This window comes from Calditrichia bacterium (assembly GCA_020634975.1).
GTDB lineage: Bacteria > Calditrichota > Calditrichia > RBG-13-44-9 > J075 > JACKAQ01.
Genome location: JACKAQ010000003.1, coordinates 403,699 through 461,369, shown reverse-complemented (window position 1 = coordinate 461,369; position 57,671 = coordinate 403,699). Strand labels below are relative to the sequence as shown.

Here is a 57,671-nt window from a genome sequence, read left to right as displayed (position 1 = left end):
TCCCGAAATCGCCGCCATCGTCCCATGCCATAAAGGCGATGCCGTTGGTGAGCGCCTGTTCAACGTATGTGTAATAATGCATCATGCGGGAGTTGTAATCGCAATTGCGGACGGCGCCAAATTCGCTGATCATTGCAGGAATATTTCTGGCATTCGACCAGTTTGCCACGCTCGAAAATTGCGCCTTTACGGCTGCGATATCGTCGAATGTTCCCCAAAAGCCGTTGGCTTCACCGGCAAAATTCCAGGGGTCGTAGGAGTGATAATAGCCCATCAGGTAATCGTCATTGGGAACGGCTGCGGTCAACAGTTGAGCGGCGCCCGCCCACTCGTGACCACCGAAAATCACAATCCGCTGCGGGTTTTCCGCACGAATGATTGTGAGAATGTTGCCATTCAGCTCGTTCAGTTGCGCCTGGGTCATGCCGTGCGGTTCGTTGATGATTTCAAATAATAATTTGGGGGATTTATCTTTGAAGCGATCGGCAATCTGCTGCCAGATGCTCTCGAACCGCGCCAGCGTATCGGCGTTGGCGTAATTGTTCACCAGCCACCATTCGTGATGCGCGTTGAGAATAATATACAGGTCGCGCGCCAATCCCCAATCCACCACTTGCTCAATGCGATCAAGCCAATCCGCATCAATCGCATACGGTGCGGTAGTTGCCGCATGTTTTTCCCAGCGAACGGGAACGCGAACACATGTAAATCCGGCGGATTTGTAATCATCAAAATAAACTTCTTCCAACGGGCCGTTATTCCAACCACCTTCTGTTGGCGGTTCCAGCGTGTTGCCAATGTTGATGCCGCGCATCATTTTCCCGATCACAACTTGCGGGGTTTCGAAAACTGCCGGGGGATTATTTTGGGGTTCCGTTGCCGATTTTTCAGAGCAACTAACGATAAGCATTAAACAAAGGAAGAAATTACCGAGTGCGAATTTCACGATGTTTCACCTTTTTTATAAGGTTTCGGGTATAATTTGGATACCTCAATTGATACCGCAGTATTCGTTCAAAAATTATACCAACGGGAAATAGTTGCTAAATGATCTATTCGGGTAGGTTAGCGTTAACGGTTGGTTGTGAAAAAGTTATTAATTTGATAGCGATTATTATTTTAATAACAATTTGATTTGAGCACAAAAAAAACGTCTGCCGTTACTGACAGACGTTGAAAAAAATCAATTCGCTCTGGTAAATAGTCTAATCGTTATCGTTCCCGATGAAGCGATAAATTACCGCACCCAAAACACCGCCGATAATTGGCGCTACCCAAAACAACCACAGTTGGGAAATCGCCCAATCGCCGGCGAACAGGGCAACGCCGGTGCTCCGTGCCGGATTAACCGATGTGTTGGTAACCGGGATGCTGATTAGGTGAATCAGCGTCAGGCAAAGCCCGATGGCAATTGGTGCAAAGCCTTTGGGCGCCCGTTTATCCGTGGCACCGAGGATGACAAAAAGGAACATCATTGTCATCACGATTTCGGTAACCAACGCAGCCAGCATACTATATCCGCCCGGCGAGTGGCTGCCGTAACCGTTAGATGCAAAACCGCCGGAAAGGCTGAAGCCCGTTTGCCCGCTGGCAATCACATATAAAACACCGCCGGCAGCAATTGCACCAGCAACTTGTGCTACGATATACGGCAGCAAATCTTTTGTATCAAAGCGACCGCCAGCCCAAAGCCCGATCGAAACCGCCGGATTCAGGTGACAGCCGGAAATATGCCCGATAGCGAAAGCCATTGTCAGCACGGTTAAGCCAAATGCGAACGAAACACCGAGCAAACCGATCCCAACATTCGGAAACGCCGCAGCCAACACTGCGCTGCCGCAGCCGCCAAGTACCAGCCAGAACGTCCCGATAAACTCTGCACCATACTTTTTCATAAATTTCTCCAATAATGGGTTGATAATGAATAAAGCAAATAGCTGCTTGTTATATGACGTGTAGAATATACCACATTATTGCATAAGTTCAATACCTATCGCTATGGATTTTATTTGATAATAAAAAATAATTGGATTTAGCCGCAGGTGTTGCGATAAAAATATATCGTATTGCCAAACGGATGATTCCCTGACAAAAAAAATCGCCTGCCGTTGCCGACAGACGATTGAAATCCGGAATATCCCTTCCGGTGAACCCATCCGTGTTAAAAAAGTGTTATTCTGGCTGAATCGTCAGTGTTTTCACACCATCCGGTAATTCCTCAATTTCGCTGTTCCGGGCAAAACCGATTGCCCCGGTATGTTCACCGATAAAATTCAGCAGTTCGTCCAGCGATTCGAATTCTTTTGGGCGCTCGCCACCTTTCGAAAAAACAGCTTTCACCCAATACGATTTGAATCGGTTGGCCGAAAGCCCGATGTATAGATCCAAAAATTCATTTTTGAGATCTTCATTATGGCGAATGGTGGGTAAAATGTGGATGCTGTCCCGGTTTTTAATTTTTCCGAGAAATATGTTTTTAATGTCTTTTGCGTTCATGTCCTTCCAGATTGGTGCTTCCGAGTTAACGATGAACACCAACGTTTCTTTGCTGGTTTCACCGGCAGGTTTATCCTGCGAGAAGCATGGCGACGCAAAAAAACACAGAATGGTCGCAAGTATCAATAGTTTATTCATTGTTGGCTCCTGTTAATAGGCTGATCGTCCTAATCATTTGTTTTTCAATCATTTAAAATACCACTGCCCACTGCGTTCCGATGATCAGATAGCTATCGTTATCACCAAATTTTTGGGTAATGGCTTCCAGTTTGATTGAGCTTTGGGTGGAAATATTAAACCGCACACCGCCGGTAATCCGCTGGACATCTTCCGTGCCGATGAGTGTGTTGCCATACGGGTCGCCCATTTCAGGAGCCAGTTCTTCTATACGGGCATACGGGCGAATTTTTTCCTTGAATTCATATGCTGCCTGAGCAAAATAACCGGTGGAGTTGTAGCTGGGTTTTGCCGTATCCAGCATATCTTTGCTGTTTACATTATAATATTCAGCAAGAATTTGCACTGGCAAAATATCGTAAAAGAGGTGCGCACCAAAAATATTCTGGTCGAGATCGATAACCGGTGATTCGGAAAGCTCGCTAAATCCGTTCACTTTTCCGCGATAGAATGATCCACCGATGCCCAAACCGCCCAAAATTGCCGGTTCCAGATTCAGTTTGCCAAATAGAATTTTGTTCGGGTTGTCATCTTCATTTAAATTGAGGGCAAGCTCACCATGATCCGCATCGATCTGTTGTCCGTTGGCAACACCGATGGTGTAATCCATTACACCGGCGTTTCCGGCAGTGAAACCGCGCAGCCACATTCCAACATTATGCGCCGGCACCAATCCGCCTTCATCTTCAAATTCCAAAATCAGTGGCCGGTTGATGGTCGATTCCAACTGTCGCCCGTGGTGAAACGTGTTGCCGTAATAACCCAATGGCGAGTGTCCACGACCGACTTCCAGCGTCAGCAAATCGATAAACGTATAGCTGATGAGCAATCGTTCCAAATCCACTTCCAGTTCACCGCCCGGCGCTTCGAACACCAATTCCGCCAACACTTCGATGCGGTTATCGATATTGTATGACGTAAACAAATCATATTGCCCCAACACAAATGCGCCGTTTTTCAACGAGCGACTCGCGTTTTCTGATGGCGAAAATTGGTAAGAAATATCATAAAAATTCCACCAGTTCCACTGTGCCGAAGTGGTTCCGGTTGCGCAAATGAGCAGGATAAAGCATAAAATCCCGCTTCGGAGTTTTGCCCCGATGGTTCCGTTCATTCGAATCCTCCTTGAATGGATTGAGCTTTTGTGTTATTTGTAAACGATTTCTTCAACAGTTTTGAAGCGTGTTGGCAAGCCGTTGAAGGTGGCGGGTTTGTATTGGTATTTCAATAAAGTTTCGGTTGTTAAATCATTGAGCCTACGATATTTAGCAGGTGTAAGGATTTCCACGTTTTCTACCTGTCCGTCCGTGCCGACGGTGCAGATTGCCCGAACGCGGGAAAAACCGCCGTAATTCCAACTGCGGGGAACAACCGGCTCAGCTTTGCGAAGGAGAACTTTTTTACCACCGTCGATCTGGCTTTCGTCAACCGAAATTATTTCGGGCACTGCATTCAGCGATGCGGAATCGGCATTTGCCGGTTTCGTTTCCACCGGATCCACAGGTGTTGAAACAGGGGTATTCGGCGGTAAAATAGTGTTGTTTAAAGATGCCAATGGCTGGGAGCCCGTATCGTTTGATGCTGGATTTTCGGCTGGTTTTTCTGCCGGTAAATTTTGTTGCGGTGCAGTTTTGGAGACCGGGTTGGTTGCCGGTTGTTCGCTGCGGGCAACCTGTTGAGATGCTGCGTTTTGCCGGGCAATTTGTCTGCGGCGATTGATTTCCTCATTGATCAAATCGTCAATTTTGGCAATCTGCTCTCCTGCGGATTCATCACCCGGATAAACAACCTGAATGTTTTCATAATAATTTTTGGCGCGCTCGTAACGACCGCGATTAAAATCGCGTTCAGCTTCCGTGCGGTAAAAATTGCCAATCGTGTTCAGCATATCCAACGCCTGTTTTTGGAACGGATCGATGGCTAATACTGCCCGGATATGGGTCAACGCGTTGTCATTTTCCGGTGTGATGTAGCGTCGCAAATTCATTGCAATTTGGGCGCGTTTCAGTGTTTCTTCAATTTGCTGGCTGCGTCCGGCACGTTGCTTTTGTGCCTCTGTTTCCATTAATGCGATGGCATCCAGTCGCTGTTGTGCCAATTCGCTCAGCGAATTATCCGGATGTTGCAGCACAAATTGCTGAAACAATTCCGAAGCTTTAGGATAATCGTTCCGTTTAAACGTGCTTTCTGCGAGTGCAAATAATGCCGTAACCTGTTGTTCTCGCTGATGTTTAACATGTACGAAATACCAAACACCTGCTGCAATAATCACTGAAACCATCAGCAAAACCAGAAGAATGGTTTTTTTGCTATCCGTTGTAACAGGAACAACCGTTGTTGCCGCGCTGCCATTTGGTTGCGCAAAAAACTGTGGTGCGGGTTGTTGCGGCTGCACTTGCTGAACAAAATTTTCCTGAAATTGGCTGGGGGAGCCGTTTGGATTTACGTTTTGCCGGGGTGTACCTGTGACTGTTTGTTGTTGCGGGCTTGAAAGAAACGAGTGAAAACAGTTATAACATCGAATATAATGATCCTCATTGATCGCACTGCAGTTTGGACACCTGCGCATTTTCGCTCCTTTTGTAAAATATATGTCTATACACTAAAACACATGAAACATATATACTGCACAATTGAATTTTGAACGTGCGCCAAAGCATTATTTTGGGTAGGAAAATTTAGAAGTTTTTAATGTTTATCAATGCCGGGGGGAGAGATTGTTTTACCGTGATTTACCAAATTCCACGCCGATTAACCCACGCCAACCGTAATACCGCGATTGCAAATTGAACAAATCCTCACTCTGGTAACCGAACAAAAAAAACAGTTGGCTGGTGTTCGAAAAATCTTTTTCGATTTTGAGATACACTTTTCGATCGTCATCGTAAGGGCTGTAGAGCAGATTTAGCGGGGCGTTTTCGACAAATGTGAATTTGCGGAAACGATAATCCGCGAGAAATAAAACGGACCAGTTGTTGGCGAAAATTCGCCCGGTCAACAGATGCAGCCAATGTTCGCTGGAAGGTGATTGCGTAAATTCCGAATGGTGCAAAATGCCGTGATATCGCATCTGCCAAATCCATGTTTTTTGGCGGGTTATGGAAACTACAGCACCTATCCGGTAACCGGTGTTTGACGCACCGGAAAATGATTCTTCGATCACAAAAGGATCGCCGGTAAACCCCATTTGCCCGCGAAACACCCGGGAGAATTGTCGTTGCCATATCACAAAAAATCGTCCGGCGGTCATGCGGTTTTCCAGAATATTTTTGGCGTTCAGCAAATCCGCACCGCTGCCGAATTTTAGCTGTGTTCGCGGATTTATCTGCCAGATCAGTTGGGTTTCCGCGCTCCATTTTTGCAGCGTGAAGGTTTGAAAAGCGATCGACAGTCGCCGGGCATCTGCCGATGCGGAAAAAATCCAGTGCCATTTGCGAAAATTGCGCTCAATTTTTCCGGCAACGCCATATTTCAAATGGGTCGGCACATCGCCGGAGAGAAACAGTTCCGGGCGAAATTGTCCGTTCAACTGCCACGCAAATGCACGCGATTTTTTGCGGATCGAAAATTTTCCGTTGAGGCGAACAGTGGGGGAAATATCGTTATCGAGTGAGGATAAATGGGCGCTCGTCCAGCCCGATTCCACACTGATGCGGTAATTTAAAAGGGGAGATGAAGCCGTTTGCGCAGCACCGAAATAGCAAAGGCAGCACAGAAAAAATGTCCATCGTGCCGGTGTAAAATGCATTATTGCGCGACATCCTTCGCTTCCAGTTTTTTGGTTATGGCTTTGTGAAACGTTTCGAGTCGCGTTTCAGCCGTTTTCAGCAAATCCAGATAGTCTTCCAAAGATACAAATTCACTGCCGGATTCGATAGCCATTTTGAAAGATTGTTCGGCGGAAGCGGGTCGATCGACACCCAACTGTGCGAAAAAAATACTGATATTTTCCAATTGTTTGGCGGAAAAATCCATCGGCGAAAAACCGTTTGTGGGCAGGTTATCTCTTTCGGTGGTTGCGAACGCTTCGTTGCGTTGCGAGCTGATCATTCCCTGGGCAAAAAGGCTGTAATTTTCGTCGGAAACATCGCTCAAAAATTCTTCGGCTTTGCGGGATAATTTGATGGTGCTTTCCAGTTTCCGGCGATCGTTCCGGATGATTGCCAGCCGTTCATCGACGCCTTTTTCGGCGGTTGCCAGATAATCACGCATCAGTCCGCGTTCCAGCGAATCGCTGGTGGTAGCCGGTTCCATCCCGGCAATTTTTTGGGGATCAAACGGCAGCTCGCGAAAAATAGGGGAGAAGAACAAATAATTTGCCGTCGCGGAAACGATCGATTCCTGCAACGCGGTTTCATCGCCGGAAAAACTGGCGTCGTTTTGCAGCGCTTTCAGCGAATCAATTCGTGCGGCAAATCGCGCCGCGAGTTTCGATTGGCAGATGTTGAATTTCTGCTGTAACTGTTGCAATTGCTGACGTTGCCGGTTGATGCTTTCGCTCAGTTCCAACCCTTCCGCCATCTGTTCGCGCAGCGTGGATTTATCCGGTGATGATGCCTGCTTTTCCTGATCGATCCGCGCGGTTTGTTGAGCCAGCAACCCGTTCAGCGAATCGATGGCCGCGGTGCGTTGCTGAATTTGCAGATCAAGATGCCGGTATTCGCCGAGCAATTCCGGGATATTTTGGGCGAAAATCGCGTTGGAAAACAGCAATAATACAGCCAGAACCAATCGCAAAAATCGGCGTTGTTTCACTGTTTGGTGCGCATTTTTTAGCTGAAAATTCATCAATTTAATCCGTATTTTTCCAATTTGTAATACAACGTGCTGGTGCGGATGCCCAACATTTTTGCCGCCTGGTTTTTGACACCCTGCGCTTTTTTGAGCGCGTGAATGATCAGGTTTTTTTCGAATGCGTTGACCGCGTCATCCAGCGGCAAATTTTCGTATTGATTGACGGCGGACATGCCCACACCGCGCCCGAGTTGCTGGGCAATCAGTTGCGGTTCGATCAGCGGTTGCGGTGAGATGACCGCCAGCCGTTCCAACACATTTTCCAGCTCGCGAATGTTGCCGGGCCAACTGTATTCGATCAGCAAATTCATTCCTTCCTGCGAAATGCTTTTGCCGCGATTCCGTCTGTTCAAAAAATGCTGAACCAGCGCCGGGATGTCGTCTTTTCGCTCGCGAAGCGGCGGCAACTGGATGGGAATGACGCTCAGCCGGTAATACAAATCTTCCCGGAAATCGCTGTTCATCACCAATTTTGGCAGGTTGCGATGGGTCGCGCTGATGATCCGCACATCCACCGAAAGGGTGGTTTCACCGCCAACCCGCTCGAATTCGCCTTCTTGCAACACACGCAATAGTTTAACTTGCATGTTTTGGGAGATATCGCCGATTTCATCGAGAAACAGCGTGCCGCTATCTGCCAGTTCGAACCGCCCTTTTTTGCGTTTGATTGCGCCGGTGAACGCACCTTTTTCGTGACCGAACAATTCGCTTTCCAGCAAGTTGTCGTTCAGTGCGCCGCAGTTGACGCGCACAAACGGTTTGTCGGCGCGGTCGCTATTTTTGTGGATCGCACGGGCGACCAGCTCTTTTCCGGTGCCGCTTTCGCCTTCAATGAGGATGGCGCTGTCCTCTTTTGCGACGCGCTGGATGAGATCGAACACCCGCTGCATCACCGGCGATGTGCCGATCATATCACCAAATTGCTCATCCTGCAGCAAATGGTGCTGTTCCAGCAATCGCTCAAATTGCTGTTTTTGCTGAATTTTTTCAAATGCCCGCTGTACGCGGATGCGCAATTCTTCCATCGAAAACGGTTTGGTCAGAAAATCCAGCGCACCAAATTGCATGGCTTCCACCGCAACTTCTACCGTACCGAAGGCAGAAACCATGATCAACTCCGTTTGCGGCGATTGATTTTTGAGCTGTTTGAGCAATTCCATCCCGCTCATCCCCGCCATTTTCAGATCGCTGATGAGCAGCGGCACCGGCTGGCGCGCAAAAAAATCAAGCGCGGTTCTGGCATCCGGAAAATCGAAAACATCGTATCCGGCGCGGCGTAAACTCTCGGTCATGCCCAGTCGCATCGCTTCGTTATCTTCCACAATGATCAGTGGATTTTTTTGCATAAGTTTCTGTTTCTATTCTGTTTCTGTGAAAGTATAATGGGCGAAATCCTGCACACCGCAATTGATTTGCCACGGATCGGTGTCGTGTACGAAACCCAATTGCTCCAATTCTTCAGTTGCGCCGATGACGCGAATTTGCATCGCATCGGTGCAAGTTATGCATTCACACGGCGATGTACTTAATGGTATCCACGCTTCCTGAACATCCACACCGTTCGAAATCGCACGGCGCAAGTTGGTTTCGTAATCGTTAAATTTGCCGATCAAAAAGTAGGTGGATGCTGTGCTTTGCGGCAGTTCGGAAAACGCAACAACTTGCGGGTTGGGCAACTCGGCCTGTTTCTTTAAATCTGTACTCTGATCACATGCCCACAAAAAAATTATTGAAAGTAAAACGAACATTCTTTTCATTTGAATTTCCTCCTTTATTGACTTAACTGTTCCAAAAACACCATCGTTTGGAAACCGTCAACGTAAAAAATGCGCAATCGCCCAGAACGAACTTCGAATGCGAGCGCAGATTGCAACGCGTTCATATACGTTCCGTCCAGCGATTCATCGCCGCAATAGGCTTCGGTGTGAACCAGCTCGGTTACGCGGAATAATCCGTCATCAAAATTCACTTTTCCGCCATACGCGTTGCAGTCGGATGTGCCGCCAAACGAGCCGTCTTCGTGAATTTGCAGGGTGTAAAATTGGTCTTCGGGAACATCAATTTTATCGCCGTCGATGGTTTCCAGCGATTGCAATTGCCAAATTCTGCCGAGTAATTCTTTTTGCGTTTTTTCGTTATCTGTCAAATTATCGCAGGATACAATCAGTGTAAATGTGAAAGCTACTGTCAGCCAAAACATGTGCTTCATTGGTTAAACTCCTGTATTATCGAAAATTTACAACCGCCGTTTTCCAGATTTTCGACGGTTAGCAAAGCGTCGTTTTCCCGGCAAAGTTTTTGGCAAATTGCCAATCCCAAACCCGTGCCGGATTCGCGCGTGGTAAAAAACGGATCGAAAATTTTGGGCAAATGCGCTACATCAATGCCCGGACCATCATCACAAATTTCGATGCGCGATTGCCGGGATTCCACCCGGATTGTTCCGCCATCCGGCAGCGATTGCAGGCTGTTGTTCAATAAATTGAACAAAATTTGCCGCAAATGTTGTCTGTCAAAGTTCAATACTGCACCGTTCACAGATGGTTCAAATTGGGCGTTTTTTTGGCTGAATTTGTGTCGCAACGTTTCCTGTACTTCGCTGAGCACTTCCGCAATGTTCAACGGTTCGGGATTTGGCAGCGTCGGGCGGCTGTAGTTGAGATAGGCGTTGATCAACGATTTCAGCCCGCCGATTTCTGCCAGAATTTTGTCGATGTATCCTGCATCGGCACCGTGTTGCTGCAAATCCTCTTTCACCAATCCGGAAAGCAGTTCCATCCCGCCGAGCGGATTTCGGATTTCGTGAGCAATTTGGGCTAGCATCGCCTCTTTTTCGCGATTTTTGTGCAGCAAATCCTGGCGCATATTGTCCATCGCAGATGCCAGAATTGCCAGTTCGCCGGGATTCACCAACGGTGCTTTTGCGGTAAAATCACCCTCACCGAGTTTTCGGCTGAATTTCACCAGTTGGTTGATGGGTTTGGTAATGCTGCTCGCCAGCCAAACGCCCGCAAAAATGGTGAATGCCAGCCCAATCAGCCCGATCGCGCCAAAAATTTTCGGCAGTTTCTCCACTTCGGCAAATCGCGCGGCGCTTTCGCGAATGCCCAGCCAATGTTCGCTGTCCAAACGGTAAAATCCCCACAAATACCACTGCTGGTCGTGCCCTTTAAACGGCAGAGAGGCACCGGCTTCTGCGATATTCAACTGCCGGATGTCGTTGGTGAACAGCAGCAATCGCGCATCGCTTTCAACGGGAAGCGCAGCTGATTCAGTTTGCGTAAGTATTTGAAAATTCTGGTCAAACAACACAATATTTCCAACCAGCAACGCTTCTGCATGTTCCGCCAATTGATCGCGATAATAGCTGATCGCCCGCTGTGATGGCTGATTGGCGTCGATAAACGTGAGATATTTTGCATCGATGCTGCTGCCGATCAACCGGGTGAGCAACCGGGTTTGCTCCGAAACCTGGTTGAGGTAAATTTCCCGGACGGCCACATAGCTCACCCACGCCATCACCGCAACCAGTACGGTGGTCAGCGCAGAAAAAATCAATATAATGCGATGTTTTAACAATACTTACACGTCCACCCGGTTTATATTTTTTACCCATATTTAAACGGCAATCACCCACGAACAGTTGCGCAATTTCCAAAATGTAACGGAAATATTTGATTACCGCTATCGTTTTTCCAGAACTAGCGAATCGCCGGTGGCGATAAACACTATCCGCGATAGCGAATCTTCCGTAGCCAGTGTCACCAGTTGATCGAATTTGACTTTTTCCGGTGTGAGTGTTTGCACGGTTCCGCAAAAATGGGTGATTGATAAGCGCAGCGTTTCGTTTTCAATTTCTCGTCGGCACATAATTCCCATTTCCCGGATGCCCCAACCGCTAACTTCCAATGCTAAACTGCCGTCGCTGTTGCGGATCGATTTTAACGAACGAAACGTATTTTCCCTGTCCGAGCCGCTGCTCAAATACGCTTCCGGAAATTCACCTTTTCCTTCGGCGTAATTGGAGCCAAATGTAATTTTGCGCCCGCTATCGGTGGGGGATTCGGAGCATGAAAGTAAGAAAGCCGCAATTGCCACCGTAAAACTGATAATAAATATTTTATTTAACATCATGATTTTTCTCCATTTATAATTGGTGAATTGTCTGTGCGAAAAATGTGTTAGAGAGCGGTGAATATCAATCTCCGACAAAAATAGTTGTGTCCAGTTCCGACTGCTGATCGACAAATTTGAGATCATAAAAACCGTTTTCCGGCACTGCAAACGACACATCGAAATCGAGACTGCCCAAAACCATCGGGCAAATTAAAGCCGGATCTCGTTGGACAACCGGCGTAATTCGAATGGTGTTATCGGAATGTGTGATTTTGGAATAGGCCAGGCTGTAACATGGATCGTTGGTGGTAGTAAAGCATGTCAATTCGATGACCCTGTTGTTATTGCTGACCACCCGAATGGAATCGATGCTGAATACCAACGAATCATTGATTTCTGACGAATTATCCGTGCTGTCCGGGTTGATCAAACATGCTGTTAACAGGAAAATGCCTAACACGGTTATCGCGCTGTTTTTTGCAATATTGTTCTTCATTTCATTTCCGTTTTTTATTATGCAGATACTGCCAAAAAGATGCCAACGGCTCAAGTGTGTTCTGTGAAAATTGTAATGGGTGAATGGTTTATTAATTGAAGGTGGTCTAAGTATCTGTAAATAATTAACATACGAAAGTGCAATTGAATGCTTTGCAATTCAAAACTGTTGCAAAATGACGCTATCATTTTACCATTGATTATCAGAAATTTGAAAAATAGTCAAATTTCTGATATAAATCGTGGAATAGTGTTCTATAAAAAGCGGGATGGATTTTCCCCTAAAAAAACTGTTGTACCCAATGATTTGTGGTTGCGATGGGAATAATGATTTTGTATAATATCCACGTATTTAGGAAAAAGTGGTTCTAATACTCGTTATTCTGCATAAAAATCCATTATCCTGTTTTCTGCGCTCGCAATTTTCCCATAATCGATTATTTGGAGTCGGCGACTTGTTGAATTTACAATTGTAAAAAACGACAGTTGCTCCTCTTGCCTGAAGGATCGGTGCCTGAATAAGTTTTATGGGTAAGAGGAGTGAACTGTCACGAATTTATATCGTGATTTGGCAGAACAAAAATATGTCAATTGGTGGGATCGGTGACGGGCGATTTCGCTGCTTCCAGTGCGAGGCTCGATTCTGTGATTTGGTAAAAGGATTTGGGTAAAATCTGGATCGGCAAATATTTGATGATAAAGAACAGCACCAGACCCCCAAAAGGCAGCATGAAAATTGTTAGCGTCGGTATTGTTTTGGCAATATCGAGCAGTTGTGAAATGGCAAACTCCCGTTCTTCTTCATTCAATGTAGCGCCGGATTTCCATTTTTGTAATATTTCATACAAGCCTCTGGATTGGCGGATTTCCTGCATGAGCCGCGCTTTATTTAGCTGAACTGCTTTGCGAATTGCCGTAGCAATGGATTTGGAAACATTTTTACCGAGGATGATGCGGTCCATTCTTCTCCCGTAGCCTAACTTCCGTGTTAATGTAGTTTCATTGTCGGAGATACCCGCGAAAACCTTACCGGATAATAAATATAAATTGCAGTAAATTCTTGCGGCACAGCCAAAGCTATTTTCGCAAATTTACCGGAAAATGACGATAGCCGGCATACAGTGCCGCGCCGACCGTTCCGGCATTGTTGAGCATTTTTGCCGGAACAACTTCTGTTCTTAATTCCAGTTTATTCTTGAACTTATCCATTTTTTTGCTGGCGCCGCCACCCAGGATAATCAGATCGGGTGAGAACAGGAATTCCAAATGCTGCAGGTATTCGTTAAATCGTTTTCCCCAAGATTTCCATGAAAGATCGTCGCGTTTCCGTGCGGCGTCGGATGCGTACAGCTCCGCTTTTTCGCCATGGAGGATCAGATGTCCGAGCTCAGTATTTGGCACAAGCTGCCCGTTTGTAAACAGTGCAGAACCCAATCCGGTGCCGATAGTAATTAGCAGAATAACGCCGTTGTGTTTTTTTCCGGCACCAAACTTTACTTCAGCAATACCGGCGGCGTCTGCGTCGTTTACAACATACGTCGGGCAGTCGGTGTAATCTCGGAACAGCGCTTCTGCATCGGTTCCAATCCATTTTTTGTCTACATTTGATGCGCTTCGAGCAACGCCATCCTGAATAATCGCCGGAAAACCGCAGCCAATCGGCCCTTTCCAATCAAAATGCCGGACTAATTTTTTGAGTGTTTCTGCAACCGATTTTGGTGTGGCAGGCTGTGGCGTTTCAAATCTCTCACGTTCAGAAATCAGTTTACCGCTTTCAATATCCACCGGTTGACCTTTTATGCCGGAACCGCCAATATCAACTCCCAAAACTTTCATGTGCATATCCTCTGTGTTTCAATTTGTGATGCTCAATTGTGCCGTTATCCGATTTTCCCGGTCAGCAAGAAACATTACCGTGTTTTTCCCAAGAAGAAAGGATAATTCAATTCGGATATCGGTTTCTGATGCGCTAAATATAAGAGAAATTGGTAGGAAAACAAATATTTCTATGTCACTTTGGCAGGTGGTTCAGGTATGAAATTGCGAATAAAGTTAATGTTTCAGCCAACGGGTGCAGCGATTTCCGGTGCTGGATTTGCGGGGCGATTTTTTTATCCAACTATTTTTTGAGTTTTCGGAATCGATAGTTTATTTGAAAATGGCGTCCAAAACTTCCCAAAAAGAGCGGAATGGTTGGCTGTCATCAATTTTATCCCATCGGTCGATCGCGTCTTCGGTAACAATCGCAACGGGACCGTTGTATATGCCACCATCGTAAATGTCATCGTAAACACGAACTGCAATAAGGTTATTGCCATCGTAGTTAATTAATTCATTGGGAATTTCGTATGCCCGGTAAATTTGCCACTCGTTGCCGCGCACATCCGGTTTTCTACGCCCCAGGCGTTCGCCGGTTCGCCCGATCAATTTCCCGTTGAAATAGGTTTCGTCCAAATCGTCAATTTGCCCGAGCAGCAGCACCAGTTTTTGTTTGCCGAACTCCGCTGGAATCCGGACATTTTTCCGATACCAGGCGTAGCCGTCGTAATCGCGAAAACCTTGATAATTCCAATTTAATGGCACCATCACGGTTTCCCAGCCTGAGTCGTCGTAATTGGTGTTTTGCCATTCTTCTTCGTCACCGATGCGCAATTTCCAGACGCCCTCGAGATTAATTTTCTCGAAAAACGGATAGTCTTCACCGTATAAACCGATTTTTCCACTAACAATACCGCCATTCAATCGTTCATCGTAAACTCGAATGGCAATCACATTTTCCCCTTTTGGATTCAGATATTCGAAAGGTAACAGATACTGACGGTAAATATTGTATGCAGTGATGAAATGGGGGGGAACACTGCCTTTGGCGCCAACCAGTTTTCCATTAAGATATACTTCGTCGGAATCATCGACATGCCCCAATTCGAGAAAAATAGCATCCGGCAATTTGGTCAAATTTAATTCAAAGGACTTGCGATACCATGCAAAACCGTCGTAGCCGTGAAAACCTTCATCTTCCCAACTCGCTGGCACAAAAATTTCTTCCCAGCCGGAATCGTCAAAATCCGCTTTTGCCCAATTCATATCATCACCGATTTCGAATTTCCACTGCCCGCGCAAATCAACCAACCGGAAATATTCATCTGCTGCAATTGCGTTTGAAAACGTTGTGCATAAAACGCCGACCATCAGCATCAGCGAAAAAATGAGGTGTCTTTTTGTGTTATTAACAGGTTTCATTGAATATTTGCCCCTACAACCGTTAATGTTTCTGTTTCACATACGGGGGAAATTTACAAAATTGAGGCTGATGGGTTGTCATCAGGTGGTGAAGAAATGTCACAAAATGTCATCAGGTGAGCAATTTATAGCCGATTCCGTGAACCGTTAGTATATGGCGTGGATGCGCCGGGTCGTTCTCGATGCGTTTGCGCAATTTTAGCATAAAATTATCGACTGTGCGGGTAGTGGGGAATTGGTCGTAGCCCCAGACATCGTTGAGCAGTTGATCGCGGCTGACGGTTTGCCCCTGATGTTGCCATAAAAATTTGAGAATCTCGAATTCTTTGTGGGACATCGGTTCCGGTTTTCCGGCAACAAATGCATCGTAAGTGGAAAAATCGACCACCAGATTGCCGATAGTAATCTGGTTCTGGGTAGATGGCGATGCGTCTTCAACTCGCCGTAATACGGCTTTTACGCGCGCCAGAAGTTCTCGCAAACTGAACGGTTTGGTAACGTAATCGTCCGCGCCGAGTTCCAGCCCCAACACTTTGTCAATCTCCTCGCCTTTGGCAGTGAGCATGATGATCGGCGTACGGATGCCCTTTTCGCGGGCCTTTTTGCACACATCAAATCCGGACATTTTGGGCATCATCACATCGAGAATAATCAGGTCGAAGGTCGATTCCTGAATTTTGTGCCAACCGGCGGCGCCGTCTTCGGCAAAATCGACCGTGTAGCCTTCAAATTCGAGGTTGTCGCGCAAGCCCTGGCGCATGTGCGGTTCATCTTCGACGATCAAAATTTTTGGCATGTTGATACCCGATTTTGTGAAAAATTACAGCAAAATAATTTACGAATTATACCCGAGCTGGCGCAGCAAGCTGTCTTTTTTGCGCCAATCCGGCGATACTTTGACGAACAATTCCAGAAAAACCGGTCGATCCAGAAATTGCTCAATATCTTTACGGGCAGATGCGCCAACTCGTTTCAACGCTTCACCTTTTTTCCCGATGATGATCTGCTTTTGGGTTTGTCGCTCCGCATAAATAACAGCACGGATGTAATCTTTCGCACCGTTGCTTTCGCGAAATTCCTCTACTTCGACATGGGTTGCGTAGGGGATTTCTTTGCTGAACAGCGTAAATATTTTTTCGCGAATAATTTCTGCGACAAAAAAGCGTTCCTGCTGATCGGTGATGAAATCGGTCGGGTAAAACGGCGGACTGATCGGCAGCGATTTCACCATCTCCACCACCAATTTGTCCAGACTGATATCGCGTTCGGCGGAAATCGGTAAAATTCCGGTAAACGGGAAAACCGCCTGATACGCTTCGATCATCGGCAGCACCTTTTTGGGATCGTCCAGCAAATCGATTTTGTTGAGCGCCAGCAACACCGGTCTGCCTTTTGCACCGCTGAGCAAATCGCGAACGGTTTCAGGTTTTTGGCGTTTATCGGAAACATCCAGCACGTAAACCAGCAAATCTGCATCGTTGATGGCTGTTTTTACAAACCGCATCATCATTTCCTGCAGATTGTAACGCGGGTCGATCATTCCGGGCGTATCCATGAATACTATTTGATAGCCGGGCGCGTTCAGAATGCCCAACACATTTTTGCGGGTGGTTTGCGGTTTATCCGTTACGATCGATAATTTTTGTTCAATTAAGTGATTGAGCAGGGTCGATTTGCCCGCATTTGGCAAGCCGATAACGGCAACATAACCCGCCTGAAAGGTGGGTGGCACCGGTTGAAAAACCGGATTTTCGGTAGATGACATGGTTATCCTGTGGTTTCCTGAAGCCGGAAAAGCCCTTCCAACAACGGGCGAAGCGCTTCAATTTTGGTATCTTCGACGATGTTTTGGGAGGCGCGTTCCAACAGCATTTGGCTCTTGCCAACCAGCATCCACGCGAACGGCTCCATTGTTTCAATAATATTTTCGATGGCGCTAACATCCAGTTTTTTAATAATCTTAACATTCGGCGATTCCAGCAAATAACGATCGTTGTTTATCGGCAACGCATCGCGCTGGCGTTCTTCGTCCATTTTCCCGTTGCCCAGCCATTCCCGCGACATGATGGTAAAATTTTTCTGCGAATGCCCTTTCATGGTGATCACAATATAATAGCGCCGGATTTGCTGGTCTTTTTCCGACGTGAACGAAATGGCAAACGGTTGACCTTTGTAAATGCCGTTGTATTTCGGGCGAACCGCAAAGCCTCTGCGGTCGATGTTGCCGCCGAACTCATCCTCAAAATCCAAAAAATTGCGGTGCACTGCGTCGAACTGAATTTTTCGAAAAAGAACGAGCAGCAGCATCGCCAGAAAAACAATGGTCATAAAAATTGCGATGGTCCAAAGCACCATTCGGTGATTTCTCCGTTTTGTTGAATATCAAATTTTTCAGAATAGCACAAAAAAATTATTCCAAATGAACCGGCAGCGGCGCGAAACACAATAAAAATATAATGATACACGCCCAGCCGAACCATTTTCTTTTGGCATCGATGGGCAAATCGTCGTTGGCTGTTGGCGGGTGGCGCAGCCCGATAAGGGTTAAAATAATCATCCACGGCAGCCAGACAATGCCCTCAGAACCGCGTTGAAAATAGAAAAACAGGGTCAAACCACCGAGCGCACCAAAAGCGGAGTAGCTGAAATATCGCGCATTTCTACCGAAAAGAGCGTAAACCACATGTCCGCCGTCCAACTGCCCGATGGGAATCAAGTTGATTGCCGTTACCAGAAAACCCACCCATCCGGCAAAAATAAAGGGAAAATGGTAAATTTCGCTCATCGGAATTTTGCCGCCGCCCACAACATCATTAAAATAGCTGAACAGCAGCGATTTGCCCATCGTTAGCGTCAAACCATCCTGCGCAATCTGGTCCGGCGTAATGCCCAACCGTCCGTGAACCGTATCGATAAAATCGCGAACGACCGTTTCATCCGGCAAAATACTGTATCCGACAGCCAGAAAAATAATGCTGAAAATAAAACTCATGATCGGTCCGGCAACGGCAACGTCCATCAACGCAACGCGATGGGGAATAGGCGATTTGATGCGGATAAACGCACCCATCGTTCCAAAATGAAATAAATCGGGAATCGGCAAAGGAATGTAATACGGTAACGTAACGTTCATCCGGTGATAAACCGCGGCAAAATAATGCCCGAATTCGTGGGTTGTCAAAATGAGCAGCACCGCCAGCGAATAAGGCCAGCCGTTAAAAATCAGCGAGGGTTCTTCCCACATTGCCAACCAACTGTATCCCTGAAAACCGGCGCCGGCAGCCATTGTGCTAAAAATAGTAACAATAAATAATAGAACATTCACCCACACGCGTTTGGGTTTTTGCCATGCCCACTGGTGGGTGTTAATATGAGGTGGTAAACCGGAATATTCGTCAAATGATCTCAATTTAGCTCGCTTTTGTTTTCTGTCATATTTGCGCATCAATAATACAAAAATATTCTCCATATCTCAACTGTCAAATAGATGGGGAAGTTTCACCGGGCGGAATTGCCATAACCGGAAATGGCGGAACATCAGTTAATTATTGAAAAACATGCGGTTTCGCCGTATCTTCTACCGCAACACAAAATGGAGGCGAGAATAGTGTCAGCACTTATTAATTTTGCAGTAAATGTGTTAATTCTGGGTGTGATTGCCCATTGGATCATGAATAATTTTGTGCATTCCTATCGGGAAGAAGTGGTAAAAATCCGCGAATTGCTCGACCGGATTTTTGTACCGATGCTGGATTTTATCCGCGGAATTATCAAACCCATTACACTATCCGACGGTCGAGTTGCCGATTTTTCGCACCTGATTCTGATCGTGGCTTTGGCGATCGGCCGGCGGTTATTGTTCTTTGTTTTTTAAAAATCTAAGATTTTGATATGATTGATGTTACAGACAATATTTTTATCGATGAAAACGACATCGAATTGCGATTTATTCGCTCATCGGGACCGGGTGGGCAGCATGTCAACAAGGTTTCAACGGCGGTCCAGTTGCGATTTAATGTGCTAAACGCAACCACATTTTCAGAAGATGTTCGTGATTTGTTTTTGGCGAAATTGGGCAACCGGCTCACGGATGCCGGCGATCTGCTGATTGTCGCCCGCGAATTCCGTTCACAGGAAAAAAATCGTTCCGCCGCCATTCAACGGCTGGTAGAAATTTTGCGAATAGCGGCAACACCTGTGAAAAAGCGCCGTAAAACCAAACCAAGTTTTGCTGCAAAGCAAAAACGAATTGCACAGAAAAAACATCGTTCAGATATCAAACGCAATCGCGGACGGATCGACAGATCTGATGAGTAAACAACCAACGCTTTCCGGGAATCCATCGTTGTCAACTGAAAAAGTGAACATCACCGAGCAAATTGAGCAATTTTGGGAGCAGATCCGCCAGTTCAACTGGCTGGATAAACGGTTTTTGCTGTACGCTGCTGGCTTCTTTGTAACATTTTTCTATATTTTCTCGCCGGATTTGCCCAAAACATTGCATTCAGTTGTCGCTTTTGTGCACATTTTTCTGCTGTTCAAATTGGTTCATCTGTTAAAAAAACAGTTGAAACCACCCAGTGAAGCGCTGTGGAGTTTTTTAGCCGGTCTTTGGCTGATCGAATATTTGCTGGTTCGGTTTATCCTGCCGTCTCCTGTTTCAATAGTTGATGATTTGCAAACCGGTGTGTTCAGCAATTCCTTCCAGATTTTGTTTTTGGTGCTGCTCGAGCTTACGCTGGCTTTGCTCATTTTGGTCAACACCACCGGAAAAGGCTGGGTGCTGATCTGGCTGTTGCTGCTGCGATTTCCGATTGCGTCAATGCTCGATTCGGAAAGCTATTTTCTGAGCATCGTTTTTCAGGCGATTTTAGTGCTCATTTTCCTGAAACAAACCAGTTGGCTGGATCGGCTAAATCAAATTGAGTGTTTGATTTACGGCGGCATATTCTTGGCGATTTTGCAAATACTCTTTTGGCTGAATCCGGTTGCCGACGTTGGCGAGCGTACCTTTCTTTACCAGGAAATCTGGTTCGAATTGCCCGGCGTGTTTTACCAATATCTCCGGGCGTATGTGCTCGCTGTGGTCATCAAAATTCCGGCGATTCTCATTTACAACCACGCATCGCTGGCGCGGAAATTAAAAATTTCCGGTTTATTTCAGTCATCAATTCCACAGTTGATTCAACTGGTTTCACTGATTCTAATATTTTACAGCTTCATTACCACGTGGCAGGCACAAACCGTTCGCGGACGAATTGTGGATTTTCTGCAATCAGCAACAGCCGCGCCGGAATCGGAAAAACTGCATCATTTTACCTATATCGATTCCGAAGCAACGATAAAACTGGACGGTTACGAGCCGATAAATGCCCGTTTTTTGCCCAGAAAAGGCGTTCTGCGACTGGTGCCGCAAAACAACCCGTTTCCAGATGATTCGTTAAGCGGCGATTATTTTTTGTTCGCACGAACGGAAACGGAGGACAGCACGGAAACCCTGACCCTCACCAAAATTGATACCACATTTTTAGCCCGTGAAATTGCCAATCCGCAGCGGTATTTGGGTGGATCGGAGCTGCTGTTTTATCCCGCAGGCGATGACCAGTGGCTCTGGCATTATCGCAGATTCGATTTGTGGCAGATCGAACAGGATATGCATATTTTTCCAGTCGGGCTAATTAACTACAGTAGAATTAATCCTTTAGCGGTGCCGATTCGCGATTCCTCATCCGGCGAATTAAACAATTCCCAAGTGACTTTCGGTTTTTTGCAATATTGGAAATTTACTTTCGGACGGGTGTTTGTGCCGATTTGGGAAGACCGCAACACTGGCAAATTTGCTGTTTTTGATGTGGTGTTGCAAGTTCGCCCAACATTCCAATGGAACGATTTGCTCACGGTAATCGCTATTGCATTGCTGGTTTATTTGCTGCTGAACTTTTTTATCATTCAACGAATGATCGGATTCGGCACGCAAATTCACAAAATTATCATCAAAAAATTCAAACAATTGCGCGATGGCATTCAACAAATTTCCGCCGGAAATCTGGATTACCAGATTCATTTTGAAGGCAATGACGAATTTGTTGAACTTGGGCAAAGCTTTAACAAAATGGGCGAGCGGCTCAAAGAAACGATGGAAGAACGCCGCGAAAAAGACCGGTTGCAATTTGAATTGCAAAATGCCCGTGATGTGCAAATCGGGCTGTTGCCGCACCATTTGCCGCAAACGCCGGGTTTCGAAGTGGCTGCTGTGTTGCACACCGCCACCGAAGTCGGCGGCGATTTTTACGATATTTTCAGCGTGAAAAATGATGCGAATGGTCAGCCGACACGCATTTTATTCACCATCGGCGATGTGTCCGGCAAAGGTTCTTCAGCCGCGCTTTACATGGCGCAGTGCATGAGCCTCATCCGGTTTTCCAGCCAGTTTACCGATGATCCGGGGCAAATCTGCCAGCAATTGAATAATTATTTCGCCACAAAAGTTGGTGATCGCCAGATTTTCGTAACGTTGATTATCGGGATGTTAGATGTTGAAAATAATAAGGTTACGTTCGTTCGCGCCGGACACACGGAACCGGTACTAATGCCCGGCGATTACCGGTCGCCGATCCGTTTTCTCAAATCGAAAGGATTGGGAATCGGGCTGAGCGCGAAAGAAACCTTGTTCGAAAAAAATCTGGAAAGTGTTTCACTGGATTTGTCCGCCGGCGATACGCTGGTATTTTACACCGATGGCGTTATCGAAGCCAATCGCCCCAAATCCGACGGCGAGGGAGTGCTGCAATTTGAGGAAAAACAACTGCTCGATAAACTAAACGGGTTGCGCGGGAAAACCGCAACGGCCATTCAGCAGAATGTGGATGCGGCGCTCAACCAGTTTTACGGCAGCCACGCGCGGGTGGACGATCACACGCTAATGGTCATCCGGTGCAGCGGGAAATAACAGCCGGAAACGGCTGCCTTTTCCGGGCTGGCTGCTGAGCTGGATATCGCCGTTGTGCGCCCGGACGATATGCTGCACCAGCGAAAGTCCCAATCCACTGCCTTTTGTGTTGTGCACCAGCGCATCCGATGCGCGATGAAATTTCTCGAAAATACGCTGCTGCTCTTTCGGCGGAATGCCGATGCCGCGATCGCTGATTTCCACAAAAACCTGCCCGTTTTCCAGTCCCGTTGCGATGTTGACCCAGTGTTCGGTCTCGCTGTATTTCACGGCGTTATCGACCAGATTTATCACCGCTTCACTGAGTGCGTCCATATCGCCCTGAATTTCCGGTAGCGATTGCGACAAATTTGTTTCCAGCGTAAATCCTTTATTTTCAAGATGAAAGCGATAGCTTTCCAGCACCCGCTCCACAATGTCATTCAGCACAACCGGTTGCAAATGATACGCTTTTTTGCCCGCTTCAATTCGCGAAAAATTCAAAATATTGTTCACCAAATGGGTGAGCCGTTCGCTTTCCTGCCCGATAATCCGGTAGTATTCGCTTTTGCGCTCCTCGTTGGGAATGCGCCCCATTTCCAGCGTTTCCGCATACATGCGGATCAGCGCCAGCGGCGTGCGCAGCTCGTGGGAAATGTTCGAAACGAAATCGGATTTGAGCTGTGCCAGCGCCATTTCCTGCCGAACGGTTCGGAAAATAAACCAGCCCGCACCAACCATCAGCAGCACCAGTAGCGATACCAGCATCAAATTAACTTTGAACCACGATTGCGCCATTTCTTCCAGCGTTTCACCGCGTTCGCGAATCGCCAGTTCGTAATCGGGAAACAGCCAAATTTCCTGTTTTCGGGTGGCAGCGTCCAGATCGATTGCCGGCGCGTTGGCGAACGAAAATTGCTCATCGTCGGAAATACACGCCATCAAAAAACGGTCGCCGCCCACTTCCTGCATTTTCGGAAATAGCTCATTCTCGATAAATTCGCGGGGCGAGAGCACCAGTCCGGCAAAGCGTATTTCGGCGTTAATCGGCGATTCGATCGGGAAAATCAGCGAGGTTAAACCGCTGCTGCTGTCCGCACTGAGCGGCTGCAATTTTCGGTAACCGGATTCGCGATAGCGGCGCAATTTGCCCAGCAATTGCGTATTGGTTTTCATCAATTCCTGAAAATGTGCCGGACGACGTTCCGGGTTTTCGCTGTTGCCAAGCCCTTGAAAAAACTGCATTTGGGCACCCAGCGAATCGGTGAAAAATATGGCTTGCAGCGAGCGGTTGCGACTCAACAACTGTTCCAGTTGCTGCTCACTGGGATTGTTAATATTGTGCTGCTGAATCTGCGTCACCTCGCCGGCCCAACTGTTGACCACATCCCAGGCATATTGGTTCACCGAAAAAAGGATCGTTTCCAGTCGCTGGCGGTAAATTTCGTCGATCATCCGCTGGTTTTCGTTGAGATACGACCACTCTTTCAGCAGCATTAACAATGCCGGCAACAGTGTAATGGCAACCAGCGCAATCGCGATGCGCTTTAACCGGGACGGAATATTTACGTTCGTTTGCATTTTGGAATTTATGAAAAGGTGGGTGTTAAAACCAAATCAATTGCTGTTTGAAAATGTAAAGAATTGTCACGACGAAAAAAAGGGCGAACAACTTGCTCGCCCCAAAATAAAGTTTGTAGAAAATGGGTGAATCCGTCCGCTTACTTCAGGTTTTCCGGATTCAATCCTTTCAGTTCGTCGATCACAAAAATGCCGTCTTTGCGAATGAGCACATCATCGAACCAGATTTCGCCGCCGCCGAGATTTTTGGTCTGGCGAACCACCATATCCCAATGGATGTTGGAAACGTTGCCATTAAATGCATCTTCGTATGCTTTACCGGGTGTGAAATGGAATGAACCGGCGATTTTTTCATCGAATAAAATATCGAGCATCGGTTCGGTGATGTATGGATTGAACGCAATCGCAAACTCGCCAACGTAACGGGCGCCTTCATCCGTATCAAAAATTTCGTTGATTTTTTCGGGTTTGTCCGATGTTGCATCAACAATTTTGCCATTTTCGAAGGTTAGTTTTACATCTGTAAATGTAGTGCCCTGATAAATGGTGGGAGTGTTGTAAGAAATTTGTCCGTTCACGGAATCGCGAACCGGCGCGGTAAACACTTCGCCATCGGGAATATTGTGGGTTCCGGCGCAGCCGATCACCGGAATGCCTTTGATGGAAAACCGCAAATCCGTTCCCGGACCAACGAGCCGGACGCGATCGGTTTGTTCCATCAATTTTTTGAGCGGCTGGGTTGCTTTTTCCATCCGGTCGTAGTCGAGCGTGCACACATCAAAAAAGAAATCTTCGAATGCCTCGGTGCTTTTGCCGGCCAATTGCGCAAAGGATGCGTTCGGATAGCGCAAAATGCACCAACGGGTGCGGTTCACGCGTTCCTCAAAATGCACGGGTTTCAGCACGTAATCCTGATACATGCGCATTTTATCCTGCGGAATATCGGACAATTCGTTAACATTCATCCCGCCACGAATGCCAATGTAGGCATCCATTTGCTGCATCAACGCAAGTTCGTGTTCACCGAGTTTTTTCAGTTGATCGGCGGTTGCCGAGAGCAACATCTGGCGGTCAATTTCCCGTTGTTTTACCCAAACGAACGGCTGCGCACCGGCGGAAACCGCTTCTTTTATCAGCGATTGCACCAGTTCGTTGGGAATATCGAACGCTTCGATGAGCACTTTGTCACCGGGTTGTAGCTTTGTGGAGTGGCGAACGAGCACTTTCGCCAGTTTGTCAATTCTGGGGTCTTTCATCCCGTAACTCCTTTTTTCTGAAATCTACTGCTTTTCCGTTTAACGATTTTCTGTATTCCAGCACATTAGTTTCGCGAGAAATTGCCTTCCATAAATTCAGCATTTTTAATCAGTTGATGCAGCCGAACGCGCTCCATCACTGATTTTTTGTCCGCCATCATCAGCTCCAGCCGTTCGGGCACATCGTCCATTTCCAGAAAGCGCTGTTTTTCATCCAGACTAAATCCGCCGGATGCCGCGATAAGGTGGGAGAGCTGCAGCGTATCGGCATCGCGGAACAGTTCGCTGTTCAATTGCGGGTCGGTAAATCGCATTATTTTTCTGAGAAAAAGATAGGCGTTCTTCTGAAGTAACTTGTTTTCCGGCATCGATTTAGCTGCCGGTAAAAATTTGACTTCCGCCTGCAGATAACTTTTTTCATCGATAATCCGTTCGATATGAAACCGGCGAATGCCTTCGGTGAGAATGTCCATTTGGCCATCTTCATATTCTTCCAGCAACTCCTGAACAATTGCTGAACATCCCACCTGACTAACCCGGCTTTTTTCGTATAGCACAACGCCAAATTCGGCGTTGGTTTCTATGCAGTGGTGAATCATTTCCTTATAGCGTTCCTCAAAAATATGCAGCGGTAAGGGAATGCCGGGAAACAGCACCACATTTAGCGGAAATATGGGAATGATTGTCGGGTTCATATCTACATCCTTTTTGTTAAAATGATGTTTGAAATTCAGCTAAATAGCTGCAAATGAACACGATTTCCAAACAATTGCGACAGAGATATTTCGATGTTAAACTGCGGTCTTTTGTTAACCGCTAAATTTTTGAATCGTTTAATTCGTTGTTTATTAACAGTTTGTGTAAAATGTTTTATCAATCTGCCGTTAAAAATAAGCTAATATAAATTACTGCGTTGGTAAATGTGCTATCGCACATCCGTGATGTTGTAGCCCGCATTGCGGATCGCATTTTCCAGTTCGTTGCGTTCGGCGTTGCCGACAACCTGCACCAACCGAAGCGATAGCATCACGTTTACGTTTTGCACGCCATCCACCTGCTGCAATGCACCGGTGATGGTTTTTTTGCAATGTTCGCAATTCATGTCCGGCACTTCAAAATGCAATCCTTCATCCGATACCGGTTTGCTGATAAACCGCATCACAAACGGACGAAGCATCAACGCCAGCAGCAACAGCGCGGATGCGATTTTCAGCCATTCGGGCAGCATTTCCATCGCACCGCTGATGAGTGATAAATCCTGCCCGGCGCTTATCCAAACATAATCAATCAACGCGCCGAATGCCACGCTGCACAATAAAATCGTTGTGAGATATAAAATCAGATGCTTTTTTCCCAGTTTGCCGCCCACAAAAGAGAGGGTTGCCGTGTTGGTTGCCGGACCGGCGAACAGAAACACAAAGCCGGCACCCGGGGACATGCCTTTTAAAATGAGCGCAGCAGCGATAGGAATTGAACCGGTTGCGCAAACATACATTGGAATGCCGATCAGCAGCATCAGCGAATAGGACATCAGCGGGTTGCCCAAATAATTTTCCACAAAACTGGTGGGAATGAGAAAACTGATCATTCCGCCCGCAATAATACCGATGACCAGCCATTTGCTCACATCTTCCAGCAATTCCACAAAACCGTAGTTGATAGCAGATTTCAATTTTTCGATCCAGCTTTTCGATGCTTCCGGCGATCTATTTTCCGGAATTGCACAGGATGACGATTGTTGCGGTTGGGTGATGTCATCGGCTTCTTTTTCTTTCTCCCAAAAAATAGCCAGCGAACCGGTCAACAATCCGTTGACCAACGCGGCAACCGGTCGGGCAATGGTGAGCAACGGACCCAATAATCCGTATGTTGCCAAAATCGAATCGACGCCGGTTGTGGGCGTGGATATCAGAAAAGAAAGGGTTGCGCCGCGATTGGCACCTTGTTTATCGAGATGCGCGGCAACCGGAATCACACCGCAGGAGCACAACGGCAGCGGAATTCCCAATAATGACGCCTTCCAAATCGATGAAAATCGACGTTCGGAGAGGTGTTTTGCCACCTGTTCGCGGGTCAAAAAAAGGTTCAGCAATCCGGCTACCAGAAATCCGAGCAGCAGATACGGCGCCATTTCCACGAACAAAATCCAAATTTCATTTAGTAAACCTAAAATCAATGAAAACATATCTTTATTGTTCCTTAATTCAACGTTTATCGCAATCAGAATATGGTGTTTTGGTTGCGATGTTCATCTTTTACAATTTAGTTACGCATTGGTTCAAAAGCAAATAGGGGGAATGTTGCAGCGAGGCAATTGGCAAATTAACAAACCGTTTGTAAGTCTTCCCGATTTGCCGGATATTTTATGCGTAACTGGCGAAAAAGTGACAAATTTTTAAACGAAACCGGAGCTTTCAGGAGCCAATGCACATTCGGATCAATGGATTGGTGAAAATATTTAATCAGGTTCGCCAGCAACTGGCAGCCGGAATTCCACCGTCGGAAATGACTGTTTTTCGTGAACGCGTCCAGCATGTTATCGCGCAAGTTGAACAGATTTGTCGCCAGCAACGCGGTACGCCGCAGCACTTGCCCGCGCCATCGCGAAATGCGTATAACTATTTGAAAAATCTGGATTTGGAAAATCTTCCGGTTAATGAAAATCCGCACAACACGCAACCGCCCGCCGGCGAGTTACGGATTCGGAATATCGTCGGTACCTGTGAACTGTTTTCTGCGGAAATGTGGGATCATCTTTCGGAATTGCTGACCGATGAACGCAGCTTCGCCAGGTTGCACCGAACCATTTGCGATAACGTCGCCGATATTGAAGCCGTTGCCCGTCAGCAAAACCTGACGCCAGCGCATTTGCCGAAGCCATCGCAAATGGCCTATTGCTGGCTGGTTTTTTGAGTGATCCGGATAATTTTCGTTCGCATTTGGCGGGTTTGGCGATTGCAAATCGGGTGCTGAACCGGCTTTCCGGCAACCGGCTCGAAAAACCGGTGCAAATCCAGTTCAGCAATATGCGCTATATTTATCGTTACAAAACGTATTCGGACCACATCGTTTTGCGATGCAGCGAGGGACTGATTTCTGCACCGGAAAATGTCTGGACGGAAATTTTGCAGCGATTGTTTTCGCGACGCCGTTTTTCTCATAAATTGTTGGATGAATTTGTGCAAACCGCCAAATTTCAACAGATAATTGCCGAAATGGATGGCGCAACCGAACCGCTCCAAAGCCAGACAAAAGGTCAGGTTCACGATTTGGACGCCATTTTTGAACGGGTGAACAACCACTATTTTAACGGAAAAATGGATCGCCCGAACCTGCATTGGAACGAAATGCTCACCACCGGAAAAATGGGGCATTACCACCAGCTTCGCGATACCATCATGCTTTCGGTTACGTTGGATCAGCCCAACGTGCCCGATTTTGTGGTGGATTACGTGATGTATCACGAATTGCTGCACAAAAAGCACGGGATTCAGCGCAAAAACGGGCGGTATTACGGGCACACCGGCGCATTCCGGCGGGAGGAAAAAAAATTCCCGGATTTCGAAAGAGCGATGGCATTTCTCAATTCGCTGTCTCTCGATCATCGCGATACCAAACCACAAAACAATTCCGGTCTGGTGGAAAAACTACGTTCAAAATTTCGCAAAAATAAATAATTTAACATCATAGTAAACAATATATTAGAAGATATAATTGATGGATCAGAAAATTCCGATTCCCGGTTCAAACGGGGCGCATAAAAAAAGATATATTCTCCCCAAAATATTACTGTTGATTGCTTTATCGTTCATCGCGATTGCCGGAATCGCGCTGTGGATTGCCAATGAGTCGCTGCCGGAAGGCGTGGAAAATGCAATGGCGGATTCGCTGGCGCGGGAAATGATGGCTGCGGTGAACGTCGAAAAATGGCAGCAAACCGGCGCAATTTCGTGGACATTTGCCGGACGACACGCCCATTTGTGGGATCGCGAACGGCATGTGGCGCAGGTGGTTTGGGGCAGCACGGTTGTGTTGGTGGATCTCAATTCGCAAAGCGGTGTCGCGATTGTGGACGGAAAATTGCTCGACCGGAATGATCCGGAAACTATGGAATTGGTGCAAAAAGCCTGGGAATATTGGTGCAACGACAGCTTTTGGCTGAATCCCATCGCAAAATTATTTGACGACGGCACCACCCGAAAATGGGTGGAAACGTCCGATTCACTGCGTGGGTTGCTGATCACCTATGCTTCCGGCGGCGCAACGCCCGGCGATAGCTATTTGTGGCTGGTCGGCGAAAATGGGTTGCCGGTAGCCTGGAAATTATGGGTAAGTATTTTGCCAATCGGCGGCATTCAACTGAGTTGGGAAGGATGGCAGGAACTGGCGACCGGCGCGAAAGTTGCGACAATTCATCGCAATGGCGTGTTCGAGTTGGCATTGAGCGATATTCGGGCAGCTGCGACGCTCACGGAACTTGTTCCCGGAGATGACCCGTTTGCACCGCTGTTCAAGTGAGTAGGTCAGTGGCTTAAGTGAAATAAAGATAGCGGTTTAACGGCGATACATTTGAGTAGCACTTTTTTACTTTTTGTGATAATAAACCGGAGATTCCTGCGCCGAAGGCGCGCCTTCGGCGCATTCACAGGAAAGATCAATCAGGTGTCGTACTAGAACAACAATATTATTTTGTAATCAAAGGGAAATTTCCCCGCGATTTTCCGGCCGTTTTGCACCAACCGTCAGATAAAAATCCCGGATTTTCTCGAAATCTTTTTGCAAATCGCCACTCGGCATGATAATCGGCCCGATGCCGCTCACCTTCCGGCGAAAATCGATGAACGCACAAACGATCGGCACCGTAGCTTCTTTGGCGATGTGATAAAATCCCGATTTCCATTTGGTGGTTTTTCGCCGTGTGCCTTCCGGTGCAATCACCAATCGGAAATTTTCGTATTGTTTGAAATAATCCGCAGCCTGTGACACAAAATTTTTTGATTTCCGGCGATTGATGGGAATGCCGCCCAACCAGCGCATCAAACCGCCAAACGGCCAGCGGAACAACGTGTGTTTGCCCACCCAATGACCGCTCAGTCCCAACGCAAAAGACGCAAACAAGCCAACCGGAAAATCCCAGTTGGAAGTATGCGGCGCAACAATAATCACCGCTTTTCGGACAGATTCAGGAATGTGCCCTTCCACCTTCCAGCCGATCATTTTATAAACTGTATTTCCCAGCCAGGTGGTAAACCGGTTTTCTTTAATTGTATGTAATTTCCCGCTCATTTTCGCCTCGTTTGCAGTGGTTTCCGTTGTTTCACAATCACATTCCGAATAATCATCAAACATAGTCGCAAAATGCACAAAAATAAACTGGTTTTGGAAAAATAATTACGTTTTCATTCCGCCAGGTTTTTTGCAACGGCAATTCCGGATTTGCCGGTAAATCTGTTCAACGGGAAAATCTATCACTTGCAAAAGCGTTTTTGAATGACTAATTTCTGCGTTTAATAAGCACAAATTAACCGGCATGCAAAATGAATGAAACACCAGAAACAACCGCTGTTGCGGAAGTGGATGTGCAAACAGCATTGAAAATTGTTGAATCGTTGGTTTTTGCAACGGATGAACCGTTGTCTGCTGCAAAAATGCGCGAGGCAATTCCAGAATTGAAATCGCACGATATTGCCAATTTGGTGCAATCGCTGAATGATGAATATTCGGCAACTGCCCGAACCTTTGAAATACAGCAAGTTGCGGGTGGTTACCTGATGTTCACCCGCCCCGATTTTGCGGAATACCTACAACGGTTTCATTTTAAGCGCAGCCAGAACCGGTTGAGCAGCAAAGCGCTGGAAACGCTGGCGATTGTTGCCTATAAACAACCGGTTACCCGTACCGAAATTGAGGAAATACGGGGCGTCAGCGCCGATGGCGTTATCCGCACGTTGCTTTCACGAAACCTGATTACTATTTCCGGCACAGCAGATGTGCCGGGAAATCCATATTTATACAAAACTACCCGCCAATTTCTGGAATATTTCGGTCTGCAGGATCTCAAAGATTTGCCAAGACTGAAGGAACTGGATGAAATTGTTGCCGCCGATTCGGAAATTAAGGAACGATTTGGCGAAACATTTTTGAAGGAAATTGCGCCGGAAATATTGGGGATGCAAAATTATGACACAGACGAATCCGAAGAAGACGAATCCGACAACGAAGACCGGGATGAATAAGCCGGAACTTGTGCGTTTAAATCGATTTTTGGCAATGGCAGGCATCGGCAGCCGCCGCAGATGTGACCAGTATATTTCCGAAGGATTGGTATCCGTAAACGGGGAAGTGGTCGATCAGCTCGGGGTGCGCATCGATCCGGAAAAAGATGTGGTTAAATTTGATGGCGAAACGATCGAACAACAAAATGACCAGATTTACATTTTGCTGCATAAACCTGCCCGGACAGTAACCACCGCCAAAGATGATCGCAAACGCAAAACCGTGCTGGATTTGATCGCCACACCGCAACGGTTATTCCCGGTCGGGCGATTGGATTTCAACACAACCGGCGCGTTGCTCATTACCAACGACGGCGATTTGGCGTATCACCTCATTCACCCGAAATTTGAAGTCACCAAAATTTACCGGGTGCTGCTGGATTCTGTCATCAAACCTATTGATTTGCACCATTTCCAAAATGGCGTGATGTTGGATGACCGAAAAACCGCACCCTGCAAAGCTACAGAATTGCGCAGGATGGGCAATTGCAGCTACATGGAAGTTGAGCTTCACGAAGGGCGTAACCGCCAGATACGCCGGATGTTCGAGCAATTGGGATACAAGGTGGAGGAGTTGCACCGCATCAATTTTGCCGGACTTCAAGTGAGCGATCTCAAGCCCGGTGAATGGCGCGAATTGACCAAAGAAGAAGTGCACCGGTTGAGAAAAACAGTCGCAGAATACAAGCGCCAACTGATGGAAGAATAACACGTTAGCCCTGCCAAAAAATTTATGAGACATCGAAAAATAACCATTGCAATCGACGGCCCAGCAGCGTCCGGTAAAAGCACTACCGCACGACGGGTTGCCCGCAAACTGAACTATGTTTATATTGATACTGGCGCAATGTATCGGGCGGTAACGCTCGCTGCGCTGCAAAGCAATATTCCCGTTGATGATGCAGAACAGCTGGGAACATTGGCAGCATCGATCGATATCGAGTTACACCAAAACGACAGCGATACCGAAATTTTTCTCGACGGAACCGATGTTTCCCGCGATATCCGGCTGCCGGAAGTTACCCAAAATATCAGCCCGGTTGCGGCAAATGCCCGTGTTCGGGAAATTCTGGTTGCCAAACAGCAGCAGCTCGGTAAAAACGGCGGCGTTGTAATGGATGGCCGGGATATCGGCACTGTTGTTTTCCCGGAAGCAGAATTGAAAATTTTTATGGAAGCATCGGTTGAGGAACGTGCCCGCCGAAGAATACGGGAACTCCGCGAGCGAGGCGTCGTTATGGAAATTGGCGTTGTTGAGTCGGAAATTCGCCAGCGCGATGAAGCCGATCAAAACCGTGACCACGGACCGTTGCGAAAAGCGCCCGATGCAATCAGTATCGATACCACAACCCTGAGTATCGACGAGCAAGTGGCGAAAATTGTTCTGTTGGCACGCCGGATTATTTCGAGTCCATCACCATAATTCGCTGTGAAAAATCATTCGGTATTGCTGCAAGAGTACCGGATATTTCCGAATAAATTTGAATATTGCACTTGTTTAAAACTTGATCAGTACATATATTTTTCGGTCTTAACGATGGAGGTATGGCAACGATAAATTGTTACGATAATTAGTATTGAAATCACAAAGTTAGCAAAGCGTCTATTTATGATTTATTGGTTGCCAAGGGCGAAAAAGCTTTTGCCGCTCATTCTTCTCATTGCGATCGTTTTCTGTTACGAAAGCTTGCATGCTCAGGGTTTCTCTGTCAAGCCAACCGATCCCCATTTTACCCCAATTTTTGAGCAAACCTATCAGGGCTTCGAACGATACGCCATCGATTCGGTATTGACCGATCCGAAATTGCGTGGTGTAATCCGTGAAGTTTCGTTAGATAGCACCCAAAAAATTATCATCATTGAAGAAAAGCTTAACAATCGCATTTACCGCATGCCCGTTGCGATGGATCTGGATTATTATGTTCAGCAACGGCTAAAACACGATACACGCAGAATTTGGCGGCAAAGCATCCGGCAGGAACGGGACCGGCTCAGCAGCGAAAGCGGCGGCGGCGGTATCGAACTGAATATTCCGGTGAAGATAAAAAGCAAAACTTTCCGGCGGATTTTTGGCGGCGATCGTGTGGGTCTGCGGGTTTCCGGGAACATCACGTTTGAGCTGGCCGGACGAACCGAAAGCCGCGAAGGTTCGGCGATTTCCTCGTTGGAGGAGCGCGGAAATTTCTCCCCGAAATTTAAGCAAACCCAGCAATTCCGTGTCGAAGGGCGCGTTGGCGATCGCGTAACCGTTTCGGTGGATCAAAACAGCGAAGCCACATTCGATTTCGAAAATACCCTCAAATTAACCTACGATGGCGATGAAGACGATATCGTTCAGCGCATCGAAGCGGGTAACGTTGCGTTATCGCTGCCGGCGACCAACTACGTTTCTTCCGGTTCCAACAATCAGGGATTGTTCGGATTGAAAACCGAAATGCAGGTTGGTAAATTCAAATTTACCGGTATCGCCAGTTTGGAACGCGGCGAAAACGAGAGCCTTTCCATCACCGGTTCCGCCCGCGAGCAAACCCAGCGCATCAAAGATATCGATTATGTGAACAACCGTTTTTTCTTTGTGGATACCTTTTATCAGCAGGATTTCGAAACGCAGATCGATCCCGATCAGATGATTTTGCAGCTTCAGCCCGGAACGTTTATCACGCAATTGGACGTTTGGAAAACGACCAATTCCAGCCAAAACCGTGATGAAACAGTTGTGGGGTTGGCAAGTATCGATCCCAAAACAACGACAGCCACAACACCGCTGGAAGGTGGAAAAGTTGAAAAAGGTAACTTTAAACGTCTGGAAGAAGGTAAAGATTACAATTTTGATTATCAGCGGGGTTATTTTTGGTTGAACGGAACCGCTCAAACCAATGAAATTATTGGTATTGCCTATGCAACTGCCAATCAGGATACCATTGGTACGCTGTATCAAAACATCGATACGACCGGTGTGGGTGCCAATGATATCAACCTGTTTTTGCGGTTGATCAAACCCAACGGGATCAACCAACCGCAATATCAAGTTTGAAAATTAACCATGCGCAACGTTTACAATCTCGGTGGATTGGGCGTAAAAGCCGACGGTTTTGATGCCAAAATTGTTTACTATCGCGATGGAACGGATAACGAGGTAGAAGCTACCAGCGCCAAAACCTACAATTTTCTTACCGGGATCGACCGGTTGAATGAACAGGGTGCGGTAGTTTCCGGTGGCGATAAAAAAGTGGACATCCGGCAACGGTTCATCTTCGATTTGGCGAATGGATACATGATTTTTCCATCGCTCACGCCGTTTAATCCGACTAGCTTGTTCGGTGAGGAATGGAGTGATCAGGAACGGGTGGAGATTTACAACACCACAAATTCCACCGCAATTGAACAGGAAAGCCAGTTTGCCATCGACATTACCACAACCTCTATTTCCAACAATTTTGACCTCGGTTTTAACGTGCTGGAAGGTTCCGAACGGGTTCGGTTGAACGGGCGTGAATTGAAGAAAGACGTCGATTACACCATCGATTATTTTAGCGGGCAGTTGGAATTAACCGCGCCGGAAGCCCGTCGCGCCGATGCGCAGGTGGATATCGAATACGAACGCGGTGCGCTGTTTCAATTGGACAAAAAAACGCTGCTCGGCGGACGGCTGGAATATACCTTTGGCAAAGATAATTTCATCGGTTTAACCGGTTTGTATCACAGCCGCTCGACGCTCGACCAGCGGGTGCGATTGGGACAGGAACCTTTCCGTAACTTCATCTGGGACATCAACTCTGCCGTAAACATGCAGCCCAATTTTTTAACCACCTTATTCGATAAATTACCGATTGTCGAAACTTCCGCCGAATCCAAATTGCGATTGGAAGCGGAAATTGCCCAGGTTCGCCCCAACCCCAACACCTTCAACGAAAAAAGCACCGGCGATAACGACGGCGTTGCATACATCGACGATTTCGAGGGCAGCCGCCGTTTTACCACACTCGGTATTCAGTATCGCATCTGGTCGCCGGCGTCTGTGCCCATGCGCTTCCGGCTGCTATCCAACGAAATGGTTGACTATGAATTGAATCCGCTCCAGCGCCGCGCTTTCATTCAATCGATGGATAACAACCGGGTGCAATTCAACTGGTTCAACCCGTTTGATCAAATTCCCACCCAAAGCATTTTCCCGGACCGGGATGTGACGGCGCAATCCGGAACCACCACCAACGTGCTCAATTTGCGCTGGCGAAATGACGGCGTTCCGGTGGACAGCGCGTGGGCGGGCATCATGCGAAGCACTATTTCTTTCCCGGATCAGCAGAAAACCAAGTTTATCGAATTGTGGGTGCGCGGTAACAAAGGGCAGGTGAACATCGACCTCGGTCGAATCAGCGAGGATTATTATGTGCGCGGTTCGTTCCCCGATTACAACAACCCGTCGATTCCCGTTGAATCGTATCAAAATTTGAACACAGAAGACCGCAACTTCAACGGTTTGCTGGATTTGGATGAAGGCGAAGATACCGGTGTCGATGGTGTTTCAAACAGCAACACCAATCCGCTATTCCAGGATGCGGGCGATGACGACTGGCTGGCACCACGCGATACCCGTCCGCTATTTTTGGGCATCAACGGAACCGAAGGCAACTCCAGCCAGCAGGGCGCAAGAATTCCCGATACCGAAGACCTGGACGGTGACGGCGATATCAACCTGTTTAACGATTACATCGAATACAGCTTCCGTCTGGATGACGATGCCAACGAGCCGTTTTACGCCGGACAAACCGTGTTCGACGACGGCACGTCCACCGGATGGAAATTGTATCGCATCCCGCTGCGCGATGACAACCGGATTATTTATGGCGATCCCGACACCACATTTCAGCAGGTATATTTTGTGCGATTGTGGATGAACGATTTGCCGCCATCGCAGGGGCAATACGACTCGCTGCAAATTGCCGCGTTCGATTTTGTCGGCAACGAATGGGAAGAAATCGGCTGGGCAGATCAGCCCGATCGTCCGTTGGAGCAAAAAGAAGGCACTTTCGGCATCACCGTTTACAACACCGACGAACACAGCGGCCCGCCGATCAATTACACCAGCCCGCCGGGCGTTGAGGGCATTCGCGACCGCATTACTCAGGCGGTTTCCAAAGAGCAATCGTTGGCGATGCAAATGCTCGAATTCCGCCCCGGTGCCCGCGCAGAGGCGCGAAAGCTGTTCACCCGGCAAAAGCTAAACCTTATTAATTACAAACGGTTAAAGATGTTTGCTCACGGCGATGAATTGCTCAATGCAGACGCCGGAGACAAGCCTGTGTTGTATATCCGTTTCGGTCCGACAGACCGCACTTATTACGAATACCGGCAACCGCTCTATCCCGGATGGGCGGAAGCGAACAATCTGGAAATCGATTTTGAGGAGCTGTCCCGCACCAAAAATGTGGAATTCCGGATCGATGCCGCCACCGCGCGGGATATCGCCGGAATCCCGATTCCCGATTCCGCATCCAACGTGGAGGTGTTTTACCGGAAAGATCCGAACTTCCCCGAAAAAGAATTTATCGTGGTTGGCAGACCCGGTTTGCACAACATCAATTATATCACCATCGGGGCAATAAACCTGGGTGAAACCGATTTATCCGGCACGGAAATCTGGCTGGATGAAATGCGACTGACCGGCGTGGAACGCGAAAGCGGCACCGCAATGCGGTTGAAAACCGATTTAACATTGGCAGATATCGGGCGATTCAGTGCCCAGTGGGAACTGAAAGACGACAACTTCCGGCGGCTCGACCAGCAATTTGCCGACCAAAACGGGAAAGAAAAAACCGAACAGCGCCAGTTGTATGTCGCAAGCCTGAAAGTGGACAAATTTTTACCGGAAAGCTGGGGATTGGAAATTCCCATCGATGCCAAATTGAACCGCACCACCAACGTTCCCAAATATTTTTACAACAGCGACGAGCCCACCAATTACACACCCGGCGGTTTTGGCGGTCGGATGAAAACATTTTTTGGCGCAGCCAGCATCGATTCCGCGTTGCAGGATCAAATTACTTTTAGCGAGACCCGTTCGATCGGCGGAACGTTGAGCCGCCGCGACAAAAACCGCGATCCGTGGTATTTGAAATACACCGTCAACCAATTGCGGTTCGATCTGGATTATTCGAAAAGTGAAGCTACCAGCCCAACTGAAGAATTCAACAACAAAACCACCATTAGTAGCCAATTAAATTTCCGGGTGCCTTTTGGCAAAGATAACTTTATTCGACCGTTCAGCTTTTTGGGCAAAAGCAAAAAACTGGGCTTTTTGACCGGTCAAAAAATATTTTACACGCCATCTGCCGTAACCGCAAACATGACGTTGACAGATAATACCGATCAACGAAAAAGCCGTTTGGAAGCCGTTGCGCAAGACCCGAACGTGAACGTAAAAACAACCCGTAAGTTCACAATGGACTGGCGGTTAACTGATGCGCTGAACTTCCGGTTCGGGCGGGATTATCAAAACGATCCGCAGTTGAGAGAAAACGCCGAAAGAGATACTTCCGGCAATTTCCTCGGCAGCAATTTCGAAACAGACAACAACATTCGCGCCGGCGATGTCGTCAGCAATATTTTTAACCGGCTGGATTTTGGGGAAAACCGGCGAATCAGCCAAACGGTCGGCGCCAATTACACGCCCAAAATGTTTAACTGGCTGAACCCGAATTACACTTACAGCTCCAATTTTACCTATTCGCTGGATCGCCCGCAAACCAATGCCCGCGGAACCACCCAAAACGTTTCTCACAGCGTCGGGCTGGATTTCCGGATGGCAACGTTGATGGAAGAAATCTACAATCCCAACAAACCGGGTGCCCGAAAACCGGCCGGAAACGCCAATAAAGGCAGACGCAGCGGTGGCGAAAAAGATGACGACAAATCCAAAGATGGTGAAAAAAGTGAAGATGGCGGCTCCGGTTTTGCTGTTCCAAATCCCGCAAAAATGATTTGGCATGTGTTCCACTCGTTCAAATCGTTCAACGTCAATTATAAAGAAGATTATTCGCTGGCTCAAAGCAACATCGATGCGGTGCCGGATTTGGGCTTCCAATTTGGTTTAACCCGCGATCCCGGCGTGCAGGACGATTCCAGCTTCAACAAAATTATCACGCCGGCGAATACCAAATACAGCCGTCAGGTTGACGGAAATATCTCGCTGGACATCGCCCGGAACATCACTGCCAGCTTGAAATACGGCACTCAAAAAGTGATCAGCGAATCGAACAATCAACAAACCGTCAACGAAAACAATACGATATTTTTCACCGGCGACGACCCCGGAAATGCCCAAGAAGATTGGTGGAAATTGATACCCGATTGGCGGGTGAGTTTCCGTGGTGCGGAAAAATTGCCGCTCATTAAAATTGTTGCGAAAACCGCGTCCATCGAGCACAATCGCAACGGTAAGCAAACCGAATCCAGCCGGAACGGGCAGCGAGACGCGCTCAGTTACACCATCAATTATCAGCCGTTGGTGGGTATTACGCTGAACACAAAATGGGATGTCCAAACAACCATTCGTGCCAACAGCTCCGTATCGTACGACTACCGGACAGCGGGCGCAATCACCAAACGGGAACAGTCCGGCTTTAACGTTAACCTATCCTATTCCGTGACTCGCGGTTTCCGGTTGCCGCTGCCGTTCCTCAAAAAGCCGCTCAAGAATGAGGTGTCATTTTCGCTGTCCTTTGATAAAAGCGATAACCGCAGCTTCTCCCGCCAGCAAACCGAAAAAGATTTTCAGGAATTGGAAGATTCCAAAAACTGGAAATTGCGCCCGGCGATTTCCTATCGCTTTAGCGCCAAAGTGAACGGCACAGCGTTTTACGAACAGAGCAGCAGCGAAAACAAACGCACCGGGAAAACCACTTACAAAGAATTTGGTATCAACGTAAATATTGCCATACGCTAAACTTATGAAAAAAGAATATTTCGAACTTCATTTGCAAACAGCCGGATTTGATACGGATATTTTATCCGCAGAGTTGCACAGCGCCGGTTGCATGGGCATTTACGAAAAAAGTGATGACGATTGGATCGTTTATTTGCCGGGCGACTGGACACCGGAGCATCACCAAAATGTGGTTGCGGTGCTGCAGCGGCTCAATCCGGCGTTCGATGTGTCCGAATTGATCATCGAAAAACTGCCCTATCAAAACTGGAACGCCGAGTGGCGCAAATATTTTAAACCGGTTCAAATCGGTGAAAAACTGTGGGTGCGTCCGCCGTGGGAAAATCTGCCGGACGGCGCAACCGGCGAAGCGATCATTATCGATCCGCAGATGGCATTTGGCACCGGTCACCACGAAACCACAAAATTGATGATTCAACTGATGCAATCGCTGGATTTGCGGGAAAAAGCCATTTTGGATTTGGGCACAGGTTCCGGCATTCTGGCAATCGCGGCACGCAAACTCGGTGCGGCATCTGTGATCGGCATCGATATCGATCCCGAAGCGATTGAAAACGCCGAGCACAATTTGCAACTCAACAAAACAAATAGCGTTGAAGTGTATGTTGGCAACATTTCATATGTTGTGGGGCAAAAATTCCCGGTTATTTTGGCAAATATCCAGTTTCATATTTTGGAACCGATCGCCGATGCGCTTTACGAATGCCTGCAAAATGAGGGCAAACTGCTCATCTCCGGCATTCTGGCAACCGAAGCAGAGCGTTTCATCGGCATTTTCCGGCGCACCGGATTTACGCTGGAAAGCCAATCTACACTCGGCGAATGGTCCGGCATTTTATTCACGAAATAGGGGAAATAAGGATAAACGATAAAGGATAACGGATAAAGTGACCATAACCTTTTCCTTTTAACTTTTTCCTTTTTCCTTTAAAACAATCTTTTAACAAAGGTTTGAAAATGATGAAAATGTTGAAATTACTCATTCCGCTGACGGTGATGGCCGGATTTTTGGCATGCGAGGAAGAAGTGGTGCAGCCGGAGCCCGGTGATGTTTTCGCCATCGAAGCGGTGAAAACGCCGGCAGTTGTGGATGTTTCCCGCGAGCGGGATTATGCGCTGATGTTCCGGATTTCGCATCCGGATGGTATTTCGGCGATATCCGGGGTGAAAGCCACGCTGTTTCAGTCGAATCAAACAACGCAATTCCGTGAAATAACGCTGCTGGATGACGGCAACACCCAAAATTCCGGCAGCGGCGATGTACTCGCCGGCGACGGTGTTTTCTCGAATGTTTTTCAGAGCGATTCGCTGGTTTTTCCGCGCGGCAGTTTTTTTATTCGCGCATCGGTGACGGACAACAGCGGCGAAACGCTGACCACCGGCTTCGCCGAGTCGCGAACCATAGTGAATGTGGCGCCGGAAATTCTGACGACAAATGTTCCCGACACGCTGCAATCCGGCACCGCGCCGATTGCCTTTTCGATCACTGTTCTGGACAGCAATTTGACCGATGACATCCAGTACGGACTGATGCGGCTGCAACGCAACAGCGTTACGCTGGCGACAGACACGCTGTTCACCGAAAGCGCAAACAGCGATTTCGAAGCTGTGCTAACCCGCAATATCGATTCAACTTACGCTGCGGAACGTGTTGGCGAATATCAACTTGCGTTTCAGGTTGCAGATGCCAGCGGCGATCTGTCGAACGTTATTTTGCAACCCATTTTTCTGGAAAACACGTTGCCAACTGTGTTCAATCCGTCGTTGCCGGATTCTGTAACGCGACCGACGGTCGGCACCGGCGTTATCGAAGTACGCATTTCCGCAGACGATTCCCAAGGATTGGGCGATCTCCAAATTGTAAATATGACGATCCAGCGGGAAGGCGGCACGCCATCCACAATCGAAATGTTTGATAATGGAGATTTCGAAAATTATCGCGATGAAGTGGCCGGTGACGGCATATTTTCCCGTGGTTTGCTGATCGACGGAACGAGCGCTTCTGGCACATTTTATTTCACATTTGAGGCGCAGGATCGCGTCGGGAATTTATCTGCAGCGCTTGTTGATTCACTGGTAATTTTGCCGTAACTCATGATCTCATTCGGAGAAAAAATGAAAAAACTGAACATTACCTTGCTGTTTGCGGGTATCCTTTTTGCGAATATCGCTATTGCGCAAGTGGTTGAAAAATTTAGCTTTCAGGAAACGCCCGCTCGCAACGGCGTGATCAGCAACAGCATTACAGACCTGTATTATTTGAATGGTGCGCTGTATGTCGGTGCGGGTCGTGGACTGGGCATTTCGTATGATAACGGCAGTAGTTGGGAGCGATACACTGAAGACGATTACGGTGGTCGCGGCGGCGTTACGGCGCTGGATATCGGACCGGACGGCACGCTGTGGATTACGACCGGATTCGATTCGCTGGTGGAAGAAGGCACCGAGTTGCAAACCGGCGGCGGCATTCGCTATCGCGAGCCGGGGAGCACGGAATGGAACTTCATCCCACAGCCGGTCGATGCCCGCGACGACACCGCCAACGGCAAACAGCCGACCACAACGCCGGTGCAAAATATTTCGTTCGATCTGATCGCGGTGAGCGCAAATGAAGTGTGGATCACCAGTTGGGGCGGCGGCATTCGTCGCACATTGGATCGCGGACAAACCTGGGAAACCATCACAACCGACGGATTACCGTATGATGTGCTCGGTCAGCTCAACCATCGCGGCTTTTCGGTGATGCAGGAAAACGGCAACATCTGGGTGGGCACGGTCGGTGGCATCAGCAAAACCAGCGATGGCGGGCAAACCTGGCAGCGCTTCACCAGCAGCAACCAGAACCGCCCGATTTCCGGCAACTGGGTGATTGGGCTTTGGCACAATCCGTATGATAACAGCGTTTGGGCAACCACTCTCAACAGTCAGGATGGTGAATTTAACGCAATCAGTCGCACCACCAACGGCGGCGTAACCTGGGATATTTTTCTGAAAGATGAACTTTCCGACGGCACCTTTCCGCGATATGTGGCGTTTTACGATTCCGCAATTTATGTGGCAACGGAAAGCGGTGTTTACAAATCCATCGACGATGGCGAAAACTGGTTTATCGTGCCGCCCATCCGCGACAAAGTGAGCGGCGAAGGCATTTACACCAACACATTTTACGCAGTGGCAACCTCACCGACGATGGCGCCGGAGCACCGCTTTTGGGCGGGATCGTCCGATGGACTGGCCAGCACCGATAACAGCGGTTTCGACTGGACGATTTACCGCAGTTTTGTGAGCACCCGCGAACGCACCGACCCCAAAGTGTATGCCTATCCCAACCCGTTTACGCCAGCGCACACCGATCGCCCCTGCCGTTTCCAGTTTGACGTTTCCGGCGCAGCCGATGTCACGGTGGATATCTACAATTTCGCAATGGAAAAAGTGACCACCATCCGCAGCAGCATCGCCGGAGTTCCCGCCGGAACGGAAGACCGCAGCGTAACTTGGGATGGCTCCGACAGCAACGGACGGATGGTCGATAACGGCGTCTATTTTTTCCGAGCCAATGTTGGCGGCGAAGTCAGTTGGGGCAAGGTTGTGGTGATTAATTGATGGTTGCCGCAAATGAACACGAATTCATTTGTGGGTAAAAATCTCCAACCCAAAGAAAAATCGGTCATTCCTGCGTAGGCAGGAATCTCATAACTTTGAAACGTAATTATATATGAACAATTATTACGTTTACATGATGGCTAATCGCCATAACACAACACTGTATATCGGCGTAACCAATGATTTGTGCCGCAGGGTTTATGAACATAAGTCAAATATAATCAAAGGTTTTTCAGCAAAATACAATTGCCATAAACTGGTTTGGTATCTTCAAACAGAAAATATTGAAGCTGCCATTTTGAAAGAAAAGCAGATGAAAAAATGGAAGCGGGAATTCAAAGAAAACGAAATCAATAATATTAATCCCGATTGGACGGATTTATATGGAGAACTTTGTTCGTAGAAAAAATCAGGGGATTCCTGCATTCGCAGGAATGACCATTTATCGATTATTCTGATAACCGGAACGCTGCTCGCGGAAGGCAGCGGTGGGTTTGCCGGATCGTTTTTGCGTGTCGGGCTTGGCGCGCGCGGCACGGCGATGGGCAACGCACAGGTTGCCAGCGCGGACAACGGATTCGGCATGTATTACAATCCGGCGGGATTGTCCCGGCTGGAAAAACGCCAGTTTGCGCTGTCTTACAGCAGCATGTCGCTGGATCGCGAGTTTAATTTTATCGGGTTGAGCGCACCGTTACCGCCGTTTGCCGGTGCAGCCATCGGCTGGATCAACAGCGGTGTTGGCGATTTGTCGGCTCTAAATTCTGTCGGGGAGAATGTCGGTGAAATCAACAACGGTTTGAACGCCATTTACGGCGCTTTTTCGATGAATATGGTGAAATTGCTTCAGATGGACGGATTACTGCAAAACACCCGCGATGATCTGATCACCATCGGCATCGCCGTAAAATTCCTGCGGGAAGGCATTTCCGATGACGAAGAATTCGACTACAGCGGTAGTGGATTCGGTTTCGACTTCGGCGTGATGATTCGCCCGGTCGATCAATTGACGATCGGATATCAGTTGAAAGATGTCAACGCATCGCTGAAATCGAACACCAATGATTTGTTCAGCCGGGGCATTGAAACGGAAAACGCGTTTCCGACGACCCAAAAAGCCGGGGTATTTTTTCAAACGCCAGTCAAAAATCTGGCGATTGCATACGATTTTGAGTGGAATGATAAAGGCACGGAAAAACAACACGTTGGCGCGGAATATTTGATGGACATCGCCGCAATTCGCGCGGGATACGACACCGATCACCTCACGCTCGGCGGCGGATTGATTTTTCACCCTTTCAAAAGCAGCAGCATGATTCTGGATTATGCGTTCGTCGGCGATGTGGTGGACGAAGGCGTCAGCCACATTTTCTCGTGGCGCTTTTTGTTTTGATGGATGGCGTTTATCCACGAATTACACGAATTACACGAATTTGAAATTAATTTTGAAAGCAATAATAAAGGTTATATTAATTTCCAATTAAACAATTTCTTAAAATGGTTTATTCAAAAAGTCAGGTTGAACTTGTTTATAAAGAGGAAGTTTTTCAGATTGTTGGCGCTGCAATGGCTGTTCATCGAGAGTTAGGCTGTGGTTTTTTAGAAGCTGTATATCAGGAGGCGCTTGAGATAGAATTTCGGCACCGCAAGATCCCATTTGAGCCACAGAAAAGATTCTCAATTATGTATCGTGATGAACAGTTGAAAACTTATTATGTCCCCGATTTCTATTGTTTCGGAAAGATTATTGTTGAAATTAAGGCGTTACAAAAGTGTGGGGGAGTGGAGGAGTCTCAAATAATAAATGCATTGAAAACAACAAAAATGAAGGTTGGGTTGTTGATAAATTTTGGAGAAAAATCATTATTCCATAAACGATACATCTTGTAATAAAACAGTTACAGTTAGTCGTTCTAAATAATTCGTGAAATTTGTGAAATTAGTGGATAATAAAGATTTGTGAAATCTGTGGATCAAAAAATGAAAAAAATTATCGCAATACTGTTGGTTAGCTCGTTTCTGGTTTTCGCCGGAGAGAATGACGGCGTTACCGGAATGTCCTTTTTGAAAATCGGCGTCGGCGCGCGCGCCGGTGGAATGGGTGAGGCATATGCCGCTGTTGCAGATGATGCAACCGCAACCTATTGGAATCCCGCCGGGCTGATGGCATCGGACCGCAATAATTTAACGATGATGTATAACAGTTGGCTGGAATCCGTCAACAGCCAGTTTGGTGCAGTGCAATTTCGCGGCGCAACTTCCGCATGGGGATTTCATGTGTACAGCCTTGGCGTGGACGATATTCCTGCCCGCGATTTTCCAACGAACGAACCTGTGGAACAATTTGGCGCTAATTATCTGTCGCTGGGGATTTCGCATGCCCGTAAATTTGGCGAAAAACTGGATATCGGCATCACTGCCAAATATCTGTTCGAGAAAATTTATGTCTACACCGCCAATGGCTACGCCGTGGATTTCGGTTTGCGCTATCGGTTGGGCGAAAACCTGAACCTCGCCGGTGCATTGCAAAACCTCGGCAGCATGAACGAACTGAATCTGGAAAAGACCAAATTGCCTGCTTTAATGCGGGTCGGCGCCTCATACGACCTCAGCAAAATGCTCGGATCAGTGAACCTGCTTCTCGCCGGCGATGTGCTGAAACCGCTGGACGAAGATGTGCGCATCCACGTTGGCGCGGAAGCCGGTGTTTGGAAACAACTGATGCTCCGTGCCGGTTACATGAGCGGTTACGAGAACCGCAGCGTCACATTTGGGGTCGGTATCCGCAAAACGTCATTTCAAATTGATTACAGCTACACGCCATTCGATGATGATTTCGGCGACAGCCAGCGGTTTTCGCTGTATATTGCCATTTAAAATTAACGAGAAAATTATTCAGGAAACGATACATGTCCACAATTGTAGTGGCGTGCAAAAACGGCATCGCCGCGATTGCCGCAGATACCCTCTCGACAACCGGCAACGTGAAAATTGCCGCAAAATATGACAAATCTCCCGACAAAATTTTTCGTACCGAAAACGCATTTGTCGGGTTTGTCGGCTCTGCGGCAACGCAAATCGCCTTCGAAAATGCGCTGCGGACAAATGCCAAAAAAGTGAAGCTCGATACCCGCGAAAATATCTTCGAAACGCTCCGTTTTTTGCACCCCATCCTCAAAGAAAAATACTTTCTGAATCCCAAAGAGGATGAGGAAGATCCGTTTGAATCCAGCCATCTGGAAGCGGTGATTGTCAGCCCGGGCGGTATTTTCGGGGCGTACGCGTTGCGTGATATCGTTGAATATCAACGCTTTTGGGCGGTTGGCTCCGGTGGCGATTTTGCAGTTGGCGCCATGTTTGCCGTTTACGACCAACTGGATTCCGCCGAAGAAATCGCCAAAATCGGCGTGATGGCCGGCTGCGAATTCGACCGCAATTCCGGCACACCGATTACCGTTTACACCACCAAACTTACGAACGCATGAAAACCGGCAAATCCCGATATCGCTGGCTATACTGGCTGAAATTGATCGCCGGTGTGGCGTTGATTGCGGTTTTGTATTACAAAATCGATAACCGGGAATCTATTGTCGATGCAATCAATAATGCCAAATTGCAATATTTGGTTGTTTGCGCGCTACTTCTGCTGCCGAATATTTACCTCGCCTACCTCAAATGGCGTTATTTGCTCAACAACCGTTTTGCCGGCATTCGCAATAAAGATGTTCTCGGGTCGCTGCTGTTCGGCTACACGCTCGGGCTGATTACGCCCGGCAGAATCGGGGAGTTGGGGCGCGGTCTGTTTTTCCCCGGTCAGGATCGCCTGACCATCACCGGATTGAACGTGTTGGACAAAGCCGCCAATCAGGTAATCATTTTTACGCTCGGCGGCATCGCGCTGCTCACACTTATTTTTCATTATCAGGCGTGGAGCATTCACGATGCACGCTGGCTGCTGTTTATCGGCGCAGCCGCGTTGGTTGCCGTTTGGGTGGTTGTGCTCAATCCGTCGCTGCTCAAAAAAATTCTGCAACAGCTCCAAAAACGGTTGCCGCCCGGTTCGCGCCGCCGCTCAATGTTGCAAACATTCGACGAATTCACTTTTGCCAACAGCCTGACGGTGCTGTTCCTCAGCCTGGTTTGGTATTTGGTGATCATTTTGCAATACCACGTTTTGGTAAATGCGTTTACAGAGGTGGGCGTCACCGAATCATTTTTGGCGGTTTCGGCGATGCTGTTTGTGAAAACGCTGCTGCCGGTGACTTTTGGCGATTTGGGTATTCGCGAAGGGATTGCGGTATTTTTTTACGGATTTTTTGCCGTTTCCGAAGCAGCTGTTTTCAATGCGTCGCTGCTGATTTTTGTGCTGAATTTTTTGTTGCCGGCGTTGCTCGGAACATTCTATCTTTTCAAATTGCGTGAATTAAAGCAAAATAATACTTCGACTTCGAACGCGTCCTCTGGTGTTTTCGATGCAACATTGGCAAGTAAAAAATGAACCTGAGCCCGATCGAAATTGCCCTGCTGATACCGGGAATTGTTTATTGTTTGATTATCCTGTTTTTCTGGATTGGCATTTTGCGGGAGCAAAAACGCGAGAGCGAGCCGCAAACGGCGCTTCCGAAAGTTTCCGTGCTCATTCCTGCCCGTAATGAATCTGCAAATATTGTCCAAACATTGGCGAGTCTTGCCAAGCAAACCTATCCGCCTGATAATTTTGAAGTTATCATCATCGATGATCGGTCAACCGATGGCACAGCCGAAACGGTCGAAGCCTTCATTCGCGAATCCCGATTGACCCATTTTCGCCTGATTTCTCACGACGGGCAGCCAGATCGCCCCACCTTCAAAAAAGATGCACTCGCCCATGCGATAACCTTCAGCACCGGTGAAATTATTATGACAACCGATGCCGATTGTCAGGTGCAGCCGGACTGGATTGCCGGAACGGTTCGCCAATTCGATGAAAAAACCGGAATGGTTGCTGGACTGATTACATTCGATCCAAACAGCGAAAGCACGTTATTCCATAAATTGCAAACGCTGGAATTCGCCGGTTTGGTGTTTGCCGGAGTCGGTGCGAACGGCAATCGCTATCCGTTAATTTGCAACGGTGCAAACCTGGCGTATCGTCGCGCCGCATTCGACGCCGTTGGCGGTTTCGCCGGGCATGCGCATATTCCCTCCGGCGACGACGATTTATTTATGCAATATCTGCATCATCACACAAACTGGCAGGTGCGTTACAATCTCGATCCGGCAACCATCAATTATACACAGCCGGTCGATACGCTCCGGCAATTTATCAATCAACGGGCGCGCTGGGGTTCCAAAAGCAGGGAATATCCGGGTGCGTTAACTTTTGTATTTTTGCTGATCGTTTACCTGTTTTATGTAATGATGCTTGGTTTGCCGATGCTCTGGCTTAGCGGTTTAATCAGCGGACAATTGGCGCTGAATCTGGTTGTGCTGAAAATTTTCCCGGAATATCTGGTCATTCGCCGGGCGCTGGATGTGTTGCAGCGACAGGATTTGTTGATCTATTTTTTCATCGCGGAACTGGCCCAGATACCGTATATTGTGATAGCCGGATTTGCCGGATTTTTCAAACTGTTTCGCTGGAAATAAAATGATTGCCCATCGCAACTTAGCGCGATTTTTTTTTAAACCGTTTCCACAAATTAGATGGTCTTTTCCACCGGAAACCAACGCAATTTACCTGACCTTTGACGATGGCCCGCACCCGCCGGTCACGCAACCGTTGCTGGATTATTTGGCAGATGCGCAAATTCCGGCAACCTTTTTTCTGTCCGGCGAGCAGGTTTTTCGTAACCGGAACCTATTGGTAGATTTGGATTACAGCGAACACGTTTTGGGAAGCCACAGTTTTCACCACACGGCGATGACAGGATTGCGCAACGCGCAAATTGAGCGGGAGCTGGCATTTGCAAACCAAATGATTTGCGATAAATTTGGGAAAATGCCAACGCTGTTTCGTCCGCCATACGGCTATTTTGACGGACGAATTTTTCCGGTGCTGCGCAAATTTAACCAGCAAATGGTGCTGTGGTCGGTAATGGCGTATGATTTTAAATGGCAACCGGATAAAATTATGAAACACTTGCGACAATCTTTACGTCCGGGCGATATAGTTGTTTTTCACGATTCGGCTCAGACAGCACCGCATTTGTTGACCTGCGTTCAGCAAATGGTTGATTTTTGCCGGGAAAAGCAGTGGCAATTTTTGCCAATACCCGCTTTAGATTCAGAAATAGAGAAAGGATGCAACAATGGAATTAGGTAATTTTTCGGTCAGTTTAGCGGTAAAAGATATTAAAGCATCGCGTAAATTTTACGAAGCGCTCGGTTTTGAAGCTATCGATGATCACGAAGCGGAAAAATGGCTGATCATGCAGAACGGAACTGCAATTATTGGGTTATTTGAGGGGATGTTCGATAAAAATACGCTAACGTTTAACCCGTCGGATGTCCGTAATATTCAGCAGGAGTTGAAGGGTAAAGGCATCAAATTAATTGTTGAAGCCGACGAAACTTCAACCGGTCCGGCGTACACCGTTTTGACAGACCCGGACGGAAATCCGGTGTTGCTGGATCAGCACGATCCAAACTACAAACCCAATCGTTCGAAATAACTTCCCCGCTTTTTCTATCCTATAAGTGCAAAAAAATGTACTAAAATGGTACATTTGTAACTATATTTGCAACCCGGTCAATAAATTGAGGCCGGGTTGCAAATCTCGACAGGACAATTTTGCCAAATGGAAATCGGCGTTGTTGGGTTGTTTTTTTCTGCATTTTTATCAGCAACTTTGCTGCCGGGAACATCTGAGGCGGCATTGCTCTGGCTGGTTTCTGAAGGCGAAGATGTGCTGATTTTGGTTGTGATCGCAACAGCAGGCAATGTTTTGGGCGCGCTGGTCAATTTTTGGATCGGCAAAAGTGGCAGCCAATGGTTGCTCAAAAAAGTGTTGCGAATGTCGGATGCTACTGTCGAAAAAGCCGGAAATTTTTACCAACGGTATGGCGTTTTTTCACTGTTGTTTAGTTGGCTGCCCATAATCGGAGATCCGCTGACAGTTGCTGCAGGGCTGTTCCATTTGCCGGCATCGCAATTTATTCCATTAGTAACTATAGGAAAATTAGCACGTTACGCGATCCTCGGGTGGGGATGGCACTGGGCATTGGCGCATTAATTTAAGCACGAAAGGAAACTGGAAATCGCAACGTATCGCATCACCGGGAAGAAAGAACAGGCTCAAATTCATGAGCAATTGGTGCGGTTGTGCCGTTTTTACGATCACATCAAAATTTTGAGCGATGATTTCCAGCAAGCCCGCCATTTGGAAGCCTTCCGGCAAATGTGTAATCCGCAATTTTCATTTAATATGGATGTGTTGCAGCGATTGGAAGTCGCGCATTTTACATCGCTGGTTTTCAAACTTGAGTTAACAAAATTCCCCAAAATGGTGCAGGGTTTGCAAAATGCGTTGCAGGAATTGAGCCACAGTATCCAACAATTTTATCCCGACGCCGCTTTTCAAATCAATTTTTCGGCTGCACACATAACCGTTCGCTCCATCGCGGATTATATCCGGCAAACTGAAAAGGATTTGCAGGAATACGTCGTATTTGCCCGCCCGGTCACCCGTCGCTGGCTGATGCGGATGCCGGAAACCCGCATTTATTTGATGGGACTTTTTGCTCACATTCATGCGAATAAAGGACTGTCGGTTGGCGTTCGGGTATATCCGACGCTGCCGCTGTTGCAGGTTATCCGGGGCGAAATCGCCGATCAGCTGTATAATTCGGAGCACAATTTATGTTTGCGTCCCGAAACACAATTTCACACCATGTTAACCCATTCAACCCTGATGCGCTGCCGGAATCTGGATTTCCCGATTTCCAACGCTGCCATCGAATCATTCAAAAATGTGTTGGATCGCTACAACAAACATATTTTTGGCGAAATAGCTGATTTGCAATTGGACGATTTTTTTATCCGAAACGGAAAATCCGACAAATTATTAGTGACGGATGAACACAATCAACCGGTCGGATGCGAAGTTTGCCTCAATAATGAATATCCGGAATCTCAGGAGTAAGCGACCGAGTGGAACGTTTCGCGCCGATTTTTGTGATAATTGCTGCAGCACTTTGGGGAATTGACGGTATCGCACTGCGTCCTTCGCTATACAGTTTGCCCGTTCCGCTGGTCGTTTTTGTGGAAAGCGCGTTAATTGCGCTGTTGCTGTCGCCCATTTTTTGGCAACGCCGCAAAGAAATTTTAGCGTTGAAAAGCCGGGACTGGCTGGCGTTTTTGGCTGTTGCGGTGTTCGGCGGCGCCATCGGAACAATGGCAATTACCCGCGCATTGTTTAACGTAAATTTTGTAAATTTATCCATTGTGGTGTTGATCCAAAAGTTGCAACCGGTCGTTGCCATTTTTCTCGCCGCCGTTTTATTGAAGGAAAAACCCCCGAAATCGTTTCTGGTTTGGGCATTTTTAGCGATGCTCGGCGCGTATGTTATGACCTTCGGTACCCATTTGCCCAATTTAGCTACCGGTGATAAAACGCTGGAGGCTGTGATTTTTGCCATGCTGGCTGTTTTCGGATTTGCCGCTTCAACTGTTTTCAGCAAACGTGCGCTGCACAATATCAGCTTTGTTTCTGCAACGTATTTGCGTTTTGCGCTCACCGCTCTCGTGATGTCCGTTATTGCCATCGGCGCCGGATATATCACCCAAATTTCAGATATCCAGCCAACCCAACAAGCCGTTTTTTTACTGATTGCGCTCACAACCGGCGGCCCCGCTATTTTTTTATACTACTATGGATTAAAAAGAATTACCGCCTCCGTTGCCACCATCTGCGAACTGGCGTTTCCGCTAACCGCCATTATTCTGGAATATGCGTTGCGCGGAAATGTGCTCAGTTGGGTTCAGTGGACTGGTGTGGTGCTGTTGTTATTTAGTATTGTCAACGTAACCCGTTCCCCGCGATTACAACATTAAGTAATTTTTTGCCCGCTACTGTTGTCAAAAATTCTTCCCAAATCAGTTAAAAATGCGCCTTTTTGAATATTCCAAATTAAAAAAGATGATTTTGTGACATTCACAGAAACAAAAACTTTGTGAATATCTTTAATTATTGGGTATTAAAAATGGCCGAATTATGCCTTTTTTACCGGCCGCCCGGAAATGGAGATTTGTTCTGGAAGGACAAGGAGAGCAATTATCGTGAGTGTACATACCGATCATCAAACCAAGAAGCCGCAAGAATTAGCGGATCGCGCAATAAAATTATATACATTTTTACAGGAGCTTATTCAACTGCAATTGAAGCCTGTAAAACATGTGAATCAATATGAAAAGGTATTTTGGCTAAACAACTTACCTCGCGAATCCCATGTTCAATCAGTTTTTGTGAACAGCCGGCTGAATTTGCAAAATAGTGAATATTGGCTGGAAATCAGTAAACCGGAAATTCAAAATGCGCCAAAACCGCCGTTTTTATTGGAAAAATGGTTGAATCCGGACCATTTATCCGATTTTGAGCGTCAATTTCCGGAATTATTGGAGAGTATTCAAATCTCGCATGGTGATGATTCGAAAAATACCCAAAAATATGAGATAAAAGATGTTCGCAGCGAAGTGCTGCCGTTATGGGAAAGTTACATCGCTGATGAGTGGTGGCCATGGCAAAAGAAGGCCAAAATGTCGCAACCGTCACAAAAATTGTTCAGCGATTTTTTTTCGCTGTACCAGCGTCAGGAAAAATTTGGTGAGGCGTACGAAGTCGTGATGGGTTTTGGCTGTCTGCTTTGGAAGAATGCGGACGGCGAAACGATCCAGCGACATCTGTTTACCGTTCCCGTTAATGTGGTGTTTGACGCTGACAAATCGCTGATCCGTATTTCGCCATCTGCGGAAGGGCTGGAATTTAGCCTGGAGCAGGAAATGCTGGATTTATCACAACAAGTTGATCCCGAAACGGCTGCGCTGTTGCAAGCTGAATTGCAGGTGTTTCCGGAAAATGCGGATGAACGCACCATTATCAAGAAAGCGTTGATGGACTGGATGAACCGGGTGGAGCCGGCCGGGGAGTATGTGGATGCGCTCTCGCCGGATACGCAGGCATCGCAACGCCCGCGTATTTTCTTTGCACCGGCGATTATTCTTCGCAAACGAACAGATCAAATGTTGTTGCGCGCTTTCGCGGAAATTGTCTCGCGCATTCGCCGCACCGGCGAAATTCCACCGGCAGTTGCGTCGTTGGTTTCGGTTGAAAACAATCAACTGGCAGCGGCAAATGGCGGACATCGACAACCGGATGACATTTATTTCCCTCTTCCTGCAAATGACGAACAAGTTGAAATTTTGCACAAAATTCGCGGTCAGCGCGGGGTTGTTGTGCAGGGACCTCCCGGTACCGGAAAATCGCATACCATCGCCAATTTAATTGCTCATTATCTTGCCGAAGGCAAACGTGTTTTGGTAACCTCGCATACCGCGAGAGCGTTAAAGGTGTTGCGAAAAATGTTGCCGCAGGAAATTGCCTCGCTGTGTGTGGTTGCGCTTGGCGATGATGAACGGGCACTCAGCGCGCTGGAAAGCTCCGTGAACGGCATCACCAGCCGCCATCACTATTGGGAACCTGCCAAAAATGAAGTTGAGATTCAGCGATTAACAGAGAAACTCGTTCAATCGAAAATGCATGAAAATGCCATTTTAGCTGAATTTCAACGCATTCGCACGGCAGAAACTGAACCGGTAAATCCGGGAATCGGCAATTATAGCGGGACGCTATCAAACATCGCAGCGCGGTTGCAGCGCGAAAAAGAACAGTACGGCTGGTTGAAAGATGCGATTTCCAACACTGCCAACCCTGTCTTGAATAATGAAAAATTGTTGGGCTATCTTAAGGATTTGCGTCAGTTGCTGCCCAGTCAGGAAGTTGTTTTAAAATTAAATTTAATCGATCCCGAAAAATTGTTATCACCGGTCGATTTTTTTGATTGCAAAACTGCAGAGGAAACAGCGCAATCACGACTGGAAAATGTGAAAGTAGATTTGCGGCGATTGGGTAAAGAATCCAAACGCGAATTGTATATGAAAATTCCACAGGAGCAGCGTCAGGCGGTTATCGCTTTGCTGGATCAATTGCTGGATACGCTGAACGCGCTGGATTATCATTCCTATCCGTGGGTGCGCAAAGCTGCGCAGGAAGTGATGGACGGGCGGCAATCCGTTTGGGAAATATTGCTGCGAAAATCCCTTCAGCATCTAAAAATGATCAAACAAAGCATCGACCGGGTAACGGAAGTAAAAATTACAGGCATCGGCGGAAAAGATTTGCGGGTTGTGAAAGAACACGCCCTGAATTTGTTGGCCCATTTGAGCAATGCCGGTTCGCTGCGGTTTGGCATTTTTCTGCCCAGGCAGGTGAAAGATGCGCTGTATTTGACAAAAGATGTATTTGTAAACGGCGTGCCCTGCGACGATAAACCGCAATTGGAAACATTGGTAGAATATATCGATGTTGCCGATCAATTTGAGCGGCTATCCGGTATTTGGTCCATTTATACCGAAACGCCGAATAAAGCACCGTTGGATTTGCAGCTTGCCGAATATAAACATTATCTCGATCCGCTGAAACGTGTGCTGGAGTTGCACCAAACGTCCATCGCGCTAAAAGCGATGCTCGCAGCCACGCCAGAACTTAACGAACGGGAAGCCGAACGGCTCGAGCAATTGCGCGAATTACACACCATTTTGGGAATTGTGGATCTGGAAGAAGCGCATAAAACTGCCCGTGCGCCGTTTGAAGAATTGCAGCGGTTGCTCGGACAGAAAATCATGGAAAACAATACCCACCCGATTTTGAAAGAACTGCTCACGCATGTCGAAAATCGCGATGAAAATCGATATGAATCGACCTTGCAAACGTTGAAAAACGTCTGGCAATTGCGCAACCGGCTGGAAAATCGCAACAACATTACACATGAACTTGAAAAACATGCGCCGCTGTTGGTGGAAATGCTGATGGAAAATCCCCACAATTCGATTTGGGATTCCCGGCTGGAAAATTTCGAAGAAGCCAGAAATTGGGCATTGATGATGAACTGGATGAACGCCCAACAGGTTTCTGAAGCGGAAAAGCAGCTCAAAAAAGATTTGGAAAGTAATCAGAAAAACATCCGCAAATTGACGGCAACGTTGGCGGCAGCCAAAGCCTGGCAGCACACATTCAGACGGATGTCTGAAAATGAGCGCCAAAGCCTGGAAGCCTGGGGCGCAGCGATGCGACGGGTTGGCAAAGGCACCGGAAAATATGCCCATAGCGATCGCCGGAAAGCCCGCGAGCACCTGGAAAATTGCCGGAATGCCATTCCCGCCTGGGTGATGCCCATTTACCGGGTTGCCGAAACAATGAACGCCGCAAAAGAAGCGTTTGACGTTGTGATCGTTGACGAAGCCAGCCAATCCGGTCCCGAAGCGTTGTTACTGGCGTATTTGGCAAAACAGATTATCGTTGTGGGCGATGACAAACAGATCAGCCCGGAATTTATCGGCGTAAATCGCGCAGATGTGGAAAAATTGCGCGAAAAATATCTTCAGGAAATTCCCTTCAACGATGCCATCGGTGTGGAAAACAGCTTTTTCGATCTCGCAAAAATCCGTTACGGAAACCCGATTCGTTTGCGCGAACATTTTCGCAGTATGCCGGAAATTATCGGGTTTTCCAACCAACTGTGTTATCAAAATGAGCCGCTGGTTCCACTTCGCCAATACGGCAGTTCCCGGTTGTCGCCGGTAATTGTGCGACGATTTGTCGGAAACGGCGAAGCCCAGCCGATTGGCGGCGGTTTGGTGAATGTCGCGGAAGCGGAGATGCTGGTTAAACAAATTCAACGCTGCTGCGAAGAAACCGCTTACGGCGGCAAATCGATGGGTGTGATCAGTTTGCAGGGGTCCGCGCAGGCACGATTTATCGAAAAATTATTGCTGAAAACCATCGGCGCTGCAGAAATGGAGCAGCGAAACATTGTTTGTGGTGACGCATACGCGTTTCAGGGTGACGAACGTGATGTGATGTTTTTGAGCATGGTTGCCGCGCCAAACCGGCGCATCGGAACGCTCGCCAGTGAAAAAGATATGCGGCGATTCAACGTTGCGTTCAGCCGTGCTCGCGATCAGGTGTTCCTTTTCCATTCGGTTATGCTGGAAAACCTGAGCGAAAACGGTTTACGAAACCAGCTGCTGAGCTATTGCATGCGTCCGGTAAATCAGCATATCTCATTGGAAAATATGGACGTAGCTTATCTGTGGGAACAGGCGAATGTGAGTTCGCGAGATCGCGTTTCGCCACCGGAACCGTTTGATAACTGGTTCGAGCTGGATGTGTATCTGAAGCTTGTCGAGCAGGGTGCAAAAGTAATGGCGGGTTATGAAATTGATCGTTACCGGATCGATTTACTGATCGAAGGGTTGCGCGGAAGAATCGGCATCGAATGTCTCGGCGAAAGCATTCGGAAAACGGAAGATTTTTCGAAAAACGTGCTCCGCAAACAGCGGCTGGAACGCTGCGGCTGGAAATTTGTGCCGGTTTATGGCAGCGAATTTTACCACAATCCGGAAAAAGCGCTGGAAAAAATATGGAAAGTGTTGGCAGAAAATTCGCCGCAGAACGGGGTTTATTTTAACGGATCGGTGAAATCGGCGAGCACAAAAATTTCGCTCAGCGAAAGTGCCTGAAATCAAAATAAAATGGGTATGTATGAGTGGGGCGTTTATTAATTTAAGCGCCCTTTTTTATGAATGGCGCACCCAGCGCCGTGCTTTCATTTCGAATCGCGGCAGACTGCCCGTTTCGACGCGCTCAACCGGGATGCGCAGCGCAAACGCTGCCCGCAGCGCCGCGGCAATCTCCGAACATATTTTTCCGGCATCGGCAACGGACGGATCGATTTCCACCTCAACCTGCAATTCTTCCATGCTGCGCACCGGACGAATGTTAACCCGGTATTCATTAATTTCGTCGAATGTTCGCATCACTTCTTCCACTGCGCCGGGATAAATATTGACGCCGCGAATAGTCACCATATCATCCACCCGCCCCAAAATGCCGCCGGAAAGGCAGGTATCCGGGTTTTTGTCGTCCTCGATCATCAATTGGCGAACCAGATCGCCGGTGCGATAGCGGATGAGTGGTGAGCCCCACCTGCCCAAATTAGTGAGCACCAGCTCACCGGTTTCACCGGACGGGACCGCCTTTTCCCCATCAACTTCGATGATTTCGGAAATAAAACCGCTGCCGATAATTCGCAAATTTCCGCGCATGTCCGGGTCTTCGTAACTCACCGGACCGATTTCTGTCATCCCGTGATGGTCGATGACCCGCGCGCCGGGCCACACCGTTTCGATCCGTTGATATACCGCCGGAATGCTGCCGCCCGGTTCACCGGCAACGACAATACATCGAACCGCACTTTCTGCCAGATTGATGGTGTTTGCTGCCGCAATTTCGCCAAGCCGGATGGCATAGGTCGGTGTGCAGCACAGCACAGTAACGTTATTCGCGAGAATGGTTTGCAATCGCGCCAGACTGCTCATGCCGCCGCCGGGAATGGTCAGGCAGCCCATTCGGGCAGCTGCTTCAAACGCTGTCCAAAATCCCAAAAACGGGCCAAACGAAAAGGCGCAGAAAACCACATCTTTTTCGGAAATCGCCGCATTGCGATAG

53 protein-coding genes (2 of these 53 only partly in view) are annotated in these 57,671 nt (G+C 47.6%); 27 read left to right on the top strand and 26 right to left on the bottom strand.

All coding sequences use genetic code 11. The features are described 5' to 3' along the window. The 20 genes from H6629_19590 to H6629_19495 form a co-directional block, all read right to left on the bottom strand. Positions 1 to 946, bottom strand: partial view of a glycoside hydrolase family 5 protein gene (locus H6629_19590; GenBank protein MCB9069982.1) — the 5' portion only. Its footprint begins 329 nt before the window's first position; 946 of the gene's 1,275 nt are visible here — the first part of the coding sequence; it begins with the start codon at positions 944 to 946; its stop codon lies beyond the left edge, outside the window. A gap of 259 nt (positions 947 to 1,205) precedes the next feature. Continuing rightward, positions 1,206 to 1,895: an aquaporin Z gene (gene aqpZ / locus H6629_19585; GenBank protein MCB9069981.1), complete on the bottom strand. Its 690-nt coding sequence runs from the start codon at positions 1,893 to 1,895 to the stop codon at positions 1,206 to 1,208. Between the two features lie 277 nt (positions 1,896 to 2,172). Next, positions 2,173 to 2,634 carry a hypothetical protein gene (locus H6629_19580; GenBank protein MCB9069980.1) on the bottom strand — a complete coding sequence of 154 codons (462 nt, stop codon included), beginning with the start codon at positions 2,632 to 2,634 and terminating at the stop codon, positions 2,173 to 2,175. Positions 2,635 to 2,686: 52 nt separating this feature from the next. After that, positions 2,687 to 3,787, bottom strand: coding sequence for a hypothetical protein (locus H6629_19575; GenBank protein MCB9069979.1), 1,101 nt, complete (start codon positions 3,785 to 3,787; stop codon positions 2,687 to 2,689). A gap of 33 nt (positions 3,788 to 3,820) precedes the next feature. Further along, positions 3,821 to 5,068: an energy transducer TonB gene (locus H6629_19570; GenBank protein MCB9069978.1), complete on the bottom strand. Its 1,248-nt coding sequence runs from the start codon at positions 5,066 to 5,068 to the stop codon at positions 3,821 to 3,823. Positions 5,069 to 5,395: 327 nt separating this feature from the next. After that, positions 5,396 to 6,421 carry a hypothetical protein gene (locus H6629_19565; GenBank protein MCB9069977.1) on the bottom strand — a complete coding sequence of 342 codons (1,026 nt, stop codon included), beginning with the start codon at positions 6,419 to 6,421 and terminating at the stop codon, positions 5,396 to 5,398. Then, complete coding sequence (locus H6629_19560; GenBank protein ID MCB9069976.1) at positions 6,421 to 7,461, bottom strand: hypothetical protein; 1,041 nt, start codon at positions 7,459 to 7,461, stop codon at positions 6,421 to 6,423. The genes H6629_19565 and H6629_19560 overlap by 1 nt, the downstream gene beginning before the upstream one ends. Then, positions 7,461 to 8,813: a sigma-54-dependent Fis family transcriptional regulator gene (locus H6629_19555; GenBank protein MCB9069975.1), complete on the bottom strand. Its 1,353-nt coding sequence runs from the start codon at positions 8,811 to 8,813 to the stop codon at positions 7,461 to 7,463. The genes H6629_19560 and H6629_19555 overlap by 1 nt, the downstream gene beginning before the upstream one ends. Positions 8,814 to 8,825: 12 nt before the next feature. Further along, the gene (locus tag H6629_19550; protein ID MCB9069974.1) at positions 8,826 to 9,224 is read right to left on the bottom strand and encodes a hypothetical protein; all 399 of its coding nucleotides are present in this window, start codon (positions 9,222 to 9,224) and stop codon (positions 8,826 to 8,828) included. Positions 9,225 to 9,238: 14 nt separating this feature from the next. Beyond that, a complete protein-coding gene (locus H6629_19545; GenBank protein ID MCB9069973.1) occupies positions 9,239 to 9,676 on the bottom strand; it encodes an META domain-containing protein in 438 nt (145 codons plus the stop codon). Further along, positions 9,673 to 11,046: a HAMP domain-containing histidine kinase gene (locus H6629_19540; GenBank protein ID MCB9069972.1), complete on the bottom strand. Its 1,374-nt coding sequence runs from the start codon at positions 11,044 to 11,046 to the stop codon at positions 9,673 to 9,675. The genes H6629_19545 and H6629_19540 overlap by 4 nt, the downstream gene beginning before the upstream one ends. Before the next feature lie 105 nt (positions 11,047 to 11,151). Beyond that, on the bottom strand, positions 11,152 to 11,601 hold the full coding sequence (locus H6629_19535) for a hypothetical protein (protein MCB9069971.1): 450 nt from the start codon (positions 11,599 to 11,601) through the stop codon (positions 11,152 to 11,154). 64 nt (positions 11,602 to 11,665) lie between these two features. Next, entirely contained in the window at positions 11,666 to 12,079 is a 414-nt protein-coding gene (locus H6629_19530) for a hypothetical protein (GenBank protein MCB9069970.1), read from the bottom strand. Positions 12,080 to 12,665: 586 nt separating this feature from the next. Then, positions 12,666 to 13,040, bottom strand: a complete 375-nt coding sequence (locus H6629_19525; GenBank protein MCB9069969.1) for a hypothetical protein — start codon at positions 13,038 to 13,040, stop codon at positions 12,666 to 12,668. Positions 13,041 to 13,155: 115 nt separating this feature from the next. Then, on the bottom strand, positions 13,156 to 13,914 hold the full coding sequence (locus H6629_19520) for an ROK family protein (protein ID MCB9069968.1): 759 nt from the start codon (positions 13,912 to 13,914) through the stop codon (positions 13,156 to 13,158). Between the two features lie 312 nt (positions 13,915 to 14,226). After that, positions 14,227 to 15,318, bottom strand: a complete 1,092-nt coding sequence (locus tag H6629_19515; GenBank protein MCB9069967.1) for a beta galactosidase jelly roll domain-containing protein — start codon at positions 15,316 to 15,318, stop codon at positions 14,227 to 14,229. Between the two features lie 112 nt (positions 15,319 to 15,430). Continuing rightward, a complete protein-coding gene (locus tag H6629_19510; protein MCB9069966.1) occupies positions 15,431 to 16,114 on the bottom strand; it encodes a response regulator transcription factor in 684 nt (227 codons plus the stop codon). A 39-nt stretch (positions 16,115 to 16,153) separates the two neighbouring features. Further along, positions 16,154 to 17,083 carry a GTPase Era gene (gene era / locus H6629_19505; protein MCB9069965.1) on the bottom strand — a complete coding sequence of 310 codons (930 nt, stop codon included), beginning with the start codon at positions 17,081 to 17,083 and terminating at the stop codon, positions 16,154 to 16,156. 2 nt (positions 17,084 to 17,085) lie between these two features. Continuing rightward, entirely contained in the window at positions 17,086 to 17,673 is a 588-nt protein-coding gene (locus H6629_19500) for a hypothetical protein (protein ID MCB9069964.1), read from the bottom strand. A 55-nt stretch (positions 17,674 to 17,728) separates the two neighbouring features. Next, a complete protein-coding gene (locus H6629_19495) occupies positions 17,729 to 18,727 on the bottom strand; it encodes a site-2 protease family protein (protein MCB9069963.1) in 999 nt (332 codons plus the stop codon). Positions 18,728 to 18,925: 198 nt separating this feature from the next. Here H6629_19495 and H6629_19490 point away from each other — a divergent pair, with 198 nt between their 5' ends. The 3 genes from H6629_19490 to H6629_19480 are packed head-to-tail and all read left to right on the top strand — an operon-like array spanning position 18,926 to position 22,267. Next, entirely contained in the window at positions 18,926 to 19,192 is a 267-nt protein-coding gene (locus tag H6629_19490) for a YggT family protein (protein MCB9069962.1), read from the top strand. Positions 19,193 to 19,209: 17 nt separating this feature from the next. Further along, positions 19,210 to 19,635: an aminoacyl-tRNA hydrolase gene (arfB, locus tag H6629_19485; GenBank protein MCB9069961.1), complete on the top strand. Its 426-nt coding sequence runs from the start codon at positions 19,210 to 19,212 to the stop codon at positions 19,633 to 19,635. Next, positions 19,628 to 22,267, top strand: a complete 2,640-nt coding sequence (locus H6629_19480; GenBank protein MCB9069960.1) for a SpoIIE family protein phosphatase — start codon at positions 19,628 to 19,630, stop codon at positions 22,265 to 22,267. The genes arfB and H6629_19480 overlap by 8 nt, the downstream gene beginning before the upstream one ends. Here H6629_19480 and H6629_19475 read toward each other — a convergent pair. The 4 genes from H6629_19475 to H6629_19460 all read right to left on the bottom strand — a co-directional run bounded on the left by H6629_19475 (position 22,238) and on the right by H6629_19460 (position 27,268). Then, positions 22,238 to 23,827 (bottom strand): HAMP domain-containing histidine kinase, encoded by a 1,590-nt coding sequence (locus H6629_19475; protein ID MCB9069959.1) that lies wholly within the window; start codon positions 23,825 to 23,827, stop codon positions 22,238 to 22,240. The genes H6629_19480 and H6629_19475 overlap by 30 nt on opposite strands. 140 nt (positions 23,828 to 23,967) lie before the next feature. Next, positions 23,968 to 25,083: an aminopeptidase gene (locus H6629_19470; protein MCB9069958.1), complete on the bottom strand. Its 1,116-nt coding sequence runs from the start codon at positions 25,081 to 25,083 to the stop codon at positions 23,968 to 23,970. A 65-nt stretch (positions 25,084 to 25,148) separates the two neighbouring features. Next, the gene (locus H6629_19465) at positions 25,149 to 25,778 is read right to left on the bottom strand and encodes an LON peptidase substrate-binding domain-containing protein (GenBank protein MCB9069957.1); all 630 of its coding nucleotides are present in this window, start codon (positions 25,776 to 25,778) and stop codon (positions 25,149 to 25,151) included. A 230-nt stretch (positions 25,779 to 26,008) separates the two neighbouring features. After that, positions 26,009 to 27,268 (bottom strand): SO_0444 family Cu/Zn efflux transporter, encoded by a 1,260-nt coding sequence (locus H6629_19460; GenBank protein ID MCB9069956.1) that lies wholly within the window; start codon positions 27,266 to 27,268, stop codon positions 26,009 to 26,011. A 239-nt stretch (positions 27,269 to 27,507) separates the two neighbouring features. Here H6629_19460 and H6629_19455 point away from each other — a divergent pair, with 239 nt between their 5' ends. Genes H6629_19455 through H6629_19445 form a run of 3 tightly spaced genes read left to right on the top strand, consistent with a single transcriptional unit; the run spans position 27,508 to position 29,601 of the window. After that, positions 27,508 to 27,996: a hypothetical protein gene (locus H6629_19455; GenBank protein ID MCB9069955.1), complete on the top strand. Its 489-nt coding sequence runs from the start codon at positions 27,508 to 27,510 to the stop codon at positions 27,994 to 27,996. Further along, positions 27,993 to 28,760, top strand: coding sequence for a M48 family metallopeptidase (locus H6629_19450; protein MCB9069954.1), 768 nt, complete (start codon positions 27,993 to 27,995; stop codon positions 28,758 to 28,760). The genes H6629_19455 and H6629_19450 overlap by 4 nt, the downstream gene beginning before the upstream one ends. 40 nt (positions 28,761 to 28,800) lie before the next feature. Continuing rightward, entirely contained in the window at positions 28,801 to 29,601 is an 801-nt protein-coding gene (locus tag H6629_19445; GenBank protein MCB9069953.1) for a hypothetical protein, read from the top strand. Between the two features lie 177 nt (positions 29,602 to 29,778). On the opposite strand, the gene H6629_19440 is transcribed toward H6629_19445, so the two are convergent. Next, positions 29,779 to 30,369, bottom strand: a complete 591-nt coding sequence (locus H6629_19440) for a lysophospholipid acyltransferase family protein (GenBank protein MCB9069952.1) — start codon at positions 30,367 to 30,369, stop codon at positions 29,779 to 29,781. 251 nt (positions 30,370 to 30,620) lie between these two features. On the opposite strand from H6629_19440, the gene scpB reads away from it, so the two are divergent. The 21 genes from scpB to H6629_19335 all read left to right on the top strand — a co-directional run bounded on the left by scpB (position 30,621) and on the right by H6629_19335 (position 56,683). Beyond that, the gene (gene scpB, locus H6629_19435; protein ID MCB9069951.1) at positions 30,621 to 31,319 is read left to right on the top strand and encodes an SMC-Scp complex subunit ScpB; all 699 of its coding nucleotides are present in this window, start codon (positions 30,621 to 30,623) and stop codon (positions 31,317 to 31,319) included. After that, the gene (locus H6629_19430; GenBank protein ID MCB9069950.1) at positions 31,312 to 32,067 is read left to right on the top strand and encodes an rRNA pseudouridine synthase; all 756 of its coding nucleotides are present in this window, start codon (positions 31,312 to 31,314) and stop codon (positions 32,065 to 32,067) included. Before scpB ends, H6629_19430 begins: the two co-directional genes overlap by 8 nt. A gap of 24 nt (positions 32,068 to 32,091) precedes the next feature. Further along, entirely contained in the window at positions 32,092 to 32,781 is a 690-nt protein-coding gene (locus H6629_19425; protein MCB9069949.1) for a (d)CMP kinase, read from the top strand. Between the two features lie 219 nt (positions 32,782 to 33,000). Beyond that, the gene (gene sprA / locus H6629_19420; protein MCB9069948.1) at positions 33,001 to 34,392 is read left to right on the top strand and encodes a cell surface protein SprA; all 1,392 of its coding nucleotides are present in this window, start codon (positions 33,001 to 33,003) and stop codon (positions 34,390 to 34,392) included. 9 nt (positions 34,393 to 34,401) lie between these two features. Then, positions 34,402 to 39,303 carry a cell surface protein SprA gene (gene sprA / locus H6629_19415; protein ID MCB9069947.1) on the top strand — a complete coding sequence of 1,634 codons (4,902 nt, stop codon included), beginning with the start codon at positions 34,402 to 34,404 and terminating at the stop codon, positions 39,301 to 39,303. Between the two features lie 4 nt (positions 39,304 to 39,307). Further along, the gene (gene prmA, locus H6629_19410) at positions 39,308 to 40,153 is read left to right on the top strand and encodes a 50S ribosomal protein L11 methyltransferase (GenBank protein MCB9069946.1); all 846 of its coding nucleotides are present in this window, start codon (positions 39,308 to 39,310) and stop codon (positions 40,151 to 40,153) included. A gap of 107 nt (positions 40,154 to 40,260) precedes the next feature. Beyond that, positions 40,261 to 41,394, top strand: a complete 1,134-nt coding sequence (locus H6629_19405) for a hypothetical protein (GenBank protein MCB9069945.1) — start codon at positions 40,261 to 40,263, stop codon at positions 41,392 to 41,394. A 24-nt stretch (positions 41,395 to 41,418) separates the two neighbouring features. Further along, positions 41,419 to 42,906: a hypothetical protein gene (locus H6629_19400; GenBank protein MCB9069944.1), complete on the top strand. Its 1,488-nt coding sequence runs from the start codon at positions 41,419 to 41,421 to the stop codon at positions 42,904 to 42,906. Positions 42,907 to 43,018: 112 nt separating this feature from the next. Then, positions 43,019 to 43,309 carry a GIY-YIG nuclease family protein gene (locus tag H6629_19395; protein ID MCB9069943.1) on the top strand — a complete coding sequence of 97 codons (291 nt, stop codon included), beginning with the start codon at positions 43,019 to 43,021 and terminating at the stop codon, positions 43,307 to 43,309. A 105-nt stretch (positions 43,310 to 43,414) separates the two neighbouring features. Further along, on the top strand, positions 43,415 to 44,299 hold the full coding sequence (locus tag H6629_19390; GenBank protein MCB9069942.1) for a hypothetical protein: 885 nt from the start codon (positions 43,415 to 43,417) through the stop codon (positions 44,297 to 44,299). Between the two features lie 104 nt (positions 44,300 to 44,403). After that, positions 44,404 to 44,796 (top strand): GxxExxY protein, encoded by a 393-nt coding sequence (locus tag H6629_19385; protein MCB9069941.1) that lies wholly within the window; start codon positions 44,404 to 44,406, stop codon positions 44,794 to 44,796. Between the two features lie 90 nt (positions 44,797 to 44,886). After that, entirely contained in the window at positions 44,887 to 45,783 is an 897-nt protein-coding gene (locus H6629_19380) for a PorV/PorQ family protein (protein MCB9069940.1), read from the top strand. A gap of 32 nt (positions 45,784 to 45,815) precedes the next feature. Beyond that, positions 45,816 to 46,391 (top strand): MFS transporter, encoded by a 576-nt coding sequence (locus tag H6629_19375; protein ID MCB9069939.1) that lies wholly within the window; start codon positions 45,816 to 45,818, stop codon positions 46,389 to 46,391. Continuing rightward, positions 46,388 to 47,404, top strand: coding sequence for a flippase-like domain-containing protein (locus H6629_19370; protein ID MCB9069938.1), 1,017 nt, complete (start codon positions 46,388 to 46,390; stop codon positions 47,402 to 47,404). Before H6629_19375 ends, H6629_19370 begins: the two co-directional genes overlap by 4 nt. After that, a complete protein-coding gene (locus H6629_19365; protein ID MCB9069937.1) occupies positions 47,401 to 48,534 on the top strand; it encodes a glycosyltransferase in 1,134 nt (377 codons plus the stop codon). The genes H6629_19370 and H6629_19365 overlap by 4 nt, the downstream gene beginning before the upstream one ends. Before the next feature lies 1 nt (position 48,535). After that, positions 48,536 to 49,210, top strand: coding sequence for a polysaccharide deacetylase family protein (locus tag H6629_19360; GenBank protein ID MCB9069936.1), 675 nt, complete (start codon positions 48,536 to 48,538; stop codon positions 49,208 to 49,210). Further along, entirely contained in the window at positions 49,197 to 49,559 is a 363-nt protein-coding gene (locus H6629_19355; GenBank protein ID MCB9069935.1) for a VOC family protein, read from the top strand. The genes H6629_19360 and H6629_19355 overlap by 14 nt, the downstream gene beginning before the upstream one ends. 126 nt (positions 49,560 to 49,685) lie before the next feature. Beyond that, a complete protein-coding gene (locus tag H6629_19350) occupies positions 49,686 to 50,120 on the top strand; it encodes a DedA family protein (GenBank protein ID MCB9069934.1) in 435 nt (144 codons plus the stop codon). Between the two features lie 117 nt (positions 50,121 to 50,237). Continuing rightward, the gene (locus tag H6629_19345; protein ID MCB9069933.1) at positions 50,238 to 51,029 is read left to right on the top strand and encodes a hypothetical protein; all 792 of its coding nucleotides are present in this window, start codon (positions 50,238 to 50,240) and stop codon (positions 51,027 to 51,029) included. Further along, positions 51,017 to 51,940, top strand: coding sequence for a DMT family transporter (locus H6629_19340; GenBank protein ID MCB9069932.1), 924 nt, complete (start codon positions 51,017 to 51,019; stop codon positions 51,938 to 51,940). Before H6629_19345 ends, H6629_19340 begins: the two co-directional genes overlap by 13 nt. 225 nt (positions 51,941 to 52,165) lie before the next feature. Further along, positions 52,166 to 56,683, top strand: a complete 4,518-nt coding sequence (locus tag H6629_19335) for an AAA family ATPase (protein MCB9069931.1) — start codon at positions 52,166 to 52,168, stop codon at positions 56,681 to 56,683. Between the two features lie 57 nt (positions 56,684 to 56,740). Here H6629_19335 and H6629_19330 read toward each other — a convergent pair whose 3' ends face one another. Further along, positions 56,741 to 57,671, bottom strand: partial view of an AMP-binding protein gene (locus H6629_19330; protein ID MCB9069930.1) — the 3' portion only. It continues 353 nt past the right edge of the window; the window shows 931 of its 1,284 coding nt (coding positions 354-1,284); its start codon lies beyond the right edge, outside the window; it ends in the stop codon at positions 56,741 to 56,743.

Excerpts from the sequence above, each read along its gene's own strand:
- H6629_19575 (MCB9069979.1), bottom strand. The coding sequence starts at position 3,787 with ATGAACGGAACCATCGGGGCAAAACTCCGAAGCGGGATTTTATGCTTT.
- H6629_19360 (MCB9069936.1), top strand. The coding sequence starts at position 48,536 with ATGATTGCCCATCGCAACTTAGCGCGATTTTTTTTTAAACCGTTTCCA.
- H6629_19580 (MCB9069980.1), bottom strand. The coding sequence starts at position 2,634 with ATGAATAAACTATTGATACTTGCGACCATTCTGTGTTTTTTTGCGTCG.
- H6629_19500 (MCB9069964.1), bottom strand. The coding sequence starts at position 17,673 with ATGGTGCTTTGGACCATCGCAATTTTTATGACCATTGTTTTTCTGGCG.
- H6629_19405 (MCB9069945.1), top strand. The coding sequence starts at position 40,261 with ATGATGAAAATGTTGAAATTACTCATTCCGCTGACGGTGATGGCCGGA.
- H6629_19530 (MCB9069970.1), bottom strand. The coding sequence starts at position 12,079 with ATGAAGAACAATATTGCAAAAAACAGCGCGATAACCGTGTTAGGCATT.
- H6629_19515 (MCB9069967.1), bottom strand. The coding sequence starts at position 15,318 with ATGAAACCTGTTAATAACACAAAAAGACACCTCATTTTTTCGCTGATG.
- arfB (MCB9069961.1), top strand. The coding sequence starts at position 19,210 with ATGATTGATGTTACAGACAATATTTTTATCGATGAAAACGACATCGAA.
- H6629_19545 (MCB9069973.1), bottom strand. The coding sequence starts at position 9,676 with ATGAAGCACATGTTTTGGCTGACAGTAGCTTTCACATTTACACTGATT.
- H6629_19375 (MCB9069939.1), top strand. The coding sequence starts at position 45,816 with ATGTCCACAATTGTAGTGGCGTGCAAAAACGGCATCGCCGCGATTGCC.
- H6629_19560 (MCB9069976.1), bottom strand. The coding sequence starts at position 7,461 with ATGAATTTTCAGCTAAAAAATGCGCACCAAACAGTGAAACAACGCCGA.
- H6629_19430 (MCB9069950.1), top strand. The coding sequence starts at position 31,312 with ATGAATAAGCCGGAACTTGTGCGTTTAAATCGATTTTTGGCAATGGCA.
- scpB (MCB9069951.1), top strand. The coding sequence starts at position 30,621 with ATGAATGAAACACCAGAAACAACCGCTGTTGCGGAAGTGGATGTGCAA.
- H6629_19550 (MCB9069974.1), bottom strand. The coding sequence starts at position 9,224 with ATGAAAAGAATGTTCGTTTTACTTTCAATAATTTTTTTGTGGGCATGT.
- H6629_19370 (MCB9069938.1), top strand. The coding sequence starts at position 46,388 with ATGAAAACCGGCAAATCCCGATATCGCTGGCTATACTGGCTGAAATTG.
- H6629_19475 (MCB9069959.1), bottom strand. The coding sequence starts at position 23,827 with ATGCAAACGAACGTAAATATTCCGTCCCGGTTAAAGCGCATCGCGATT.
- H6629_19455 (MCB9069955.1), top strand. The coding sequence starts at position 27,508 with ATGCACATTCGGATCAATGGATTGGTGAAAATATTTAATCAGGTTCGC.
- era (MCB9069965.1), bottom strand. The coding sequence starts at position 17,083 with ATGTCATCTACCGAAAATCCGGTTTTTCAACCGGTGCCACCCACCTTT.
- H6629_19470 (MCB9069958.1), bottom strand. The coding sequence starts at position 25,083 with ATGAAAGACCCCAGAATTGACAAACTGGCGAAAGTGCTCGTTCGCCAC.
- H6629_19465 (MCB9069957.1), bottom strand. The coding sequence starts at position 25,778 with ATGAACCCGACAATCATTCCCATATTTCCGCTAAATGTGGTGCTGTTT.
- H6629_19355 (MCB9069935.1), top strand. The coding sequence starts at position 49,197 with ATGGAATTAGGTAATTTTTCGGTCAGTTTAGCGGTAAAAGATATTAAA.
- H6629_19480 (MCB9069960.1), top strand. The coding sequence starts at position 19,628 with ATGAGTAAACAACCAACGCTTTCCGGGAATCCATCGTTGTCAACTGAA.
- H6629_19395 (MCB9069943.1), top strand. The coding sequence starts at position 43,019 with ATGAACAATTATTACGTTTACATGATGGCTAATCGCCATAACACAACA.
- H6629_19460 (MCB9069956.1), bottom strand. The coding sequence starts at position 27,268 with ATGTTTTCATTGATTTTAGGTTTACTAAATGAAATTTGGATTTTGTTC.
- H6629_19440 (MCB9069952.1), bottom strand. The coding sequence starts at position 30,369 with ATGAGCGGGAAATTACATACAATTAAAGAAAACCGGTTTACCACCTGG.
- H6629_19510 (MCB9069966.1), bottom strand. The coding sequence starts at position 16,114 with ATGCCAAAAATTTTGATCGTCGAAGATGAACCGCACATGCGCCAGGGC.
- sprA (MCB9069947.1), top strand. The coding sequence starts at position 34,402 with ATGCGCAACGTTTACAATCTCGGTGGATTGGGCGTAAAAGCCGACGGT.
- H6629_19520 (MCB9069968.1), bottom strand. The coding sequence starts at position 13,914 with ATGAAAGTTTTGGGAGTTGATATTGGCGGTTCCGGCATAAAAGGTCAA.
- H6629_19555 (MCB9069975.1), bottom strand. The coding sequence starts at position 8,813 with ATGCAAAAAAATCCACTGATCATTGTGGAAGATAACGAAGCGATGCGA.
- prmA (MCB9069946.1), top strand. The coding sequence starts at position 39,308 with ATGAAAAAAGAATATTTCGAACTTCATTTGCAAACAGCCGGATTTGAT.
- H6629_19525 (MCB9069969.1), bottom strand. The coding sequence starts at position 13,040 with ATGGACCGCATCATCCTCGGTAAAAATGTTTCCAAATCCATTGCTACG.
- H6629_19385 (MCB9069941.1), top strand. The coding sequence starts at position 44,404 with ATGGTTTATTCAAAAAGTCAGGTTGAACTTGTTTATAAAGAGGAAGTT.
- H6629_19400 (MCB9069944.1), top strand. The coding sequence starts at position 41,419 with ATGAAAAAACTGAACATTACCTTGCTGTTTGCGGGTATCCTTTTTGCG.
- H6629_19425 (MCB9069949.1), top strand. The coding sequence starts at position 32,092 with ATGAGACATCGAAAAATAACCATTGCAATCGACGGCCCAGCAGCGTCC.
- H6629_19445 (MCB9069953.1), top strand. The coding sequence starts at position 28,801 with ATGGATCAGAAAATTCCGATTCCCGGTTCAAACGGGGCGCATAAAAAA.
- H6629_19350 (MCB9069934.1), top strand. The coding sequence starts at position 49,686 with ATGGAAATCGGCGTTGTTGGGTTGTTTTTTTCTGCATTTTTATCAGCA.
- H6629_19535 (MCB9069971.1), bottom strand. The coding sequence starts at position 11,601 with ATGATGTTAAATAAAATATTTATTATCAGTTTTACGGTGGCAATTGCG.
- H6629_19365 (MCB9069937.1), top strand. The coding sequence starts at position 47,401 with ATGAACCTGAGCCCGATCGAAATTGCCCTGCTGATACCGGGAATTGTT.
- H6629_19565 (MCB9069977.1), bottom strand. The coding sequence starts at position 6,421 with ATGCATTTTACACCGGCACGATGGACATTTTTTCTGTGCTGCCTTTGC.
- H6629_19380 (MCB9069940.1), top strand. The coding sequence starts at position 44,887 with ATGAAAAAAATTATCGCAATACTGTTGGTTAGCTCGTTTCTGGTTTTC.
- aqpZ (MCB9069981.1), bottom strand. The coding sequence starts at position 1,895 with ATGAAAAAGTATGGTGCAGAGTTTATCGGGACGTTCTGGCTGGTACTT.